Origin of the sequence: Knoellia remsis (assembly GCF_003002895.1) — a bacterium.
In the GTDB taxonomy this organism is placed as follows: Bacteria; Actinomycetota; Actinomycetes; order Actinomycetales; family Dermatophilaceae; genus Knoellia; species Knoellia remsis.
Map to the genome: position 1 here is coordinate 1 of NZ_PVTI01000028.1, position 47,327 is coordinate 47,327.

The window sequence follows — 47,327 nt, forward strand, 5'->3', positions numbered from 1 at the left end:
CGTCGACCAGGTGGACGTTCACCCGGCCATGCCCGTGGACGATGACCCCACACGAGCGACACCCCATCGCCTCGGCCGCTGACTCCACCATCACGACGAGCCGGTCACGGTCGTCGCGTTCGACGGCGATGACATGCAATCCCGGCAGGCCGACGAGGAGGTCGCAACGGTCGCAGTAGTCGCCACCGGCACGGCAGCACAACGTAGGCTCGGGCATCGTCGAGGTCCTTGCGTTCAGGAGAGGTAGAAGTCCCCTGATCTTCGAGGGCCTCGACCCTTCCCACCCTCAACCAGCCAACCGGCGCGCCGCGCTCACCCCACACTCATCGGTGAAGAGCCGGTTTTCGCCATCGAAACCCCGGTCGTCATCGCCATGTTCGTACGTCAAGAAGGCACAGACCCCGACGTCCCCGCCGACATCAAGTACATCGACATCCCCGGCACCCGCGCGGAGAAGTTCGAAGCCCTGGCAAGCCTGACCTTGGAACAAGACGGCTGGGTCGACGTACGAACCGACTGGACCGCACCGTTCACCCCCGCACCCGAGACAGCATGGGACGACCACCCTGCTGCCGACGACGTTTTCCCGTGGCGACGCAACGGCATCATGGCTGGCCGCAACTGGGTATACGCCCCCGAGACGGGCATCCTGGAACAGCGACTCCGTGAACTCGTCAACGAGGACAAGCCAGACGAGAAAGCCCACAAGTTCGTCGAACATCTCCGGGGCGGACGGCGCGACCGTGGCGACGGGAGCCTGCTTCGCGTCAAGGAGCCACTCCCCGGCACTGACACGGAGCAGGACACACAGAAGAAGTTCGACGACATCACCATGGTCACCGAGCCAAGATTCGTGCGGGTGGGATTCCGGGCGTTCGACCGCCAATGGCTCATCGCCGACTCGCGGCTCCTGAACCAGCCCAGCCCGACACTGTGGACTGGCCGAATCCCCGGTCAGGTGTTTGCCGTTGAGCTCCACTCCGAACACCCGGGCGCCGGACCTGGGCTTGCCTACAGCGCCCTCATCCCCGACGTTCACTGTTTCCGAGGCTCCGGCGGCGGACGCACCCTGCCAATGCTTCACCCCAACGGTGAACCCAACGTCGCCCCCGGCCTATCAGCAGCTCTGTCTCAGGCGCTCGGCGGAGAAGTCACTGGCGAGGATGTGTTCGCCTACGTCGCGGGCGTGGCCGGTCATCGCGGCTACGTCACCGAGTTCGACACCGAACTGCGTACACCAGGTGTCCGTATTCCAATCACCAAGGACCCCGCACTCTGGGCCCGGGCCGTGAGCCTAGGCCACCACATCATCTGGCTGCACACCTATGGCCAAGCAGGAAACCACCCTGAGGGCTACACCGACATCATGGCGAGCATCGCGCGCGAACTGCTTCCTGAGTACGCGGTCCCCGTCGGTGGTGCAGCACCTTCCACCTACCGCTACACCCCGGCCGAAAAGGAACTCCACGTCGGTCCCGGCCGCTGGAACAATGTGAGCCCTGAGGCCGTCGGCTACACGGTCGGCGGCACCCAGGTCCTCGACTCCTGGCTGAACTACCGCACGGTCAATCCCGACAAGCGGCGCACCTCCCCCCTAGACGACATCAACGCCACCGGGTGGAACTCCGACTGGAGCACCGAGCTGACCGAACTGATCGTCCTCCTCACTCAACTCGTCAAACTGGAGCGACCAGCCGAAGACCTGCTCGCAGCGATCCTCGAAGCACCCCTGCTGACCAAGGAGGACTTGGTCAGCCTGGGCACCATCTGGCCTACGACCAACCGCGACCATGACCCCAAAATGCCTCTCGTCGGCGGCCTCTTGGGCGATGGGGGGAATCCGCTGCAAGCGAGCGACCAGCCACCTTCACTGGGGGACATTGCCCAGATTAATAACCACAACGGACAGGAGTAGCCGTATGCGGGTGAGCAGAATCGAGTTCAACGGCTATCGCCGCCTCGCGAGGACAGGCACCGGTATCGACGGCCCGTTGACCGCGTTCGTCGGGTTCAACGAAGCTGGCAAGTCAACGGTTCTACGTGGGCTGCGGTGGTTCGCTCGCGGTGGGAAGGTCACGTCCGTCGACTACAACCGAAGCCGGCCACCCGCGACGGACCGATCCGCTGTGGTGAAGGTGTTCTACGAATTGGATGACGACGACAAGACGGCCTTCGCTGACATCGAAATGGACAACCCACCAACGACGCTGGAGTTGTATAGGAAGCGAGATGGCAGCCGCATCCGCGTCTTATCTCCGCGTCCCACACGTCCGGCCAAGCCGTTCGAACTGGCACGCGTACGGCTCGCCAAAGCCATCAGCACAAGGCTGGCTGCTCAGTTCGCTGCGGCCGCTGACGAAGACGAGCAAGACCCCAACGACTGGGCTGTCACTGTTAGCGAGGCGCTCGCAGCGCCGGACGAAGAATGGTCTTCGCAGTGGATTGACGCGGTCGAATTGCTCGCCACATGGCTGAGGGAGATCCCTACCGGTCGGAAACAGCCGCGCGACGCAGGGCTCGCGCAGATGCTCGACAACGTCCGCCACTTAGTCACCGAGGACCACCCGTCAGACTCTGTCTGGAGCGCGATCGCCGACCGAGTCCCTGACTTTGTGCTCTTTGAGGACGAAGACCGAACACTCGAGACGTCCTACAACTTGCAGCCCGAAAGCCGAGCTGTTTCACGGGCCGTCGAGCGACTGCTCTTTCTCGCGGACATCGACCTCGACGACATGTGGAGCCACATCCAGACCGGCGACTCCACGAAGCGAGAGACCGCACTCGAGCGCGGCAACGAGCGCCTGCGCGCACTCTTCGACCAAGCCTGGAATCAGAGCCAAGTCACCGTCCGCTTCAACGTCAACGGCACCCTGCTCGAAGTTCTCCTGAAAGAACTCAACGACAACGGCGACGTTACCAACATCGCCGAACGCAGCGACGGACTCAAGACCTTCGTCGCTCTCGTCGCGTTCCTCGCATCCAGCGGTCACAAGGTGCCGCCCGTCCTCCTCATCGACGAGGCCGAGACGCACCTCCACTATGACGCCCAAGCGGACCTTGTCAGCGCCCTACTCAAGAGCGTCGACGCTACCCAAGTCTTCTACACAACACATTCGCCCGGATGCCTGCCGAGCGACCTCGGCACAGGGATCCGGGTGCTTACCCGTGACCCCGAATTCGCCGACGCGAGCATCATCAAGAACAACTTCTGGGAAGGCGAAGGGCCCGGGTTCTCCCCATTGCTCTTCGCCATGGGGGCAGGCGCAGCAGCCTTCTCCATGTGCCGCAACGCCGTGTTGGCCGAAGGGGCATCTGACATGGTGCTCCTGCCGACACTCATCCGGAAGGCGACTCGGCTTGAGGACCTCGACTACCAGATAGCGCCCGGCCTCGCTAACGCCCATGGCTCCGGAATCCGCGTCGAGGAGGTCGCCGCCAAGGTCGTCTACCTCACCGACGGCGACAACGGAGGCAACGAGCACACGGCAGCGCTCAGGGAGGTCGGAGTCGACGGAAAGCGCATCTTCGGGCTCCCCACTGCGCACGCCGTCGAAGACCTCATCAACCGAGACGACTACCTCGCCGTGGCGAACAACTTCATCAAAGCCATGGGACAGTCCCAACAGTTTGCCGCAACCGACATCCCCGATGGGATACCCATCGCCAAGGCCTTCACCGACTGGGCCAAGCGCAACAAGGTGCGCACCCCCAGCAAGGTCGAGATGGCGTACGTGCTTCTCCGCGCCGATGTCCGCCTTACCCAGACCGGGAAACGCGCCCTAGTCAGCCTGCACGCCAAATTCACGCAGGCCTTCAAAGCGGAGCCGAACTAGCGAGGCATAATCGGAGGCGACCGGTCGTCGGCGACCTTGTATTGGGGGCATTTCTCAACGTCACAGCGGATCAGCTCCCGGGAGCTTGTTTGCGACCGGGGGGTCCTTGGTGGTCGCCTGACGCAGGGACTGCCGGGAGCGCGGGCTCGCGCCGGCGAAGAAGCAGCCGGCGTAACCAGCGCGGATCCCATCGTCCTTCGGAAGGTGCCCCGGAGTCGTGCGCGACCGGGCCTTCCCCGCGCAGAGTCCTGCCGCGCAGTGGCGGCGCTCAGTCGGCCTCGATGAGCTTGCCGCTCTTGGCCAGCTCGGGGTCCGTGCACGATGCGAGGTCGAAGCAGCACGGCCGGCGCTTGCCGTTCCGCAGCTTGTCGATGCTCACCTCGACGCGCCGCTCGCGCGTGGCCGGGTTCTTCGTCGCACCGACCCAGCGGACCCACTCCCAACGGGCCATCGGCGTGATGTCACTCCATGTGTCCTCAAGGTCCGGGGCGTCCGCGAGCGCCGCGCCGAGGTCGTCCGGGACCTCCGGCTCGGGCCAAGCCTTCGTCGGGGTGACGTCGACCGCGACCGTGTCACTGGCAGCCAAGCCGTCCGCGCCGGGCAGCGCATCGGAGACGGCGATGAAGTGCCCCTTGCGGCCGTCCGGCTCGAGGACCGTCTCGAACTTCTTCCCGCCGAACGTCCCCTCGACGGCCACCTGGCCCCGCGAGGGAAGCTCCTGGCTCGCCGCGTCGGGCAGCTCGACGATGAGCCGCTCGCCGATTTGTCGCACCGTGCCGTCGAACGTGATCGCCATACGCCCACGGTAGCCGCCGCCACGGGCCCCACACGGCATACGGAACTCACCGGCATACGGCCGATGACGCCGCAGACATGGAACAGCCCGCGGGCCTGCCACCCACACGACCACTGCGGTCGGGAGGAAGGCATGTGCAGGGGACGACCTGCACGGCCCGCGGGCTGCGGTGAGCTGCTGGGATTGCGCCGGTCGGCGCGACCTCGGCAGAGGTGCACGACTAGCGCGCAGTCACCTCACGCGTCCAATGAGAAATCACTTCCTGGACCACCTCCCTTCCGTGTCCTTCGACGGTATGCCGCCCCGCGCACCTCTGCAACGGGTTATCCGCCGTGCCTCCGGACATGCAATAGGGCGCCCGCGCGGTATGCCGTGCGCGTGCCGCGGTGGTCAGACCCGCCACTGCATGTCCGCCGGTCCACCCAGGTATTTGGCGGGATCGGCTGGCGTCGCTATCATCGACATATGGCGATGAATCAGCAGGGACGGGCGGCCGAACCCGGCACCCCCGTCGACGAGCGCGCAGCCGCCGCCAGCGCCGCCCACCTCTTCCGGGCGCTCGGCGACCCCGGACGCATCGCGATCCTGCGTCACCTCCAGCTCGGCGAACACCGCGTCGTCGAGCTCACCGCCCACCTCGGACTCGCCCAGTCGACGGTCTCGACCCACTTGACCTGGCTGCGCGAGTGCGGCCTCGTCGAGGTCCAGCCCGTGGGTCGCTCGTCGGTCTACCGGCTGAGCCACCCCGAGCTGCTCGAGTGTCTCTTCGCCGACGCCGACCAGCTGCTCGAGGCCACCGGCCACGACGACCCGGACCACCACGACAAGCCGCAGCCGCCGAAGCGCTCGCGCACCCGCACCACGAGCCGCGCCCCGCGACGCGGCACGGCGCACGCCTCCAACACCACCCGGCCGAGCCGGCACACCACCCCCACCGACAGCACGACCACCGACACGAACCACAGGAGCTCATGATGGGTAGCGGACACAGCCACAGCCACAGCGCCGCGGGGACGCACCGCTGGCGCCTCCAGCTCGCCTTCGGGCTGACCGCGACGTTCTTCGTCGTCGAGCTGGTCTTCGGCATCATCTCGCAGTCGCTGGCACTCATCAGCGACGCCGGACACATGGCCGCCGACGTCGTCGCGCTCGGCGCCGCCCTCGTCGCGACGAGCATCGCCGGACGCAAGGACACGACCGGTCGCCGCACCTACGGCTCCTACCGCGCCGAGGTCTTCGCCTCGGGCATCGCCGTCCTCCTCATGATCGGCGTGAGCATCTACATCGCCGTCGAGGCCATTGGCCGCATCGGCGAGCAAGTCGAACCGACGAGCAGCACCATGCTCTGGGTCGGTGCCCTCGGCCTTGTCATCAACGTCATCTCGCTGTCGCTGCTGCGCTCGGGCGCCTCCGACTCGCTCAACATCAAGGGCGCCTACCTCGAGGTCTTCGCCGACGCGCTCGGCTCGGTCGGCGTCATCGTCGCCGGCATCATGGTCGGCTGGACCGGCAACGCCTGGTGGGACACCGGCATCGCCCTCGCGATCGCGATCTTCGTCTTCTTCCGGGCCGTCGTGCTCGGCCGCGAGGTGCTGACCGTCCTCGGCCAGCACGCCCCGGCGGACCTCAAGGCTGACGAGGTCACGAACGCCCTCGCCGCCGTCCCCGGCGTGAAGGACGTCCACGACCTGCACGTCTGGACCCTGACCTCCGGCATGAACGTCGCCACCGCGCACCTGATGACGGGCAGCGACGTCGACGGTCACGACGTCCTCGACCGGGCCCGCGAGGTCATGAAGACCCAGTTCGGCGTCGAGCACGCCACCCTCCAGGTCGAGCCCGACACCCACAAGGGCTGCCAGGAGGTCGCCTGGTGAGGTGACACCGGTCGACTCTGTAACTCAGTAACTTCCGGACTCTGTAACTCTGCAACTCACAGAGTTGCAGAGTCCGGAAGTTACAGAGTCAGACGCTGGCGGTGCGGCGCCAGCTCCACGCCGCGACACCGGCCACGATGACGACGCCGAGCAGCACCGCCCCCACCGTGCCGAACCAGTCCACGACCTTCTCGTAGGACTTGCCCGCCCCATAACCCGCCAGCACCGAGACCACCGACCACGACCCGGCGCCGAGCAGGTCCCACAGCAGGAAGCGCGACCACGGCATACCGGACATGCCGGCCATCGACGGCATGACCGAACGGACGAACGGCGTCCAGCGCCCCACGACGACCGCCACGCCACCACGCCGTACCAACGCCTCCTCGGCCGCTGCGAGCCGGGCCAGCCGGGCCGGCTGGGTGACCCGGCTGTGCAGCCGCGGACCGTAGCGCCTCCCCACGGCATACCCGACGTTGTCGCCGATGAGCGCGGCGGCGAGGACGACGACGACCACCCAGACGAGGGAGGTCCGGCCGAGCGCCGCAGCCGCGCCGGCAAGCACGGCGACCGTCTCACCGGGCAGCACCATGCCGACGAACAGGGCGCACTCGCCGAACACGACGAGCGCCGACACCGTGAGGATGAGCCACGGCGGCTGGTCGAGCAGCGTCCCCAGGAGGTCGGTCACCGGCGCTCACCGAAGAAGTCGAGCAGCAGCCGCGACGCGTCCTCCTCGAGGACCCCGCCGACGACCTCGATGCGGTGCGTCGCCCGGCGGTCGCGCACGACATCCCACACCGAGCCGGTCGCTCCGAGCTTGGGGTCCCACGCGCCGAGGACGATCCGGCCGATCCGCGCCAGCATCGCGGCGCCCGCGCACATGGGGCACGGTTCGAGGGTGACGACGAGGGTGCAGCCTTCGAGCCGCCACGAGCCCGTATGCCGTGCGGCCGCCCTGAGTGCCACGACCTCGGCGTGCGCCGTGGGGTCGGTGTCGACCTCGCGCAGGTTGCGTCCCTCGCCGATGACCTCTCCGGCGGGGTCGAGGACCACGGCCCCCACCGGGACGTCGCCCTCGCGACCGGCCCGGGAGGCGAGCTCGAGCGCGCGACGCATGGCGCCGGCATACTCCTCGCGCCGGGGCGTGGACGAGGGTCCGGAGGCTGGTCCTGCGGGACTGCTCACGCGCTAAGTTTCACCCATGCGCGTTCACGTTGCCGACCACCCCCTCATCGCACACAAGCTGACGTACCTGAGGGACAAGCGGACGGACTCCCCGACGTTCCGACGGCTGGCCGAGGAGCTCATGACGCTGCTGGCCTACGAGGCGACGCGCGAGGTGCGGGTCGAGCCGTTCGAGATCGAGACGCCCGTGGCCGCCACGACCGGCATCAAGCTCTCCAACCCCAAGCCGCTCATCGTCCCGATCCTGCGCGCCGGCCTCGGCATGCTCGAGGGCATGGTGCGCCTGCTCCCGAGCGCCGAGGTCGGCTTCCTCGGGATGCAGCGCGACGAGGAGACCTTCCAGCCGGTGACGTACGCGAACCGGCTGCCGGACGACCTCTCCGGCCGGCAGGTCTACGTGCTCGACCCGATGCTCGCCACCGGCGGCTCGATGGTCGACGCGATCAACTACCTCCTCGAGCGCGGCGCCGACGACATCACCGCGGTGACTCTCCTCGCCGCGCCGGAGGGCATCAGCCACATGGAGAAGTCGCTCGCCGACGCAGGTGTGCCGGTCACGCTCGTCACCGGCTCGATCGACCAGCAGCTCAACGAGCTCGGCTACATCGTCCCCGGACTCGGGGACGCCGGCGACCGCCTGTACGGCGTCGTCTGACGTCACTTGGCTCCGCGCGCCGCGCTCGCTGTGGGTGGGGGTCAGCCCGGCGAGGCGACGCGTGGCCGCGCGCACACGGCATACGGCGGTGGGCGCACACGGCATACGAGTCGCACACGGCATACGGAACGACACGGCATACGCGCGCACCCGGCAACCGGAACGACACGCCGCAGCGCATCACGAGTCACACCAGTCACATCTGTCAGCATGTGGGGTGCAGTGTGGTCTCCGCGCGAGCGTGGCCACGAACGAGTCGAGTGCTTGCCTTCGAGAGAGAGCGGACGTGTCCATGCCCCCGGTCAAGAAGATCGTCACGTGGCTGATCGTCATCTTCCTGCTCTACGCCATCGTGACCTCGCCGACCCAGGCCGCTGACATCGTCGGCAGCGCGTGGGAGGTCATCACCAACGGTGTCACCAACATCGCGCGCTTCTTCGACTCGCTCATCGCCCGGAGCTGACCTTGGTGCCGCTGGGGCGCGTCGACAAGGAGCTGGAGAGGTACCTCGTCCCCGGTGAGGAAGTCGTCGCCGTCGTCCGCCAGCACTGGTTCTCGCAGATCCGGCCGATCCTCGCGTTCGTCGGGCTGCTGTTCCTCGCGACCTTCGTCGAGGCCGAGGCGCCCCGCACCCAGGGCGGCGCCATCATCGCGAACATCTTCTGGTGGGCGGCGTTCGGGGGCGCCGGCTACCTGCTCTGGCGCTACCTCAACTGGCGGCACGACTGGTTCGTCGCGACCGACAAGCGCTTCCTCCTCTTCTACGGGTTCATCCGGCGCAAGGTCGCGATGATGCCGCTGACCAAGGTCACCGACATGACCTTCGACCGCTCGATCATGGGCCGGATCATCGGCTACGGCACCTTCCTCCTCGAGTCGGCGGGGCAGGACCAGGCGCTCGGTCACATCGAGTACGTGCCCAACGCCGACCGTCACTACCGCGCGATCTGCACCGTGCTCTTCGGCTCCGACGCTCCCGTCGACCCCGATGACGACTGGGACGACGGCGACGACGGGTGGGACGACGAGGGTCCAGGCGGATACGGCCCGGGCGACGGCGACCCTCGCGGGCGGGACCCGCGCGATCCTCGTGACACCTGGGACGACGGCTGGCAGGACGGGTGGGAGGACCCGCACGGGTGGCGTGAGCACCTGGCGCGCGGCCGCGGTGGCCGCGGCGACGGCCGCGGTCGGCGAGGCGACGACGGGACCGGCGCGGACGGCATACGGAACCCTGTGCGGGAACGCCGTCCGGCACCGCCGCCGCACCGGACGTTGTATCGCAGCGCTGACCTCGTCGAGGCCTCGCGCTTGGAGGACACTGGCGAGATCCCGGTCATCCGGCCGCGGACCAGGAGGAGAGGAAGGGGTCTGCGATGAGCGTCCTCAGGACGAAGACGATCGAGCAGTCGATCCGTGAGGGCGACGAGCCCGAGTACCAGCTCAAGAAGCGGCTCACCGCGCTCGACCTCACCGTCTTCGGTGTCGGCGTCGTCATCGGTGCCGGCATCTTCACCGTCGCCGGGCGGGCCGCCAACCAGCTCGCCGGGCCGTCCGTCGTCATCTCGTTCATCATCGCGGCGGTCGTCTGCGGGCTCGCGGCGCTGTGCTACGCGGAGTTCGCGTCGACGGTGCCGGTGTCCGGGTCGGCCTACACGTTCTCGTATGCGTCGCTCGGCGAGCTCGTCGCGTGGATCATCGGCTGGGACCTGCTGCTCGAGATGCTCCTCGGCGCATCCGTTGTGGCACAAGGGTGGTCGGCGTACTTCCAGATCTTCCTCGGCAACCTCGGCATCGAGATCCCGTCGGGGATCGCGCCCGGCTCCGGGTTCGACCTGCCCGCGCTGCTGCTCGTGCTCGTCCTGACGGCGCTCGTCAGCATGGGCATCAAGGAGTCGATGCGGGTCAACCTCGCGCTCGTCGCGCTCAAGGTGTTCATCGTGCTGTTCGTCATCTTTGCGGGCATCGGGTACATCAACGGCTCGAACTACTCGCCGTTCGTGCCGCCGTCGGGTCCGCCCGTCGACGTGACCCCGGCCGAGATGCCGTTGCTGCAGGCGCTCTTCGGTCTCGAGCAGACGACGTTCGGCGTCATGGGCATCTTCGCCGCGGCGTCGCTGGTGTTCTTCGCCTACATCGGGTTCGACGTCGTCGCGACGACCGCCGAGGAGGTCAAGAACCCGCAGCGCGACCTGCCGATCGGCATCATCGCGACCCTCGTCATCTGCACGATCCTCTACGCCGCCACGGCGATCGTCCTCACCGGCATGGTGCCGTACGACCAGATCGAGCCGTCGGGTGCACTGGCCGCGGCCTTCGACTCCGTCGGCAAGTCGGGGTACGCCACGTTGATCTCGGCCGGTGCCGTGGCCGGTCTGACGACGGTGGTCATGACGCTCATGATCGGGGCGTCGCGCGTCATCTTCGCGATGTCGCGCGACTGGCTGCTCCCGAGCGGGCTCGGCAAGGTCAACCCGCGCACCGGCACGCCGCTGCGCATCACCATCGGGATCGGTGTGCTGGTCGCGCTGACGGCGGCGTTCACCCCGATCGGCAAGCTCGAGTACATGGTCAACATCGGCACCCTCGCGGCGTTCACGCTGGTCGCGATCGCCGTGCCGGTGCTGCGGCGTCGCCGGCCGGACATCGAGCGCCCGTTCAAGGTCCCGTTCAGCCCGGTGCTGCCGATCGTGTCGGCGCTGGCGAGCTTCTACCTGATGCTGACGCTGCCGGTGGAGACGTGGATCCGGTTCCTCATCTGGATGGCGATCGGGTTCGTCCTCTACTTCGCCTACGGCTACCGCCGGTCCCGGCTGGCCGGCCAGCCCCGCGAGGGCGAGCTCCCGAGCATGACCTCCACCTGACCCGCCGCCCCGTTCCCCAACTTTCCCGCCCCATGCGAGAACCTTGAGTGACATGCAACTTCCGTAGTCGCACCTCACTCAAGGTTCCGCTCCCCCCGGGCGTGCCGCCACCCTCTGACATTGCCGGTATGCCGTCACGCCGCCGTGAGAACAGCGCGCACCTTCCCCAGAGCGGCGCCGTTCTCGAGGTCGGCCCACGTGAGTCGGACGATGACGTAGCCCAGGCGACGCAAGGAGTCCTCGCGCTTCTTCTCCGCCCAGAGCACCGAGACGTCGTTCGACTCGTACTTCAGTTTTCCGTCGAACTCGACGATGACGTTCGTCCCACGAACCAGAAAGTCGACGCGTGCCACGAAGTTGCCGTGGCCATCGCGAATCTCCACCTGCGGGTCCAGCTGCAGACCGCCCATCGACAGTGCCACGGCCGTCCGAGACTCGGCGACCGACTCGTGAAGGGGGTTCGTGAACCCCAACATCGCACGGCCCCGAGACCCGTTGCGGTTGCCGGCCATGGCTTCGACGGCGGCCGTGAGCTGGTCGAACGTGAGAAGTCGGTCGCGCAGGGCACAGTCCGCACTCACCACCCCTTGGGTGATGCCGTGATCCACGGTGTGCTGGGCGAGTGCGGTACTCACGTCGACGGCTGGCCCCAGTGGGGTCACGACGACGGTGTGGCCAGCGAGCTTGCGGACGCGCATGGCCTGCATTCCTGCGGATCGATGCACCGGCCGGAGGATGTTGGCCCGCGAGAGCTCGGTGCCCCAGACATCGACACCGTGTGCAATGACAGCGCTGACACTGCACAGGACAGCGTCGGGGTAGACCAGTCGCGCACCTGCGGCTAGATGCTGATGCCACGCCGAAGGTGAGGTCTCGTCGACAAGTGCGCTCACGGCATACAGACCACGACCGGGGTGCACGAGGAGGCCGGCCTGCACAGCAGCCAACAACGCGAAGGGTGTGAGCCCGGCCTTCTCGGCCTGGCGAGTGGTGAACATGCCGTGCTGACCACGCGCGAGCTCGACCAGGGGTTCGGGAAGTTCGATCATGCGGGCAACCTTGGGCACCGAGATGCTGGGCCGCCACTGGGCGTCGCCCCGCCTGTGGACAACGGTCGCGACTCGGCTCGCCTGTGGACAACGGGTGAGCGAGCGCAACCTTGAGTGAGGTGCGACTACCGAAGTTGCACCTCACTCAAGGTTCCCGCATGGGGCGGCGGGTCCCACGCTCAGCGTGGGCAAGTTGGGGTGAGGACCCCGGTGTGGGCCGCGGGACGAAAGACGGGTCAGAGGGCGGAGAGGATGTCGCCGACGCGTTCCTTGGCGTCGCCGAACAGCATCTGGCTGTTGTCGCGGAAGAACAGCGGGTTCTGCACCCCGGCATAACCCGTCGCCATCGACCGCTTGAAGACGATCACGTCTCGGGCGTTCCACACCTCGAGCACCGGCATCCCCGCGATCGGCGAGCCCGGGTCCTCGGCGGCGGCCGGGTTGACCGTGTCGTTCGCACCGATCACGAGCACGACGTCGGTCTCGGGGAAGTCGTCGTTGATCTCGTCCATCTCGAGGACGATGTCGTAGGGCACCTTCGCCTCGGCGAGCAGCACGTTCATGTGCCCGGGCAGCCGGCCCGCGACCGGGTGGATCCCGAAGCGCACGTCGACACCGCGGTCGCGCAGCTTCTTCGTCAGCTCGGCGACGGGGTACTGCGCCTGCGCCACCGCCATGCCGTAGCCCGGCGTGATGACGACCGACTTCGCGTCCCGCAACAGCTCGGCCACACCGTCGGCGGTGATCTCGCGGTGCTCGCCGTAGTCGACGTCCTCCCCGAGCGAGACCTCCTGCCCGAAGCCTCCGGCGATGACCGACACGAACGAACGGTTCATCGCCTTGCACATGATGTAGCTGAGGATCGCACCCGAGGCACCGACGAGCGCGCCCGTCACGATGAGCAGGTCGTTGCCGAGCATGAAGCCCGCAGCCGCCGCCGCCCACCCCGAGTACGAGTTGAGCATCGACACGACGACGGGCATGTCGCCGCCGCCGATCGACGCGACGAGGTGCCAGCCGAACGCCAGCGCGATGACCGTCATCAGCACGAGTGGCACGACCGAGTGCTCCCGCACGAACCACACGAGCAGCAGCGCCGACACGACGAGCGCGGCGAGGTTGAGCCAGTGCCGGGCCGGCAGCATGAGCGGGGTCGACTTGATCCGCGCCGACAGCTTGAGGAACGCGACGATCGAGCCGGTGAACGTCACCGCTCCGATGAACACCCCGAGGAAGACCTCGACGAGGTGGATCACCTCGGACCCGCCGGCCGCACCCGCACCACCCGCGCCACCGGCCCCGCCCGACGGCTCGAAGAACGAGTTGAACCCGACGAGCACCGCCGCCAGACCGACGAACGAGTGCAGCATCGCGACGAGCTCGGGCATCTGCGTCATCTCGACGCGCCGCGCCCGCCAGACGCCGATCGCGCCGCCGATGCCCATCGCGAGCAGGATGAGCAGCAGCGTCGACAGAGCCTGCGAGGACCGCGACAGCGTCAGCCACACCGTGGCAACCAACGCGATGACCATGCCGATCATCCCGAACCGGTTGCCCTCCTCCGCGGACTCGTGCTTCGACAAGCCGGCCAGCGACAGCACGAAGAAGACCGCTGCGACGATGTAGGCCGCGGTGACGACGTTGGTGGTGACCATCGGCGATCAGTCCTTCCGGAACATCTGGAGCATCCGGCCGGTGACCGCGAACCCTCCGAAGATGTTGATGCTGGCGACGAGGATGGCGACGAACGCGAGCGCACGCACGACCACGTCGTCGGAGTCGATCTGGAGCAGCCCGCCGACGACGATGATGCCGCTGATGGCGTTGGTCTCGGCCATGAGCGGCGTGTGCAGCGCGTGCGCGACATTGGAGATGACGTAGAACCCGACGATCACCGCGAGCGCGAACACCGTGAAGTGCCCGAGGAACACCGCCGGCGACGCCGACGCCACGAGCGCGAAGACGAGCGCACCGATCGCCATCGCGAGGTACTTGAGTCGCGGATCGCGTTGCTTCGCAACGGTTTCCGTATGCCGTCCGCTCGCCTCGGTGCCCGACTTCGCCGTGGCATCGGGGGCGCCTAAGCCGGTGGCGGCGGCCGACACCTGCACCGGAGGCGGCGGCCACATCACCTCGCCGTCGCGCACGACGGTCATGCCGCGCTGCACCTGGTCCTCGAGGTCGAGCGTGAGCTCGCCGTCCTTCTCCGGCGTCAAGAGCGCCAACAGGTTGACGAGGTTCGTGCCGAAGAGCTGCGACGCCTGCGTCGGCAACCGGCCGGGCAGGTCGGTGTATCCGAGGATCGTCACGCCGTTCTCGGTGACGACCTTCTCGTCAGCCACGGATCCGGCGACGTTGCCGCCGTTGGACGCAGCCATGTCGACGATGACCGAGCCCGGCTTCATCGACGCGACCATCTCCTCGGTGATGAGGCGCGGCGCCGGCTTCCCCGGGATGAGGGCGGTGGTGATGATGATGTCGACCTCGGCGGCCTGCTGCGCGTACAGCGCCTCGGCGGCGGTGTTGAAGTCCTCGCCGGTCTCCTTGGCGTAGCCGTCACTGCTGGGCGAGTCGTCGGCCCCGTCCGGGAGCTCGATGTGCAGGAAGTCCGCACCCATCGACTCGACCTGCTCGGCCACCTCGGGGCGGGCGTCAAACGCCCGCACCACCGCGCCGAGTGACCCGGCGGTCCCGATCGCCGAGAGCCCAGCCACGCCGGCGCCGACGACGAGCACCGTCGCCGGCGGGACCTTGCCGGCGGCCGTCACCTGACCGGTGAACATCCCGCCGAACTCGTTGGCCGCCTCGATGACGGCGCGGTAGCCGCCGATGTTCGCCATCGACGAGAGGACGTCGAGCGCCTGGGCGCGGGAGATGCGCGGCACCGCGTCCATCGCGAGCGCCGTCACCCCGCGCTCGGCGAGGGCGTCGACGAGCTCCGGCTTCAGCGCCGGCGACAACAACGAGACGAGCACCTGACCCGCGCGCAGCTTCTCGACCTCGTCGGGGCTCGGGGCGTTGATCTTGAGGATGATGTCGGTGTTCCACACCTCCGGGCCGACGACGTCGGCGCCGGCCTCGGCATACGCCTCGTCGGTGAAGCTCGACAGCTGACCGGCACCGGACTCGACGAACACGGCATACCCGAGTTTGATGAGCCGCTCCACGGTCTTGGGCGTGGCGGCGACACGCGTCTCGCCGGCCAACGACTCCTTGGGGACGCCGATGCGCACTCGTGGACCTCCTCGTGGGGGGACATTCTTGGCGAACCTACTAGTCCCATCGCCCTCACCGCTTCTGATGTGAGCGCCACAACGAGGCGCGTCCGACTCGTGGGCACCGCATCCCCGCACCATGCCTCGGGTTGGCTACGGTCGAGGTATGGACGACGAGGTGCTGCTGTGGCTGGTCGGGGCGCTCGCCCTCGTGGTCGTCGTGGGAGCCTTCGTGTGGGTGCTGCGGCACCGCGACGACGCCGAGCGTGTCGAGGCGGCGCACTCCTACGAGGCTCCCGAGGTCACGACCACCGGCGGGCGTGCGCCCACGGCGATGTCGTTCGGCGCGGTCGACGGCGACGATGCGGTCGACGAGACCGTGCCACTGAGCCGCCTTGGTGGCGCGGGGTGGCGCGACAGCGACCGCTCGCTCGCGCCGGAGACCACGTCGACGCCGTATGCCGGTCAGTCCGGTCCGCGGTCCGCCGACCAGCGAACGTGGGCTGAGGACCCGCGGACGTGGGCTGAGGACCCGCAGGCCTGGGCGGACGGTGAGGCGCCGGACTCGCCCGCCGAGGGTGGCCACCACGTCGCCGTCGAGGACACCGGCGGACGTCCGGTCGCCGACGAGGAGCTCGACCGCGAGCGCGGCGGCCACTGGTGAGGGCCGGCCTCGCCGCCACGCACGACCAAGGAGTCGCCGACAGACGACAGCAGGGTCCCCGCTGCGGGGAACCCTACTGTCGTCTCTCTCGACTGCTGCTGAGAAGTGCACCCTCCAGTGGTGGAAGGTGCAGCCCCGGTCAGCTCTGCGAGGGGGTGAAGCCGGCGCGCTGGGCGGCCTCCTCGTCGTAGAACCACACGTCGGGCTCGGCCGTGTCGTAGCCGTTGGCGCCCGGGACCCGGTAGGTCATCGTGTCGCGGTAGGCCTGCACCGGGTGGTCGAGCGGCTGCGCGCGGTCCTCGAACGGGGCCGCGGAGCCGACGCCGTACCCACCGTCGCGGATCTCCTCGACCCCCGAGATGCGTCGGATCCACGCGTCCTGGCCGCCGGGCCGCTGCTCGTCGATGTCGGCGCGGTCGTCGGTCGCCGTCGCACCCTCGCGGATGTCGTCGGCCGCCGTCGCGTCATAGGCCTCGCGCATGCTCGTCGAGTCCTCGCCCTGGATGTTGATCCTGTCGGTGCCGTCGGGCCAGTGCGCGGCGTCACCGCGGTCGGTGCGCTGGTCGCCGCCCGCGTCGCCGACGCGCTGGTCGCTGCCCGCGTCGCCGGTGCCGTGGGTGCGAGCGTCGCCGACGCCCTGGGTGCCGTCGCTGCCCTGAGCGCCCTGGTCGGCGGTGATGCCCTCACGGGTCGTGTCCGTCAGGTCGTCACGGGTGGTGGCGTCGCCCTGAGCGAACCCGCCGCCGTCACGGGTCGTGTCGGCGTGCGAGTCCTGGTCGTCGCGACGGTCCCGGTCACCCGTGGCCCACGCATCCCCGCCGGACCCCTGGTCACCACGCGCGTCCTGGTCCGAGCCGTAGCCGGCGTCCGCACGGTCGTCGCGCGAGCCGAGGCCGGCGCCGGCCGCACCAGCGGCGGCGCCTGCTGCGGCACCGCCCACCGTGGCCGAGCCGAGCCCGCCATCCCGGTCGCTGTGGCTGCCGCTGTCGCGACCGAAGTCAGCGTCCCCGTCGGTGGCGCGACCGAGGTCGCGGTCGCGGTCGACGTCACGGTCGAAGGAGCGGTCCTCGGGCACGCGCTCGTTCGAGGCGTAGTCCTCGGTGTCGCGGTCCTCGGTGACGCGGTCGCCCGAGTGCTGGTCGTCGCCGAGGCGGGCGTCCGCGTCACGGCGGTCGTCCCAGCCAGAGCCAGCCGTGCCGTCGCGGTGAGCACCCTCCGCGTCACGACGCGTCACGTCCTCGTCGCCGAGGTCATCCCGGGAGCCGTCGTACGTCGGGGAGACGCCCGGGCTCTGCGCCTCGGCCGGCAGCGGCTCGGTCGAGGCGTACTGCTCCGGGTCCCCGATGATCGCCATGTCCGAGTCGCCCTGCGCGCTCGCGTCGCCGCGGCGGTCGATGTCGGCGCCGGCGTCGGCTCCACGGTCGGCGCCGGCGTCAGCATCGGTGCTCCAGTCGGTCGAGTTCGTGTCGTCGGTGCGACGGACGTCGTCGCGCGCGTCGTCCTGATCCCAGGCCGACTGCTCGGTGGCGCCGGCACCGGCTGCGGGGGCGACCCCCGTGCCGGCACCAGCGGTCGTGTCCCAGCCCTGCGACTCGGTCACCGACTCGTCCTGGCGATCGTCGCGGCCGGGCTCGTCAGGGGTGGTGCGCGTGCTGTCGCTCATGTCGTTCTCCCATCGTTGGGTCGCCGACTGGCCCGAGCTGTCCCACTCGCTCGTGGCAGCCGCCGAGGACTGGACGTCGTCCACCGACGTGGACGCGCCGTAGTTGTCGTTGGTGCGGTAGGTCCCGGCGCCCTGGTAGCCGCCGGTGGTGTCGCTCGTGAGGTGTTGCTCGTTGCCGTATGCCGTCCCGCTGGCCTCGTCCTCGACGGCACCGGGGGTGCGCGACCGGTCGGCGCCGGAGGCGGTGTCGCCGTAGGCGGTGTCGCCGTAGGCGTTGTTGCCGGAGGCGGTGTCACTCTGGACGTTGTCGCTATAGTCCGCCCCGGACGCCAGTCGTGCGGCATCGTCGCGGGTGCCTGCGTCGCTATCGGACTCGTGACGCCCCCGGCTCGCGGCGTAGGCGCCACCGGCGGCGACGGCACCACCGGCGGCAACCGCGCCGGCGCCCCACCCGGTGTCGCGACCCTCGTCGGGACGTTCTGCGTCCGTGGCGTCGGCGCGCCACGTGTCCTCACTGCGGGACTCGCGGACCTCGTCACGCCAGCCCTCGCCACCGCGGGTCGAGCCGGCCTCGTGACGGCCGCCCGCGACCGGCTGGTCCGCGCGCGTGACGTCCTCGTCCGCGCGGGTGACCTCGCTCTGCTCCCGCTCCCACGAGCTCGCCTCGCCGGAGGCGGACCGCTCCTGTCCGAGCGGGCGGTCGCTCCAGGAGGACTCGTTCGCATCCCGGTCCGGAGCCGCATCGCGCTCGAGAGCCGCATCCCGGTCAGCAGCGCCCGTCGCGGCGGGGGTGACGGGCCGCTGGACGCGCGTGTCCTCGACCGAGCGGACGTCGTCGTCGAGGTCCTCGGGCAGGGGGCGCGGGTCGTCGGCGCGGACCGTCACGTCGGGGTCGAGCTCGTCGGCGCGACGCAGCTCGGCCTGCTGTGCCTGACGGGCGCGCTCGACCTGCTCGCGCTGGAGCCGGGCGTCCTCCTCGACGCGCTGGGCCTCTCGTGCGCTCTGTTCCGCGTCGCGGGCCCGCTGCTCGGCCTCCTGCCGGGCGACGGTCGCGCGCTCGTCAGCCTGCTGGGCGAACGTCTCCTGACCACGCAGGTTCACCGCGCGCTCCTCGGCGGACGAACGCAACCGTGCCGCCTCGGCACGCTGCTCCTCGAGCTCACGCTGCTTGCTGCGCGAGAAGAACCACCACAGCCCGAAAAGGAGGGCGAGGATGACGAGGGCGCCGATGACGTACTTCATCTTGAGGTGCTCCTGACCGTGGGAGTCGGGTGCGAGGCGCACCCGCATGACTCCCCCAAACTACCGCCGACCTGCGCCGATGTGGGTTCTCGCGACGACCGATCCGGCGCGCACACGGCATACACAGGAACCTCCCGGGAGTAGGCCGTCCCGACGCGGCCGGATCACGCTTGCAGACCGAGCTCCTGGCTCGTGACCTCGCGCATCTCGACCTTGCGCACCTTGCCCGTCACCGTCATCGGGAACTCGTCGACGATGCGCACGTAGCGCGGGATCTTGTAGTGCGCGAGCTTGCCCGTCGAGAACTCACGGACGGACTCGGCGGTCAACGGGGTGGCGCCCTCGCGCATGCGGATCCAGGCGGCGAGCTCCTCGCCGTACTTCTCGTCGGGGACGCCGATGACCTGGACGTCCTCGATGTCGGGGTGCGTGTAGAGGAACTCCTCGATCTCGCGCGGGTAGATGTTCTCGCCGCCGCGGATCACCATGTCCTTGATGCGGCCGGTGATCTGGACGTAGCCGTCCTCGTCCATGACCGCGATGTCGCCGGTGTGCATCCACCCGTCGACGAGCACTTCGTCGGTCTTGTCCTGCTGGTCCCAGTAGCCGAGCATCACCGAGTACCCCTTGGTGCAGAACTCGCCCGCCTCCCCACGCGGCACGGTCTCGCCCGTCGCCGGGTCGACGACCTTGATCTCGAGGTGGGGCATGACCCGACCGACGGTGCCGACCTTGCGCTCGAAGGAGTCGTCGCGGCGCGTCTGCGTCGACACCGGTGAGGTCTCGGTCATGCCGTAGCAGATCGTCATCTCCTCGATGCCGGACTCGATGAGCTTCGTCATCAGCGTTGCAGGACAAGGGGATCCGGCCATGATCCCGGTGCGGACCGTGCTGAGGTCGTAGTCGCCGAAGCCCGGCAGCGACCACTCGGCGATGAACATCGTCGGCACGCCGTAGAGGCTCGTGACCTTCTCCTCCGACACCGCCTTGAGGGTGAGCTCGGGGTCGAAGCCCGGTGCCGGAATGACCATGACCGAGCCGTGCGTCGTGGCCGCGAGGTTGCCCATGACCATGCCGAAGCAGTGGTAGAAGGGCACGGGAATGGCGATCCGGTCCTCCTGCGTGTAGCCGCAGAGCTCGCCGACGAAGTACCCGTTGTTGAGGATGTTGCGGTGGCTCAGCGTCGCACCCTTGGGGAATCCCGTTGTGCCAGAGGTGTACTGGATGTTGATGGCATCCGTCGGAGACAGCTCCGCACTGACCATCTCCAATCGCTCGTCGCTGACCTCGTCGGCCCTTGCGAGCAGCGCGTCCCAGCTCTCGCCGCCGATGACCCACACGTCCTCGAGCGCCGGCGTGGAGCCGCGCACCTCGTCGATCATCGCGACGTAGTTCGACGTCTTGAACGACTCTGCCGTGAAGAGGCCGCGGATCCCGGCCTGCGTGAGGACGTACTCCAGCTCGTGTGACCGGTATGCCGGGTTGATGTTGACGAGGATGACGCCCACCTTGGCGGTGGCGAACTGGGCGACCGTCCACTGCGCGCAGTTCGGTGCCCAGATACCGATGCGGTCGCCCACCTCGTACCCCGAAGCGAGGAGCGCCTTGGCGAGCCGGTCCACCTCGGCCCCGAACTCGGCATACGTCCAGCGGATGTCCTGCGCCCGGTCGACGAGCGCCTCTCGGTCACCGTGCGCGGCGACCGTCGCGTCGAGGTTGGCGCCGATGGTCTGCTCGAGCAGCGGCGGCTCGGTGGTCCCGACGGTGTGCGAGAGGTTCGCGGCGGGTGCGGCCTGGGTCGACGTGGACATCGGTGTCCTTCCGGAGGCGGATGGTGACGGGCCCACTCAACCGCGCGGACGGCATACCGGCAAGAGGGCCGGCTCCCCTCAGTCCCGCCCGCCTGTCGCGCGACGGAACCAGCCACGGATGCGGTCGATGGCGACGGCGTGGCCCACCTGTTCCGAAGTGGTGTCGCCCGTCAGCATCCCCAGGGCTGCCGAGGTCTGGAGCCGTTCGCAGCTCGTGCAGATCGTGCGCCCGGTCATGGTGCGGTGCTTCGTGCCCCGCTGCGGCTTGCGACACTGCTGGCAGGTCCACGTCGAGCTGAGACTGCTGGCCATCCCCGCGCCCCCTTGGTCGTCGTCGTGCGTGACTGTCGCACGATCCTCGCGTGCGATGCTCCGAAGGTACCCCCGGCGCGCGCCGCGTGGGTAGGGTCGGCGTCATGGCTGACAACGCTGACACCGTCTCTGCCGACGCGCGCGAGGGCGACGCCATCCCCGAGGGTGCGGTCGTCGTCGGGATCGGCAACAGCGACCGCGACGCCGAGTGCCTCACCTGGGCGGGCAACTCCGCCCAGCGGAGTGGGAGCCCGCTGCACATCCTGCACGCGCACGACCTCAGCGCCGAGCTCGCGGCGATCGACCCGGTCGCCGGCAACGCGATCTCGCTCGGGCCCGAGGGTGACATCGGCAACCGCAGCCTCCTTGAGCAGACGATGGCCGAGGCGCGCGAGCGCTGGCCCGACGTGCCGGTCACCGGCAGCGAGCCGTTCGTCAAGCCGGAGCAGGCGCTCGTCGACGCGTCGCGGGTCGCCCGTCTCGTCGTCGTCGGCGTGGCGCGCGAGAGCGTCCTGCAGAAGTTCGGGCTCGGCCGCCCGTCGCTCGCCGCGGCGATGCACGCCGCGAGCCCGGTCGTCCTCGTGCCCATGGGCGCTCGCACCGACGCCGACGGACCGATCGTCGTCGCCATCGACGGCTCGGCCCACAGCGCCGCCGCCGCGGAGCGCGCGTTCTGGAGCGCGAAGCTGCGCGGCGCTCCCCTCGTCGCGGTGACGGTCTGGAACGTCGAGGTCGTCGACGGCATGGTCGTCACGACGCCCGACACGGACGCGTGGCGCCAGGTTGAGGCGAAGTACCGTGCCGTCGTCGACAAGATCATCGAGCCGCTCCGCGCGGCCAACCCCGACGTCGACTGCACCGTCGAGGTCCTCCACGGCTCGCCGGCCAAGGTCCTCAGCGAGCGCGCTGCCGACGCAGGCCTGCTCGTCATGGGGACGCGCGGGCGCGGCGGCTTCACCGGCATGCTCCTCGGGTCGCAGAGCCAGAAGGTCCTCGAGACCGCGAGCTGCCCCGTCATGCTCGTGCACGCGAGCAGCGACAAGGAGACCCAGGACTGAGCGCGCGACGCGTCCGCGACCGGTTCCGCGGTCGCATCGCCGGCGTCGGCTCGACCTCCGGAACGCGCGTCGTCGTCGGGCGCTGGGACTCGGGCCCGCTCGGCTCCTTCACCGACCTCATGGTCGAGAAGGCGACCGGGCACCGAGTCCTCGTCGCCCCGGATGACGCGGTCGCGGCATACGTCTCCTCGACCTACGACTTCGACGAGGTGCGCATCGAGCCGGTGGCGGTCACGGGCGAGGAGAGGTGGGCGGTGCGCTCTCCGTCGGTGTCGCTCGACCTCACGGTCGGTCCTCGTATGCCGCTCGGCCGGCTCCTGCGTGCCGTGCCCCGGCCGCTCGGGGATAGTCCTGCGTGGGCGCGGCTCGTCGACCCGGTCGCCGGCCTCGTCGTCCCCGGCGTGCGGACGGTGGGCACGGCGCTCGAGGGGCGGCGCGAGTACTACGGCGCGACCGACCTGCACCGGGTTGTCGCGATGGAGGGCAGCGTCAACGGTGAGCCGATCGGCGAGCTCGCCGACATCGACCCGCCGTGCCGGTTCGGGTTCTCGTCGACGCCGCGCACCCCGTCGGTGACGACGGTCGTGACGACCGTGGTCCGGGCCTGACCTCGGGGCCGGCCGCGTCACGCCGCACGGCCGCTGCACCTATCGTGGTCCGCATGAACGACACCGCGAAGCAGCAGGTCAAGGACGCACTCCTCGCCCGAGCGAAGGAGCAGCTCGAGGCCTCGCAGACCAACGTGGGCAGCGAGCACGACGCCGCCCAGCTCGACCAGGACTCCCCGCTCGACACCGGCGACGAGTCGCTGTCCGACGAGGCCGGTGACCTCACCGGCATCTTCGAGGAGGTGACCTCGCGCCAGGAGGACGAGATCTCACAGCTCGAGGCGCTCGACGTCTCTCCGCGCTCGGACGTCGGTCCGGGTGCGGTCGTCGAGTTCGGCGGCGCCCACTACGTCGTCGGCGTCATCGCGGATCCCTTCGAGGTCGCCGGGGTCACCTACGAGGGCATCTCGACCGACTCCCCCGTGTATGCCGCGATCGAGGGCAAGCGCGCCGGCGACACCTTCGAGGTCGCGGGCAAGGAGCAGACGCTCGACTCCGTGAGCTGACCCTCCTCCCCGTCACTCCCCCGATGCCGGGCACGCGCCGTATGCCGTGTGTCCGGCATCGTGCGTCTGGCGCCTCGGCCATTCGGCCGAGTCGAAGGCGGCGAGTCCGGTCCTCCGGCCGATGTGGGGGCGCCGCCGGCGTCCATAGCGTCGCTGGCATGACATCTTCCGTGAAGCGCGAACGCGCACTCGTCGTCCTCCCCCTCCTCATCCCCGCGGTGCTCGCCGGTGGCGTCGTCGCCGCCGAAGCCGGCTCCGGCGCCTGGCTCGAGCGGGACCTGCGTTCCGCGGTCGCCACCGTTCTGCCCGACGCCCGCGTCACCGACACCAACGTTCGCGGCCGTCCCTGGGTGATGAGCCGGCTCGACAACCGCATCTCCACGGCATACGTCGACCTCGCCGCCGGCGACGGCGTCGTCGAGCGGCGGCTCCTCGTCCAGGAGCTCGACCTCGACAGTGGCCGGGCCGAGCATCTGCGCTACTTCGTCACGATTCCGTATGCCGAGGGGGCGGCCGGCACGCCCGTCACCGACGAGGTGGGCGCGTTCACCGACCGGGCGAAGGTGAACGGGACGGAGGTGACCTACCGGGCGCGCCTCTCCGGTGGGGCAATTCGCGTGACGACGTCGTCCGGGCCAGCGCCGCGCAGCGTTGCTGCTCCCGCGCTCGACGGAATGGAGCTCGCCGGTGAGCCCTCCGCGACGGAGTCCGGGATCCTCGTCGAGCTCGTGAGCCGGGACGCCCGGATGGTCCGGTCCTAGGCTGGTCCCGTGCGTCGTCTGCTCCCGTGGGTGATCCTCGGCCCGATCGTGCCGGGGGCCCTGCTCGACCTCGCCAGCGCCGCGTCGCCGGTGCTCTCCGTCGTGGGGGTCGTGATCGCGTGTGTCCTGGCGGTGGGTGCCGTCCGGGTGACCCGGTTCACCGGGCCGACCCTGCCGTCAGCGGTCGGCGTCGCGGCACTGGGCTTCGCGCTCGTGGGAGTGGGCGCCGCGGCATCTCAACGGTGGTGGCTGCTGTCGCTGGCGTGGGCGCTCGTCATGGTGTCGGGCGTGCTTGCGGCACAGGCCCGTTCGACGCGCGACCTCGTCGTGGTCGCTGCCCTGGGAGTCGTAGCGGTCCTGGCCCCGTCGGCCTTCGAGGACGTGAGCCTCGCTCTCCTCCTGGTGATGGCGATGGCCACGGCCGTGGCGACCGCCGTCGGCGTCGGGCTGCTCGTCAGGAGCCAGCGTGACCGCGACGCCATCCTGCGGCGTGTGGTCGTCTCCGAGGAGCGCACGTCGATGGCGCGGGACCTGCACGACCTCGTCGCCCACGAGGTGACCGGGATCGTCGTGTTGGCGCAGGCCTCGGCCGGAGCGACGAGCGACCCACGGGCCAAGGCTGTGCTCGAACGGATCGAGTCCTCCGGTCAGGAGGCGCTCGGACAGATCCGGGCGATGGTGCAGGCGCTGCGCGACGAGACGTCGGTCGGGCCGGTCGGCGCGAGCCTCGCCCCGACCGGCCGGGGAGCCGGGTCGTTGCAGCAACTGGTGGACGCGTTCGCGGAGTCGTCGGCGGCGACGGTCACCGCGGACATCGACGACCTCGACCTGGAGCCCGCAGCCGACGCCGCCGTGCAGCGGCTCGTGGCCGAGGCGCTGACCAACGTGCGTCGGCACAGTCAGGGCGCGACCCGGGTGCGGGTCCGGGTGATGTCGGACCCCGACAGTGGCGTCGTCGCCGAGGTCGTCAACGACGCTGTCGGCAGCGGCGGCGTCGGGCGGGGCAGCGGTTATGGGCTCGTCGGGGTCCGGGAGCGGCTGGCGGTTGTCGGCGGCACCCTCGAGTCCGGTCTCGACGGCTCGGGTCAGTGGGTCGTGACGGGTCGGATTCCGGTGCGGGAGAATGCTCGTGGGCGTTCGCGCCCTGACCCGTCCGGCACGCGAGGAGGTGCACCGTCATGATCCGCGTGGTCCTCGCCGACGACCAGGAGATGGTCCGCATGGGCTTCGCCATGATCCTCGACGGTGCCGAGGACATCGATGTCGTCGCCCAGTGCGCCGACGGTGTCGAGGCGGTCGAGGCCATCCGCCGCGAGCGACCGGACGTCGCGCTGCTCGACATCCGCATGCCGCGGCTCAACGGTCTCGAGGTGCTGCGGCAGGTCGCCGACATCACCAAGGTCGTCATCGTCACGACGTTCGACCACGACGAGTACGTCGACCGCGCCCTCGCGCTCGGCGCCTCGGGCTTCCTGCTCAAGGACTCGGGACCCCAGCTGCTCGTCTCGGGGGTGCGGGCGGCGGCGTCCGGCGACGCACTCATCAGTCCTCAGCTCACCGTGCGGTTGCTGGAGCGGACTCGCGCTCGTGGCGTCGACCAGCCGGTCGTGCCGGGGTTCTCCGACCTCACCGAGCGGGAGCTCGAGGTGGCCCGGCTCGTCGCGCACGGCCGGACGAATGCCGAGATCGCGAGTGAGCTCTTCATCTCGATGGGCACGGTGAAGTCACACCTCGCCTCGATCCAGACCCGGCTCGGGGCCCGCAACCGCGTCGAGATCGCGGCTCGGGTGTGGGAGTCCGGTCACGCCTGAGGCGTCGACGCGGCATACCGGCCGAACGGCTGATCGGCCTGCGCGAGAACCGGTCGCACGGCCGATGTGCGGGCAGGGCCGGGTGAGCGAATGTTGTTGGTATGAAACGTATTGCGACTCTCGACTCCCTCCGTGGTCTCGCGATCTGCGGCATCCTCGCCGTCAACGCGCCGACCGTCCTCCGCCTCGACGCGCCGCCCGGCGCGAACGCCACCCGCGAGCTCCTCGGCCTCGCCGTCCAGGAGCGGTTCTTCCCGCTCTTCTCGCTGCTGTTTGGCATCAGCTTCGGGCTCATCGAGCTCGGCGCCCGTCGGCGCGAACAGCCCTTCCGGGCGGCGCTGGCGCGTCGTCTCGGCTTCCTCTTGCTGCTCGGCGGGGCACACCAGCTGCTGCAGCCGGGCGAGGCGCTGCTGCCGTATGCGCTGGCCGGCTTCCTCGTGCTGCTGCCGGGCACGTGGGCGCCGTCGTGGGTCGCGGCGCTCGGCGGCGTGGCGCTCACCGTGACCGGTGTCGTCATGGGCGGCGGGACGGCGCTCGTGCCGGGACTGCTGCTCGCGGGGTATGGCATTGCCCGTCTCGGATGGGCGTCACGGTTCGACGCCCCGTCGCCGTGGGTGCCGCTCGGTGTGGCCGCGGCGGCGGGGGCTGCTGCTTCGCCACTGCTCGTCAGCCTCGCCGGTGACCCGGTCAAGCTCGGCTTCAGCACCTCGTCCGCCGTCGCCGGCCTGCTCCTCGCGACGACGTATGCCGCGCTCGTCTCGGCCGCGATGGCGACGCCGCTGCGCCGGGTCGTGGCGGGTGTGTTCGAGCCGTTCGGTCGGCTGGCGCTGACGAACTACCTGGGGGCGACGCTGCTGCTCCTCGCCACGAAGCCGTTCGTCGCCGGGTGGGGCATCGACGGGAGCTCCGCCGGCTTGGTGCGGATGCTCGCGATGTGCGCCGGGCTGCTCGTCGTGCAGTGGGTGGCTAGCCGGCTGTGGATCGCCCGCTTCGGTCAGGGCCCGCTCGAGCGACTGTGGCGCTGGATCACGTGGTACTCGCCCACACCTGCGCCGTCGAACGTGGCGAAGGACGACCGGGTCCTCCAGCCGACCACCTGACCTGGAACTGTGCTGCAGGACGCGCGACATACCGCGCGCCGTGCAGCACACTTCCGCCTGAGCTCGTCACCGTCGCAGCGCCCGCACCGCGTCCGCGCGGAATCATGGTGCAGATCTAACATCAGGTATTAGATTGGCACGGCCCTGCCGCTTGTCTCCTAGCGGTGTGGTGCGGGGTTGGCGCTGCCGTAGAGGCGAGCCTTGGCCTCACGGACCTCGAGCGTCACGGGGGTGCCCTCGACAGTGACGGTGCCAGGAATGGTCATCCACTGGCCCTGTCCGAACCGGAAACGCCCGCCGTAGACGGTGTCGACGCGCGTCGCCATCGAGCCCTTCTGCTCGTAGGTGTGCCGGATGTCGCCATCCGGGTACGGGCCACCCATCGACTCAGTCGGCTCGCTGCTGTCACCATCGCCGTAGACGTAGGTGAACGAACGCACCACAGGCTGGATCTCGAGCCGGTAGCCCATGAGGTCGGAGACGTCGGTCTCGTCCGGGCCGACACCGGCCTCGGGCCACGTCGCCTCGAAGTACGTCGCGAGGTTGACCAGGGTGACGTTTCCGACCGGCTGGATCGACAACCCACCCTTGGCGAAGTCGATCTCCCGGAACGCCGTCATGACATTGGCCAACGTCGGCAGGTTGGTGCCCGGGATCAGCTGCGGCGAACACGTCAAACCCCACCCTTGCCACAGCCCCTCTGGGGGTGGCGCCAGCTGGTATCCGCCACCCGGCTTGGGCACCATCAGGCGTCGAAGCACCACAGCCTGGAACTGCCCGTTGTCGCAAGCACTCGCCGCCGTGCCACAACCGGAGTCGGTCGCCTCGTTGCCGGCCGCACAGTTGATCTGCGTCTTGTACTCGTAGTACGGCCGAGGCTTTGGTGCCGTCGCGGCCGCCGCCGCCTCGTTGAGCGCGGTCTTGATCTCCGAAGTCGTCAGCGTGACTGTCGCTCCATCTCCGGTTGTCGAACCGAAGCCGCCCCCGGGCGAGCCAAGAGCCGAGGCGGCGGGCACCCCACCGACCCACAGTATTGCTGCGAGGACCCACCAGAGTGCGCCCTTAGTCATCAGAGTTCCTCGAGTCCGAGCACCTGCCATTGGTCGTTCACCCACCTCAGGGCGATGCCACGCTTACCTGAGGCCGCTGGAACCGTCTCCTTCGTCGGTTTTCCGTTCTGATAGAGCGTCTGAGCCTTCTCGGTCAATGTGAAGTTGATGATCACCTTGTCCGCCGTGACGGGGGTCGCCAAACCGGGGTTGACCACTTCCATCCCAGGAGTGAGCACAGACCATTTCCCCGCGACGTACTCATCGATGACCTTCTGGGACTTCTTGCACGAGATGCAGCCCTTGTCGGCGTATGCCATCAAGTTGGGCGGAGTCTCAGGCGCCATCATCCCGCGGTTGAACTCGCTGAAGTAGAACTTGAGGAACGCGATCGCTCCTTGCTCGTCCCGCACAGTCGCCGCGGGAGGTGGTTCCGGGACAGTGCCCGGCGTGCTCGGCGAGGCGGAGGCCGACGGGCTGCCCGACGCCGACGCACTCGGACTCGACGCCGACGTCGACCCCGTCGGGGAGGGCGACTTCGCCTCCTCACCACCACCGTTGCAGCCGGCCAGGGCCAGCACACCCACGGTCAGAACGGCCGCGCCGCGGCCCCACCTCGAAGTCACCGTTGCTCCCACCCAGTAGACGAAGAATCCCTACCGAGTGTAGGGAACAACCGCCCCACCGCCAGTCGAGTTGTCCACAGGTGCAGCGACCGACACCACACGCGACCTCGCCGAAACAGGCGCGCGCACGGCATACGGCATCTGAAACCATGCGCACATGCGCCCCATCGTCCAGAGCAAGAAGCTGCAGCACGTCCGCTACGACGTGAGGGGGCCGATCCTCGTCGAGGCCCAGCGGCTCGAGGCCGAAGGGCACAAGATCCTCAAGCTCAACATCGGGAACACCGCACCGTTCGGGTTCGAGGCGCCCGAGGCGATCGTCGCCGACATGGTGCAGCACCTCCCCGACGCGCAGGGCTACTCCGACAGCCGCGGCATCTACAGCGCCCGCACCGCCGTCGCGCAGTACTACCAGTCGCGCGGCCTCACCGACACCACCGTCGACGACGTCTACATCGGCAACGGCGTCAGCGAGCTCATCTCAATGGTGCTCCAGGCCTTCGTCGACGACGGCAACGAGATCCTCGTCCCGGCGCCGGACTACCCGCTGTGGACCGGCGCGATCAGCCTCTCCGGCGGCACCCCCGTCCACTACCGCTGCGACGAGGCGAACGGCTGGAACCCCGACCTCGAGGACATCGAGTCCAAGATCACCGAGAACACCCACGCCCTCGTCGTCATCAACCCGAACAACCCGACCGGCGCCGTCTACAGCGAGGAGACGGTCAAGGGACTCGTCGACATCGCCCGCCGCCACAACCTCGTCATCATGAGCGACGAGATCTACGAGAAGATCCTCTACGCCGACGACGCGGTCACGCCCGTGCACCACCACGTCGCGACGTATGCCGGTGACGACGTCCTCTGCCTCACCTTCAGTGGGCTGTCGAAGGCCTACCGCGTCTGCGGCTACCGCGCCGGCTGGGTCATGGTGTCCGGACCCAAGTCGGCGGCCGAGGACTTCCTCGAGGGGCTGACGCTGCTCGCGAACATGCGCATGTGCGCCAACGTTCCCGCGCAGCACGCGATCCAGACGGCGCTCGGTGGCTACCAGTCGATCAACGAGCTCATCGTGCCCGGCGGCCGCTTCTACGAGCAGATCAAGCTCGCCAACCGCCTCCTCAACGACATCCCCGGCGTGAGCTCCGTCGAGCCGCACGGCGCGCTCTACTGCTTCCCGCGGCTCGACCCGGAGGTCTACCCGATCGAGGACGACCAGCAGTTCGTCATCGACCTGCTGCGCGCGAAGAAGATCCTCGTCACCCACGGCACCGGCTTCAACTGGTTCGAGCCCGACCACTTCCGCCTCGTGACCCTCCCCGACGCCGAGGTCCTCACCGAGGCCATCGGCCGCATCGCCGAGTACCTCGAGACGATCCGCCGCTGACGTCGGTATGAGTACGAACGCGCCTGCGGCGCAGTCCGATTGGCGACTTCTCGGCGGAGTCGCCCTGGGTGGTGTCGTGGGATCCCTCGGCCGGTATGCCGTGGGGCTGGCTCTCCCTGCGACTTCCGGCGGGCTGCCGTGGGGGACGTTGCTGGTCAACCTCACGGGGGCGGCGGCGATGGGACTGCTCGTCGCGTGGCTCGTGGCGAGGCCGGGCGCACATCCGCTCGTCCGGCCGGTCGTCGGCGTCGGCGTGCTCGGCGGGTGGACGACGTTCTCCGCGTTCGCGGTCGAGGTGGTCACCCTGCTGGAGACGGGGCACGGAGGCGAGGCGGCGGCATACGTCCTCGCATCGTTCCTCGGCGGCGTTCTCGCGGTGACGCTGGGTTCCGTTGTGGGACAACGACTCTGGCGGGTTGAGGCATGACGGCGCTCTGGGTCGCGGCCGGCGCGGCGATCGGTGCACCGATGCGGTTCCTCGTCAACCACTGGCTCCGTACGCGCTGGGGCACCACCCCGGCCGCCGGGACGCTCGCCGTCAACGTCCTCGGGTCGTTCGTCCTCGGGCTGCTCGCCGGGGCCGCCGTCTCGGGCTCGTGGTGGGCCCTGCTCGGCATCGGGCTGTGCGGTGCACTGACGACGTTCTCGACGCTCGCGCTCGAGCTGCAGGACGCGTTCACCGGCGAGCGTGCGCGCCACGCTGCGGCGAGCGTCGTCCTGCACCTGCTGCTCGGCGTCGGTGCCGCCTGGCTCGGCTGGGTGCTCACCGCCGCCTGACGGGACGGGCCTGTTCACGAGCACACAATGTGGCTACCCTGCGTCTAGAACGCCCCGAGCAGGGAGGGCGCTCCGGACAGGAGTCACCATGACGACACCACCGCCCAGCAGCTACGCCGACCAACGCGCCTGGCAGGAACTCCAACGGTTCATGCCGCCGGAGTACCGCATGACCACGCCGGAGGACCTGCCCGCCGAGGAGGGCTGGGACTGGCGCGGCAACAACGTGCACCTCGAGCGCTATGTCCGGCCGGATTCGCCGGTCAAGGTGCTGCTGCACCACGGCGTGGGGACGAACGGCCGGCAGATGGACCTCATCCTCGGCCGCCCTCTGGCGCAGCGCGGCATCGAGACCGTCGCCGTCGACAACCTCGGCTACGGACTGACCAAGCCCGCACATCCGCGCGGCTACTCCTATGACGACTGGGTCGACCTCGTCGTCGACCTCGTCGAGGCGGAGCGCCGTCGGGACGACCGACCGATTCACATCTACGGCCTCAGCGCCGGCGGGATGCTCGCCTACCAGGTCGCCGCCCGCACCCAGGTCGCGGGGAAGCCGGTCGCGGGAGTCATCGGCCTGAGCTTCCTCGACCAGCGCGAGTCGGTCGTACGCGAGGAGACGGCACGCTTCGAGCTCATGGGCAAGTACGGCGGCAAGGCAGCCGAGCTGACGACCAAGCTCGGCGCCGGCTGGTGGCCGATGCGCATGACGATCGCCTCGAAGATGTCGGCCCTGCTCAACGAACCCGAGGCGCTGCGGGTCGCCCTGCGTGACAAGACGTCCGCCGGCAACACCGTGCCGACGAAGTTCCTCGACACCTACCTCAACTACGTCCCTGCAGTGGAGCCCGAGGACTTCACCGCGTGCCCGGTCATGCTCGCGGTCCCCGGCGCGGACCGCTGGTCGCCGGCATCGCTGTCCATGGGGTTCCTCGAACGGATCACCCAAGTGCCGGTCGAGGTCGTCACGCTGCCCCGCGGCAGCCACCTGCCCGTCGAGAAGCCGGCCCTCGACACGATGGTCGACGCCGTCGAGGAGTTCGTCCGCCGCTAGACCACCGCCAGTCCATCGCTAGTTCGGCTGCGGGACCTGCTCGGCCAGCCGGCTCGGCGCCTGGATGCAGTAGGAGTCGGTGAGCAGCTCGGCGAGCTCGTCCCAGTCGGTGTCGTCGTCGAGCAGCATCCCGACGACGTTGCTCCCCCACTCGGTGCGGAAGTACGGCGCGCCCATGTGCTCGAACGCCATGACCTCGTCCGGGGAGGCCCGGAAGGTGATGCGGAAGAGCTGGTCCTCACCGCCGAAGACGTGCGCCACCGTCGCCGACCGCACCCGCCAGCGCACGCCGACCCAGGCGTCCTCCTCGCGGCACTCCGGGAAGGCGGCACAGATCTGCGCGAGCCGCTCCACCCAGTCGGCAGGCACCTCAGGACGCGATGCGGACGGCATACCACCGAACCTAGCCCCGCCGACCGACATCCATCAGCCGAGCAGCTGCGCAAGCCAGACACCCGCGAGGGTCAGCACTCCGGCGGCGAGCAGGAACGCGCTGGGAGCCAGCCGCGACTGGGGTGCCGTGCCGTCCGGAACGGGCGGCGCGGTCTCGACCGCTCGTTGGATGGCTGCTGCGAGCGCATGGTGGTCACCGTCCGGAGGCGAGACGTCGAGGACACTCTCGTCATCGAAGATCACCAGAGCCGTCTCATCGTCCACGCGGACGTCGCGCACCGCGCCCATGGGGCTCGTCACCCGACGAAGCACCGTCACGACGTCGAAACCGTTCTGCGACACCGTCGCTCGCGAGACCACCTGCTCCAGTCCCCATTCGAAGGCGCCAGCCCCTGCGAGCACGACGGCCACCCCGGACCAGCCCACCTCGGGGTCCCACAGCAGCCAGCCGCCGAGGGCCAGGGCAGCCACGCAGACGAGACCGCCAAGGGCACGGCGCCACACAGGGGGGACGATGTCGACCGGGAGTGGCATGGGCTCGCTGCCCGCGGGCACCGGGTCCGACCAGTCGAGCGGGTCGTCGGGGTCCCGGTCGAAGGAGTCGAGATCGACCTGCGAGTCCGGTGGCAGGGCGATGAGCGGCCCGGTGGGGAGTCGTATGCCGTCCGGTCCCGCGAGCGCGACCCAGCCGCCGTCGCGGACGTCTCCGATGAGCATCCCCTCGGACGGTGCCGCCACCCGACGCGCCTCGGGTGTGTCGAGCAGCAGCGTCTCGTCCACGGGGAACTCGGCGAGCCCGCGGGTGGAGTCGAGCGCGACGACGCCGACGAACTCGAGCCCGTCGGTGAAGACCCGCACCGGGATTCCCGTCGTTGCCTGACGCGACTCGAGCACACCCCGGCGCACCCGCAGCGCCACGACCCGCTCGGCGAGGAGGGCCGCGAGGAGCAACGCTCCCACGCTGATGGTGAGCCACCACGTCCGGTCCGGAGGCTCGCCCGTCGGGTGGGTCCAGCCCGGGTCTCTCGGGTCGACGCGCAGCTGCACGACCTGACCCACGGGCGACTCGTCGAAGAACTCGACCTCGACCTCGGTGGGGAACCCCTCGGGCCGGCGGTCCAGCCGAACTCGTTGCAGGTAGTCGTCGTCTGGCGGAGAGAGGACCGTCCCCTCGACGACCTCGCTGCGCGCCTCGTGCTCGGCGTCGGAGGCCAGCGCCTGCTCATACCCCCAGAGGGCACCGCCGGACAGCAGAAGGAGTCCGAGAGCAGCGGCCGCCATGAGACGGTGCGTTCCGTCCCAGTGCAGCGGACGCGAGGGAGCGTGTGGTCGCGGCGGCAACGGCACGCTCGCCGCGGCGGCGATGGCCCGCTGCCGGGAGCGGGCGCGCAGGAGCCGTACGGCATACGCCACGTAGGCCGCAGCGACGATCGGCCAGGCGACATTCGCCTGCCACACGTCGTCATACGCGAGGTCGATGATGGCGAACACGACGGCGCAGGCCACGGCGACGTACGGGCGCCACCAGAGCAGGACGGCCGACCCGATGCAGAAGACGATCGCCACGGAGAAGAGTGGGTCCGGGCCGCATACCGTGGGGTCGGCCGTTGAGCAGGGTTGGGTGTCGCCGAGGACCGAGAACCCGAACGCACCCGCCACCAGAGTGACGAGCACCCACCGCAACCACCGCGGCGGCATCGCCGCGACCCACTGCCGGACACGCTCGTCGTCGAGGCCGGGGCGAGTCGTCACGCGCGCAACCTACCGCGCGCCGTTCCTCGCCGCGCGCCACTTCTCCAGGGTCGCAGACACAGGTATGCCGCCCGCGCGTGGTGCGCGCGGACGGCATACCTGGTCGTGCTGTTGCGGTGCACGGCACCGCGGGTGGAGCTACCGCGTCACTGGACCACTCCGGCAGCGTTGACGATGCCGTCGCCGTAGAAGGAGTTGAAGTCCGCGGTGCCGACGCAGCGGGCCGTGAACTCGGCCGAGCGACCCTCCGGCTCGTACGAGCGGATGCCGCTCGCCGGGCAGGCGTGGTCGGTGGCCGTGTCCATGAGCAGCGACCGCGTCGTCGCCGGCGCCAGGAAGAAGGTGTCCGCGGACGTGCCCGACCCGTGGGCGCCGACCGCGAGCGCGGCGACACCGGCGGCGTGCGGGGACGCCATGGACGTGCCCTGGAACCAGGCGTAGTACGAGCAGTCGGACTTCTTCATCGGCTGACGACGGTCGGTGCACTGCTTGATGACACCGGCGTCGCGGCCCGGCTTGGTGATGTTGCCGTTCTTGTCGACCTCAGCGGACTCCTGCAGCGACGCGAGCGAGACCGTCGACAGGATGAGGTTGCCGTTGGTCCGGTACGTCTCCGTGCCGATGCCGTCGCGGTACCAGCCACCCGGGGCGGACACCTCGATTTCACCGGACGTCAGGTCGGTGGCGTAGTTGGAGTAGTCGGCCTTCTCACCGGTCGGGCCGAGCGCCGAGACACCGATGACGTTCGGGCCCTCGACGGGGAGGTCCCAGCAGGTCGCGTTGTCGATGGTGCGCGGGTGCTCCGTGCCACCCGGGTAGTCCGGGCTGGAGACGTCGGTGCGCGGGTTGCTCAGGTCCTCGTGGTTGTTGCCGAGGGCACCGACGAGCGTGACGTTCTTGGAGTTGGCATAGTTCAGGGCCCGCGTCATCGCCGCGATGATGAGGTCCTGCTCGGCCGCCTCCTCCGGGCTGTCCTCCGGAGCACCGCCCGCGCAGTTGTACAGCCACGGGTCGACGTAGAACGACATGTTGACGACATCGAGGCCGACGTCACCGGCATAGGTCAGCGCGTTCGTGACCGGGCCGACGAAGAAGTAGCCGCTGTCCTGGCCGCCACGGATGTTGACCAGCTCGACGTCGGGGGCGATGCCGCTGATGCCGAAGTCGTTGACCGCTGCGCCGATCGTGCCGGCGACGTGCGTGCCGTGACCGTTCTGGTCGACATCGGCCGGGTCGACACAGCTGGCCGTGTCACACGGACCGTCGATGTCGGGCATGTCAGTCGTGAAGTTGCGCGACAGCTCACGGTTGAAGTTGGGCGCGAGGTCCTGGTGGTTGCCGTCGACACCGGTGTCGAGGACGCCGACGCGGACCTTGTCACCGGTCTCGGTCGCGCGCGCCTCGAAGGCGTTGACCATCTCGTGGCCCCACAGGAGGCCGTCGAGCGGGTCGCCACCCTCCGGCGGCGGCGGGGTGTACTTGAAGGTGCCGTTGGCGCGGGTCTTGTCGAAGACCTGCGGCTTCTCGACCGGGTCCGGACCCTTGGCGCGCTGCGGCGCCGTGCCGATGCTCCGGTCGTTCGCAGCGCCCTTGACGCCGTCGAGACCGCGGGCCTTCGCGAGCAGGCTGCTCGAGCCCTTGACCGTGATCAGCCCGATGGCGGTGTTGACCGAGGTGACGTCGCCACCGGCCTTGCGCAGCTGCGCGGCCACGGCCTTGGCGTCGCTCGCCTTGTCGGTCAGGACGACGTAGCTGCCGCTCCCGGCCGCCTGGGCCGTGCTGGCAGACGGGGCGGCGGTCGCGGCTCCCGTCGCGGCCGACCCGGCGATCGCCGCGACGACGGCGGCCGTGCCGGCCATGGACAGCATGCGAGTTCGTCGCATGGATTCCTCCTCCGTGATGGCGCGCCCCATTGCGCACCTGCACCTCAACCTAGCCACACCGATCACCCCTGACCATCACTCGTGTGGACCAGATCCCGCCTATGCTCGCCCGCATGCCCAGACGCCGTCAGACCGGTCCGATGCCGGACGTCTTCGAGACGTTCGCCCATCGGGTCGACGAGCACGGCGACGACCCGCAGGCGGACCCGACCCGTGTCGACCCCGGGCAGATCGCCAAGGGAGCGGGCGTCTCGCTCGGGCTGATGGTCCTCGCCGGCGTCGGGTTCGTGCTCGGCTTCTGGACCGGCACCCAGAACGAGCCCGACCTCGCCTACGACAACATCGTCTGGGAAGGCGTCATCAAGGTCGGGTTCGCGGCCCTCTGCGGCCTGCTCGCCGCCGCCGCACTGCTCGCGCTCGCTGCCCTCGCCATCGGCATCCCGTGGGCCCAGCGCCAGCGTCAGCGGCGCCGCGGGCACTGAGGCGAGCGGCCGGCATACGCTCTGCACACTGAGGCGCACGCGTCCCACGCTCGGCGTGGGCCGGCATACGCTCTCGACCGCGTGACGCGGGGCGACCGATCGTCCCCACCCCCGCACAACACTGATGACCGATAGGTGTGCACGCACACCTATCGGTCATCAGTCTCGAACGAGCGACCTACTTGAGCTGACTCGAGCTCATCCCGAGCAGGCGGCGCGCGACGACGAGCAGCTGGATCTGCTGCGTCCCCTCGAAGATGTCGAGGATCTTGGAGTCGCGCGCCCACTTCTCGAGCAACTCGCGCTCGCCGTAGCCGGTCGCACCCGCCAGCTCGACGCAGGCGAGGGCGACGTTGACGCACGTGCGCCCCGCCTTCGCCTTGGCCATCGAGGCCTCCATCGAGTTCGGCTTGCCGTTGTCGGCCATCCACGCCGCGCGCAGGGTCAGCGCGTGCGCGGCCTGGTAGTCCGCCTCCATCTGGAGCAGCTTTGCGGCCGCGGCCGACTGCGCGTATGCCGGCCGGTCCCAGTCGACGGTGACGTCCGCCTTCGCGAGGAGCTCGGTCGTCGTGTCGAGGCAACCGCGGGTGAGGCCGAGCGCCATCGCCGCGACGAGCGGGCGGGTGTTGTCGAAGGTCTGCATCGCGCCACCGAAACCACCCTCGATCTTGATCTCCGGGTCACCGAGCAGGTCCTCGGCGGGCACCCGGCAGTTGTCGAGGTGGAAGGCCGCGGTGTCGGAGGCGCGGATGCCGAGCTTGTGCTCGAGGCGGACGAGCTTGAGGCCGGGGTTGTCGCGGCGCACGACGAAGCTCTTGATCGCCTGCTTGCCGAGCGAACGGTCGAGCGTCGCCCACACGACGACGAGCTGGGCGCGCTCACCCGACGTCACGAAGATCTTCTCGCCGTTGAGGACGTACTCGTCGCCGTCCTTGACCGCTGTTGTGCGGATGGCCCCGGAGTCGCTGCCGGTGTCGGGCTCGGTGATCGCCATCGCGGCCCACTGGCCGGCATAGCGCGCCTTCTGCTCGTCGTTCGCGACGGCCGCGATGGCGGCGTTGCCGAGGCCCTGACGCGGGATCGACAGGGTGAGCCCGACGTCGCCGCGGCAGGTCTCGAGAATGGAGAGCACCGACGACATGTTCGAGCCGTTGCGGACCTCCTTGGTCGCCGCGTGCTTGCGGCCGGAGCCGACGGCGGCAACCTCGTTCTCACCCTCGGTGTCGTCGCCGTCGTCGGCCGCGCGCGTCGACGTCGAGGCACCCGCGCCCTGGCCGGCGCCGGAGCTGCTCAGCCCGTCGATGACGGCGGAGAGCAGGTCGAGCTCGCGGGGGTACTCGTGCTCGGCGAGGTCGTACTTGCGCGAGATCGGGCGGAAGCCCTCCTCGGCCATGCCGCGCGCCTGCTCGATGAGGGGGCGGAACTTCTTCGGAACCTCGAGATCGATCATGGGTCCAGTCCTTGGTGTGTATGCCGTGCGCTTGCGTGGATGTCGTTGTCGCGTATGCCGGTTCGTCACCTGCGGCTGCGGCCGCCGCGACGTGGGTCAGACGAGGAGGGTGCCTTCGAGGACACCGGCGCCGCGCAGATCGCGGTACCAGCGCTCGTTGTCGAACTCCTTGACGAAGCCATGGCCGCCGAGGAGCTGGACGGCGTGCGAGCCGATCTGGGCGGCGTGGGTCGCCGTGAGGGAGCGAGCCTCGGCCGCCACCTGGCTCGCGTCCTTGCCGGCGTCGAGCAGGGCCGCGGCGCGCAGGGTCGTGAGCCGCAGACCCTCGAGCTCGATGGCGATGTCGGAGATCATGAACGCGACGGCCTGACGCTGCCCGATGGGCTCGCCGAAGGCCTTGCGCTCCTTGGCGTACTCGATGACCTGGTCGAGGACCGCACGTCCCGTGCCGCACGCCGCCGCGGCCCAGGCGACCCGCGCCCGACGGACGGCGTCGCGGTGGTCGTCGGCCGACCCGAGCAGGTTGGCGCGGGGGACCGTGACGTCGGTGAGCACGACGCGGCCGGTGCGCGCCGCGCGCACACCCATCGCCGGGTCGTCCTCGATCGTGACACCGTCGGTGCCCGCCTCGACGACGACGAGCCGGGCCTCGCCGCCGACCATGGCGGAGACGACGAAGAGCTCGGCCTTCTCGGCGTTCGCCACGAGCGCCTTGGTGCCATTGAGGACGAGCGAATCCCCTTGTGCCACAGCCGTGGTCGTGAGGTCGAAGGGGTCGAAGAGCGGCTGCGGCTCCTGCAGAGCGAGCGCCGCGGCGGCGACCGGCTCGTCGCCGGTGAAGTGCGGGAGGTAGGTCGCCTGCTGGTCCGCGTCGCCGTAGAGCGCGAGCGCGGTGGCGACGGCGGCCGTGGCCATCTGCGCGACGGCGATCCCCATGTCGCCGCGGGCCAGCTGCTCGATGACGAGGGCACCGGCGACGGCCGAACGTTCCTCGGCGATGCCACCGAGAGGCTCCGGCACACCGACGAGGGCCAGGCCCATCTCCTGCATGGCCGAGGCGACCTCCTCGGGGACGGCGCGGTCGGCGTCGGCCTTCGGGCCGGCCGGACGGATGACCTCGTCGGCGAGCTCGGACGCCGCCTGCTGCAGCATCTGCTGGTCCTCGGTCGGCGTGAGGTCGTAGACCCCGCGACGCTTCGGTGCGTCCGCGCGGGTGGCTGCACCGTTGCCGGAGACCTGCTTGAAGGCCCGGCCGACGGCGACCTGCGCCTTGAACCCGTTGTGGGCGCCGCGGTTGAGGATCTTCTCGACGCGGCCGCGAACCTTGGGGTCGGCCATGACGGGCATGCCCCCGGCCTTGGAGAGGATCCGCAGACCGAGGCGTTGGCTGCGGTCGGCGAAGGAGGTCGGCGTCGTCGCCATCGTGTGCGTCCCTTCGGGGGAGATCGTGGATGGGGACCGGCAGGAGTTATCCGGTACCGCTCGTCCCTAGTATCTGCCCAAAGACGCAAACTTGGCAAGGAGTAGCCAATGGGACCTGCGTCGCAGGGCAAGCGGACCAGTGCGGGAAACAGTTCGGTCGAACCATGTCCCCGGGGACGCCGGACAGGGCACCATGAGGGAGCGATGGGTCCCCGGAGGTCAACGTCGGCCCGCCCGCGTTTCTGACAGCTTCTTGCCGCGGGCAGCGCAGCGATGGTGAGTGTTCGCGCCCCCAGCACGATGACAGCGGAACTGGAGAGTCACCTTTCTTTACTCTCCTCGGTCTCACCAGCCTCCGGGCCCATCGCCGACCGGCCAGCCTCGTGAGCCGACCAGCGCTCGGCCCGACGCGTTCAGATGCATCGCAGTTCCAGCACAGATCCGGCTCGATCCCGGCTCAGATCCAGAGCGACGTGCAGCGGATGTAGCCGCCGCCCTTGGCGAGTTCCTCGACCTGCGGCGTGATGACGTCCAGCCCGGCCGACTCGATGTCGGCCCGCAGCTGCGGTGCGTCCGCGCTCATGACGACGGCCGTCCCGGTGGAGACGAGGTTGCACGCCATGGCCTCGCGCGCCTCCTTCTCGGAGATCTCGATCTTCTCGACGACGTCGAGCCCGGCGAGCAGCTCACGACTCTCCGGCGTGAACGCCTCGGGGCAGTAGGCGATGAGCCCCTTGCCGTCGCCGTCGGGCTCGCGCAGGACGGCGAGGGTGAGGTCGATGTCGTACCAGTAGCTGTCCGGCCAGCCGCTCACCTCGTTGAGCGCGGGCGTGCCATCCGCGTCGAGCAACGGGAGCGTCCACAGCTGGACACGTTCGAGACCGAAGTGCTGTGCGGCATACGCGATCGCCTGCTCGTCCGAGCGGTAGCCCGCCCCGCAGAAGACGAGGTCACCGCAGACGAGCATGTCGCCCTGACCGCTGAACCGCCACGGTTCCGGGAGCTCGTCCACGAGGTAGCCGATCTCGCGCAGCCGGTCGCGCGCCCAGGCCTCCTCGGACTGGCGTGACGGCGGCAGCTTGGCGAGGAGGGCACGGCCGTCCCGGGCGAGGGCCCAGTTGGCGGTGTACACACCGTCCTGGCTCGTCGGCGGCGCGTCGACGGTGACGATCTCGGCGCCGGCCCGGCGCAGGGCGATCTGGATGCCCTTGTGCTCGAGCTCGGCCTTGGCGGTGTCGACCGTCTCGCCGTCCTCGTAGTACGGGTTGAGCTTGTGGTCGTTCCCGAAGTGGTGCGCCGACGACATGAGCAGCGTCGAGTTCAGCAACGAGGCCTCCTGAGCCGGGCAGCACCCGGACCGAACGAGGCCCCGGCGGCGGGGCCGACCGGGGCGGGATCGGGCTTCACTGTACTCGCCCGAAGCGCTCGGTATGCCGGCCGCGCACCGCGCGCGGCCGGCATACCGGGCGACGACGGTCAGGTTGCGAGGAAGTCCAGCAGCGCCTCGTTGAACTCGTCCGCGTGGCTGACGTTGACGCCGTGCGGTCCGTCGGCGATGACGACGAGCCGGCTGCCCGGGATGGCCTCGTGGGTGCGCTTGCCCGAACCCTCGAAGGGGACAGTCGCGTCCGAGTCACCGTGGATGACGAGCGTCGGCACGGTCACCGCGGCGAGGTCGTCGCGGAAGTCCGTCGCGCCGAAGGCGGTCATCGTCTGCAGGGCCGCGTTCTTGTTGGCCTGCTGCGCCATGTCGATGGCTTCCTGACGCTGCTCCTCGGTGACCTTGAGCTCACCGTCGGCGCTGAAGAACTCGGTGATGAAGGAGTCGAAGAAGGCGTCCCGGTTCGCGGTGAGGCTCGCGGCCATCTTCGCGGCCTCGGTCTTCTTGAGTGGTCCGTCCGGGTTGTCGCGTCCGTGCAGGAGGTAGGGCGGGACCGCGGAGGCGAAGACGACCGAGCGGATCCGGTCGCTGCCCTGCCGCGAGAGATAGCGCGCGACCTCCCCGCCACCCATCGAGAACCCCACGAGCGTCGTGTCCTGCAGGTCGAGGTGCTCGACGAGGTTGGCCAGGTCGTCCGAGAGCTGGTCGTAGTCGTAGCCGGTGAGCGGCCCGTCGGACTCGCCGAACCCACGACGGTCGTAGGTCACGACGCGGTACCCGGCGGCCGCGAGGGCGGGCACCTGCGCCTGCCACGACCGCCCGCTGAGTGGCCAGCCGTGGATGAGCACCACCGGGCGGCCGTCGCCTCCGGTGTCCTCGTAGTGCAGGGTCACGTCGCCGGACACCGTGGCCTCGGGCATGGCGTTCGTCCTCTCTGGTGAAGGGTGGGGAGCGGATCATCGCTGTGGCCTTACCCGCCTGCCGCTGCGGGCAACCTTGCGCGGGCCCGGGCGCGCACCTGGGTCACCGCCGTCGTTTGTCGCCGCCCCTCGCGGGTATGCCGTCACCATGCAACTCCTCCAGCGACCCGAAGTCTCCCGTCAGGTCGCCGCCCCCGCCGACGCAGTGTGGGACGTGCTCGCGGACGGCTGGTTCTATGCCACTTGGGTCGTGGGCGCCTCCCGCGTCCGCAAGGTCGACCGCGACTGGCCGGCACCCGGCGCACGCCTGCACCACAGTGTCGGTCCGTGGCCCGCCGTGATCTCGGACTCCACCAGCGTCGAGGAAGCCGAGGCCCCGCGCCGACTCGTCCTGCGCGCCCGCGGGTGGCCGCTCGGTGAGGCGCGCGTCATCATCACCGTCGAGCCGGACGGCGCGAACCAGTGCACCGTCACCATGGTCGAGGACGCCATCACCGGGCCGGGCCGGCTCGTGCCGATGCCGTTGCGACAGTTGGGGATCCTCCCCCGCAACCAGGAGGCGCTGCGCCGGCTCGCGCTCATCGCCGAGGGCCGCCACCGCGAGCAGGTGGCCGAGGACACGGAGGCGGGCGAGAGTGCGGACCAGACCGGGTCAGGACGGCAGGACACGCGCCCACGCCGTGCGAAGAAGGCGCCGACGAAGAGGTCCGAGAGGACCTGACGCCCGGAGGGCGGAGAGGGCGGCGTTCCAGCCGCAGGCGCCGTGCACTCCCCCACCCGGGTGGGCCGAGGCGCTCGCGAGATAGAGCCCGGGCACCGGCGTTTCCGGGCGGCCCAGACCCCGAGTGGGGCGCAGGACGAGCTGCTGGTGGAGAGCGGCGGTGCCGCCGTTGACCGCACCGAGGGACAGGTTGGGGTCGCTCGCCGCGAGCGCCGCGGGCGTCTGGACCAGCCGCTCCCGGCGCAGCGAACGGAAACCGGGCGCGGCCTCTTCGACCGCCGCCTCGACCCGCCGGGCGACCTCCTCGACGGCGCTCGCGTCGAGGGCGAACCGGCGCGGCACGTGCGTGTAGGCCCAGGCCGTCTCGGTGCCCTGCGGAGCGCGCGTGGGGTCGGCCGTGGCCATCTGTCCGAAGAGGGCGAACGGGGTGCGCGGCAGCCGGCCCGTCGACAGGTCGGCGGCAACGTCGACGAGGCCGTCGTGGTCGGTGCCGACGTGCACCGTCCCGGCGCAGCGCGCCTCCGGGGCCACCCACGGCACGGGTCCGTCGAGCGTCCAGTTGAGCTTGATCGTCGAGTCGTCCCAGTCGAAGCGGGTGAGGTCCTCGAGCAGTCGTCGCGGCAGGTGCTGCGGCTCGACGAGGCGGCCGTAGAGGTCCGGCGCGCTGACGTCGGCGAGCACGGCGTGCCGTGGTCGCAGCACCGTCCCGTCGGAGAGATGGACGGTTGCCGCGCGCCCGCCCTCGATCCCCACCCGTTCCGCGGCGACCCGGCAGCGCACCTCGACCCCGAGCGACTCGGCCCGGTGGCGCAGGGCGGCGGCGAGCCGACCCGCTCCGCCCTCGGGCACGGGGAACCCGACGTCCTGCCCGAGCATGACAAGCAGCCACCCGAAGAGCGCGCTCCCGGCACCGTCCGGCGGCAGGTCGCTGTGCATCGCGTTGCCCGTGACGAGGACGCGCGCTCCCTCTCCGCGGAACTCCTCGGTGACGAACCTGCGAGCCGAGAGCGTCCCGAGCCGGGCGAGGTCGAGCAGCCCGGCTGTCCGCAGGCGGCGCGCGAGCTGCATACCCGGCCGCAGCGGCGGGAACGGCGTGAAGAGCGCGTCGAGGAGCGGGTCCCGCATCCGCTGCCAGCCCGCGCAGAGCCGGAGCCACGCGTCACCGTCCCCGGGCGCGACGGAGTCGAACCCCGCGGCCGTCTCCTCGGCCGTCCCGCGGATCACCGCGCCTCGCCCGTCGGGGAAGGCGTGCGCGACGACGTCCGGGGCCCGCCGCCAGGTCAGGCCATGCTGCTCGAGGTCGAGCTCACGGATGACCGGGCTCGCCGCGGCCAGCGGGTAGAACGCGCTGAAGAGATCCGTGACGAACCCCGGCTCGAGCACCTCGGCGCTGCGGACCGCCCCACCGACGACGTCGGCCTGCTCGACGAGCACGACGTCCCAGCCGGCGTCGGCGAGACCGTTCGCAGCGACGAGCCCGTTCGGACCAGCACCGATGACGACGGCGTCCGGGTCGGTGCCGGCTCTCGTGGACGACTTCACACCGGGATGTATGCCCACGAGCGGCGCCGCTCACACATCCGCGGCGCCGCTCGGCGGGTCCGGGTCCGCCGCACGACCGCGCTGCGACCGCGCCGCGACCGCGCTGCGGCCCGGGTCAGAACTTCGCGTCGTCGGGCAGGGTGTCCGCCTCGTCCTGGGCGTAGTCACCCTCGCGCTTGCGGGCCGCGCGAGCGATGAGGAACAGCACGGTCCCGACGACGATGTAACCCAGAGCGATGAGCCAGGTCTGGGCGCTCTGCTGGGTGAGCAGGGCGATGCTCGCGATGAGCGCGAGGATCGAGACGATGCTCGGCGTGCGGAAGTAGTCGTGCCGCACCTCGTCCTTCTTCAGCACGAGCACCGAGATGTTCGCGGAGATGAAGACGAGCACGAGCAGCAGGACCGTCGTGTCCGCGAGGAGGCCGACGTCGCCGATGAAGCTCATGCCGATCGTCATCGCGCCGATGACGAGGATGGCGACCCAGGGGGTGCGCCGGCTGGGCGCGACCTGCCCGAAGATCTTGGGCAGCAGTCCGGCCTCGGCGAGGCCGTAGGTCGCGCGGCTCGCCATGACCATGAAGAGCAGCGCACCGTTGCCGATGGCGACGAGCGCGATGAGGGCGAACAGCCACGGCGGGAAGGACAGGCCCGAGGCGTCGATGACCTCGAGGAGCGGCCCCTCTGAGGCCGCGAGCTGGTCGGTCGGCACGACCGCACCGGCGCCGATGGCGATGAGCAGGTAGACGACGGCGGCGGTGAGGATGGCGCCAAAGAGGGCCTTCGGGTAGGCCTTGCTCGGCTCCCTGACCTCCTCGGCCATGTTCGCCGCCGCCTCGAACCCGAGGAAGGAGAAGAACGCGGTGATCGTCGCCGCGAACACACCCTGCAGCGGGGTGACGCCCTCGGCGAAGGTCGTGAGCCGGCTCGTGTCCGCGCCGCCGTCACCGAAGACGATGGCTGCGACGACGATGATGATGATGAGGCCGGTCATCTCGATGAGCGTCGCGCAGACGTTGACCGTGAGCGACTCCTTGACGCCGCGCAGGTTGATGGCGATGAGCAGCCCGATGAAGACAATCGTCACGACGGCCGACGGCCAGTCGACGAGGGCCTTGAGGTAGTCGCCGGCGAAGGCGTTCGCGAGCGCCGCCGACGTCGTCACTCCGGAGGACAGCATGAGCCAGCCGATGAGGAAGGTGACGTACGGCTTCTTGAACGCGCGCTCGGCATACCGCGCCGCACCACCGGCGTGCGGGTACTTGGTGATGAGCTCGGCATACGTCCCCGCCGTGAGCAGGGCGAGCACGAGGGCGAGGAGGAGCGGCGCCCAGATGGCCCCACCCACGTCGTTCGCCATGGTGCCGACGAGCGTGTAGATCCCGGCACCCAAGGTGTCGCCGACGATGAAGAAGAAGAGCAGGAGAGGGGTGATCCCCCCGCTTGAGCTTCGTCGCGGTTTCGCCCGAGTGGCTGACGTCGTTGTCGATGGCCATGGACCCACCGTTTCACGCTCGGCGCGTGGGCGCCACAGTCAGGCGCCCCGTCGGCGTGCCGTGACCTGCGGTTTCGTATGCCGTCCGCCCGCCCGCGCATCCCGGCGCACCCGGGCGGGTACCCGGTGTCGTGAGGGCCCGGACCGGGTCCCGACCCGGCACGAAGGAGAGTCATGTCTGACGACAGCAAGGCCGCCAAGGACCTCGTCGAGACCCTGCGCGACGGAGAGCGCGGGTTCGCCGATGCTGCCCAGAAGCTGCGCGACAGCGACCGCGCCGAGTGGGCCGACGTGCTGCAGCGGTTCTCCCAGCAGCGGGCCGACTTCCGACGCGAGATCGTCGACCTCGGCCACGACTACGACGAGGACGTCGACACCAGCGGGTCCGCCGCGGCTGCCGTGCACCGCGGGTGGATCGCGCTCAAGGACGCGGTCACCGGAGACGACGCCAGCGGTGTCCTCGGCGCGGCCGTGACCGGTGAGGACCACGCGATCAAGGAGTACGAGAAGGCGCTCGAACAGGACCTCAGCGCCGGCTTCCGCGATGTCGTGTCGCGCCAGCACCGCGAGGTCGTCGCTGCCCGCGACGAGATCAAGGCCCTTGAGACCCTCGACTGACCGGCGCAAACCCCACAGGTGACGTGGACGACGAAGGCCCCGACCGGCATACGGTCGGGGCCTGTGTCGTCGGTGTCCGAGTGGGGAATCCGCGTCAGGAGAGCAGGTCCTTCATCGTCGCGATCTCCTTGGTCTGCGAGTCGACGATGGCGTTCGCGAGCTTCTCGACGTCGGGGTTCTTCGTCGTCTTCAGGACGTCCTGCGCCATGGTGACCGCACCCTCGTGGTGCTCGATCATCATGGTGAGCCACTGCCTGTCGAACGCCGGTCCGGTGGCCTTCGATAGCGCAGCCATGTCCTCCTTGCTCATCATCCCGCTCATGTCGTGGTCCATCGGCGCCTCTGCGCGCGCACCCCACGACTCGAGCCAGCCGCGCATCTGCTCGATCTCGGGACCCTGCGCAGCGCGGATGTCGCCCGCCAGGGCCTTCACCTCGGCCGACGCGCCCGCGGTGTCCTTGAGGGCGAGGTCGGCCATCTCGATCGCCTGCTGGTGGTGCGGGATCATCATCTGCGCGAACATCACGTCGCCCTGGTCGGCGGCGGACGCCGAAGCGCCCGGCGAGCTGGACCCGGACGGTGACATCGACATGCCGGGCATCGACGAGTCCGAGTCGTCCGAGCCACATCCGGCGAGGACGGCGAGCGTGAGGGCAGCGGTGACGCCGACGGTGGCGCGACGGGCGATGGCATGGGGACGAGGCACGGTGAGCTCCCTGAGGTGTCGAGATCGGTCGCCATATACACTACCCGGGTATCCCACTCACCGCACTCGCACCGATGCCGGCCTGGCGCGAGCGGGCACGACAGAAAGGCCCCGACCGGCATACGGTCGGGGCCTTCTCCTCTGTCTCAACACAGAGCGCGCCCGAAGGGATTCGAACCCCTAACCTTCTGATCCGTAGTCAGATGCTCTATCCGTTGAGCTACGGGCGCAGGTCGCGCGTCTCGACAACACGTGTCGGCGCAACGATCGGCAAGCGTACCCGAGCACATCGCCCCACGAGAAATCCGTTGCCCCGGGAGTTGAGTCCATAGGGTTGGTGTACGACGACACCGGTGAGCGTGTCCCTACGCACGTAGGTGCGGTCACCGCGTGATCCTTCGAGTGAACCTCTCACAGCACTCTCGAATGGAGCATCGCGATGACCGCGAACACCAGTATCGACCCTGCCGTCTTCCTGCACGACCAGCTCGCCCAGGCCAGCCCGGACCTGATGCGCGATCTGCTGACCACGTTCATCAACGCGCTGCTGTCGGCGCAGGCCGATAGCGTGTGCGGTGCCGAGTACGGCACCCGTAGCCCGGACCGCACCAATAGCCGCAACGGGTACCGGCACCGGGACCTGGACACTCGCGCCGGCA

The 47,327-nt window shown here is 69.7% G+C and carries 45 protein-coding genes, 1 tRNA gene and 1 pseudogene; 24 read left to right on the forward strand and 23 right to left on the reverse strand.

Annotated elements, in window-relative coordinates:
• Window positions 1–217 (reverse strand): annotated as a pseudogene (locus BCF74_RS14330) (ISL3 family transposase); the annotation flags it as partial.
• 156 nt (window positions 218–373) lie between these two features.
• Here BCF74_RS14330 and BCF74_RS17410 point away from each other — a divergent pair.
• Both BCF74_RS17410 and BCF74_RS14335 read left to right on the forward strand, forming a co-directional pair.
• The gene (locus BCF74_RS17410) at window positions 374–1,915 is read left to right on the forward strand and encodes a type ISP restriction/modification enzyme (protein ID WP_170070261.1); all 1,542 of its coding nucleotides are present in this window, start codon (window positions 374–376) and stop codon (window positions 1,913–1,915) included.
• A 10-nt stretch (window positions 1,916–1,925) separates the two neighbouring features.
• Complete coding sequence (locus BCF74_RS14335; RefSeq protein ID WP_170070262.1) at window positions 1,926–3,833, forward strand: AAA family ATPase; 1,908 nt, start codon at window positions 1,926–1,928, stop codon at window positions 3,831–3,833.
• Between the two features lie 268 nt (window positions 3,834–4,101).
• On the opposite strand, the gene BCF74_RS14340 is transcribed toward BCF74_RS14335, so the two are convergent.
• Complete coding sequence (locus BCF74_RS14340) at window positions 4,102–4,629, reverse strand: YdeI/OmpD-associated family protein (protein ID WP_106298648.1); 528 nt, start codon at window positions 4,627–4,629, stop codon at window positions 4,102–4,104.
• Window positions 4,630–5,094: 465 nt separating this feature from the next.
• Here BCF74_RS14340 and BCF74_RS14345 point away from each other — a divergent pair, with 465 nt between their 5' ends.
• Both BCF74_RS14345 and BCF74_RS14350 read left to right on the forward strand, forming a co-directional pair.
• Window positions 5,095–5,604, forward strand: coding sequence for an ArsR/SmtB family transcription factor (locus BCF74_RS14345; protein ID WP_106298649.1), 510 nt, complete (start codon window positions 5,095–5,097; stop codon window positions 5,602–5,604).
• Window positions 5,604–6,506, forward strand: coding sequence for a cation diffusion facilitator family transporter (locus tag BCF74_RS14350; RefSeq protein ID WP_106298650.1), 903 nt, complete (start codon window positions 5,604–5,606; stop codon window positions 6,504–6,506). The genes BCF74_RS14345 and BCF74_RS14350 overlap by 1 nt, the downstream gene beginning before the upstream one ends.
• Before the next feature lie 88 nt (window positions 6,507–6,594).
• Here BCF74_RS14350 and BCF74_RS14355 read toward each other — a convergent pair whose 3' ends face one another.
• Both BCF74_RS14355 and BCF74_RS14360 read right to left on the reverse strand, forming a co-directional pair.
• Window positions 6,595–7,197, reverse strand: coding sequence for a DedA family protein (locus BCF74_RS14355; RefSeq protein ID WP_106298651.1), 603 nt, complete (start codon window positions 7,195–7,197; stop codon window positions 6,595–6,597).
• Window positions 7,194–7,625, reverse strand: a complete 432-nt coding sequence (locus BCF74_RS14360; protein ID WP_106298652.1) for a nucleoside deaminase — start codon at window positions 7,623–7,625, stop codon at window positions 7,194–7,196. The genes BCF74_RS14355 and BCF74_RS14360 overlap by 4 nt, the downstream gene beginning before the upstream one ends.
• Window positions 7,626–7,710: 85 nt before the next feature.
• Between BCF74_RS14360 and upp the strand changes: the two genes are divergently transcribed.
• From upp to BCF74_RS14375, 4 genes are all read left to right on the forward strand, one after another.
• Window positions 7,711–8,349 carry a uracil phosphoribosyltransferase gene (gene upp, locus BCF74_RS14365; protein ID WP_106298653.1) on the forward strand — a complete coding sequence of 213 codons (639 nt, stop codon included), beginning with the start codon at window positions 7,711–7,713 and terminating at the stop codon, window positions 8,347–8,349.
• Window positions 8,350–8,635: 286 nt separating this feature from the next.
• Window positions 8,636–8,812 (forward strand): hypothetical protein, encoded by a 177-nt coding sequence (locus BCF74_RS17415; RefSeq protein WP_170070260.1) that lies wholly within the window; start codon window positions 8,636–8,638, stop codon window positions 8,810–8,812.
• 5 nt (window positions 8,813–8,817) lie between these two features.
• Window positions 8,818–9,729 (forward strand): PH domain-containing protein, encoded by a 912-nt coding sequence (locus tag BCF74_RS14370; RefSeq protein WP_170070263.1) that lies wholly within the window; start codon window positions 8,818–8,820, stop codon window positions 9,727–9,729.
• Window positions 9,726–11,213, forward strand: coding sequence for an amino acid permease (locus BCF74_RS14375; protein ID WP_106298655.1), 1,488 nt, complete (start codon window positions 9,726–9,728; stop codon window positions 11,211–11,213). The genes BCF74_RS14370 and BCF74_RS14375 overlap by 4 nt, the downstream gene beginning before the upstream one ends.
• Before the next feature lie 134 nt (window positions 11,214–11,347).
• On the opposite strand, the gene BCF74_RS14380 is transcribed toward BCF74_RS14375, so the two are convergent.
• The 3 genes from BCF74_RS14380 to BCF74_RS14390 all read right to left on the reverse strand — a co-directional run bounded on the left by BCF74_RS14380 (window position 11,348) and on the right by BCF74_RS14390 (window position 15,495).
• A complete protein-coding gene (locus tag BCF74_RS14380) occupies window positions 11,348–12,262 on the reverse strand; it encodes a type IV toxin-antitoxin system AbiEi family antitoxin domain-containing protein (protein ID WP_106298656.1) in 915 nt (304 codons plus the stop codon).
• Between the two features lie 236 nt (window positions 12,263–12,498).
• Window positions 12,499–13,917 (reverse strand): Re/Si-specific NAD(P)(+) transhydrogenase subunit beta, encoded by a 1,419-nt coding sequence (gene pntB / locus BCF74_RS14385; RefSeq protein WP_106298657.1) that lies wholly within the window; start codon window positions 13,915–13,917, stop codon window positions 12,499–12,501.
• 6 nt (window positions 13,918–13,923) lie between these two features.
• Window positions 13,924–15,495 (reverse strand): Re/Si-specific NAD(P)(+) transhydrogenase subunit alpha, encoded by a 1,572-nt coding sequence (locus tag BCF74_RS14390; RefSeq protein WP_106298658.1) that lies wholly within the window; start codon window positions 15,493–15,495, stop codon window positions 13,924–13,926.
• A gap of 148 nt (window positions 15,496–15,643) precedes the next feature.
• On the opposite strand from BCF74_RS14390, the gene BCF74_RS14395 reads away from it, so the two are divergent.
• Window positions 15,644–16,141 (forward strand): hypothetical protein, encoded by a 498-nt coding sequence (locus BCF74_RS14395; RefSeq protein ID WP_106298659.1) that lies wholly within the window; start codon window positions 15,644–15,646, stop codon window positions 16,139–16,141.
• Between the two features lie 139 nt (window positions 16,142–16,280).
• Here BCF74_RS14395 and BCF74_RS14400 read toward each other — a convergent pair whose 3' ends face one another.
• From BCF74_RS14400 to BCF74_RS14410, 3 genes are all read right to left on the reverse strand, one after another.
• Window positions 16,281–19,094, reverse strand: coding sequence for a sunset domain-containing protein (locus BCF74_RS14400; RefSeq protein WP_106298660.1), 2,814 nt, complete (start codon window positions 19,092–19,094; stop codon window positions 16,281–16,283).
• Window positions 19,095–19,210: 116 nt separating this feature from the next.
• A complete protein-coding gene (locus BCF74_RS14405) occupies window positions 19,211–20,857 on the reverse strand; it encodes an AMP-binding protein (protein WP_106298661.1) in 1,647 nt (548 codons plus the stop codon).
• 78 nt (window positions 20,858–20,935) lie between these two features.
• On the reverse strand, window positions 20,936–21,169 hold the full coding sequence (locus BCF74_RS14410) for a hypothetical protein (protein ID WP_106298662.1): 234 nt from the start codon (window positions 21,167–21,169) through the stop codon (window positions 20,936–20,938).
• A gap of 104 nt (window positions 21,170–21,273) precedes the next feature.
• On the opposite strand from BCF74_RS14410, the gene BCF74_RS14415 reads away from it, so the two are divergent.
• From BCF74_RS14415 to BCF74_RS14445, 7 genes are all read left to right on the forward strand, one after another.
• Window positions 21,274–22,227 carry a universal stress protein gene (locus tag BCF74_RS14415; protein ID WP_106298663.1) on the forward strand — a complete coding sequence of 318 codons (954 nt, stop codon included), beginning with the start codon at window positions 21,274–21,276 and terminating at the stop codon, window positions 22,225–22,227.
• A 119-nt stretch (window positions 22,228–22,346) separates the two neighbouring features.
• Window positions 22,347–22,835: a hypothetical protein gene (locus BCF74_RS14420; protein WP_342747580.1), complete on the forward strand. Its 489-nt coding sequence runs from the start codon at window positions 22,347–22,349 to the stop codon at window positions 22,833–22,835.
• A 53-nt stretch (window positions 22,836–22,888) separates the two neighbouring features.
• Window positions 22,889–23,341 carry a hypothetical protein gene (locus tag BCF74_RS14425; RefSeq protein WP_106298665.1) on the forward strand — a complete coding sequence of 151 codons (453 nt, stop codon included), beginning with the start codon at window positions 22,889–22,891 and terminating at the stop codon, window positions 23,339–23,341.
• Between the two features lie 158 nt (window positions 23,342–23,499).
• The gene (locus tag BCF74_RS14430) at window positions 23,500–24,102 is read left to right on the forward strand and encodes a hypothetical protein (RefSeq protein ID WP_146132985.1); all 603 of its coding nucleotides are present in this window, start codon (window positions 23,500–23,502) and stop codon (window positions 24,100–24,102) included.
• Between the two features lie 9 nt (window positions 24,103–24,111).
• Window positions 24,112–25,284: a sensor histidine kinase gene (locus tag BCF74_RS14435; protein ID WP_106298667.1), complete on the forward strand. Its 1,173-nt coding sequence runs from the start codon at window positions 24,112–24,114 to the stop codon at window positions 25,282–25,284.
• Window positions 25,281–25,913 (forward strand): response regulator, encoded by a 633-nt coding sequence (locus BCF74_RS14440; RefSeq protein WP_106298668.1) that lies wholly within the window; start codon window positions 25,281–25,283, stop codon window positions 25,911–25,913. The genes BCF74_RS14435 and BCF74_RS14440 overlap by 4 nt, the downstream gene beginning before the upstream one ends.
• Window positions 25,914–26,014: 101 nt before the next feature.
• Window positions 26,015–27,013 (forward strand): DUF418 domain-containing protein, encoded by a 999-nt coding sequence (locus tag BCF74_RS14445; RefSeq protein WP_106298669.1) that lies wholly within the window; start codon window positions 26,015–26,017, stop codon window positions 27,011–27,013.
• A 158-nt stretch (window positions 27,014–27,171) separates the two neighbouring features.
• Here the strand turns inward: BCF74_RS14445 and BCF74_RS17130 are convergent, their stop codons facing one another.
• Together BCF74_RS17130 and BCF74_RS17135 are read right to left on the reverse strand one after the other, a co-directional pair.
• On the reverse strand, window positions 27,172–28,083 hold the full coding sequence (locus BCF74_RS17130; RefSeq protein WP_146132986.1) for a hypothetical protein: 912 nt from the start codon (window positions 28,081–28,083) through the stop codon (window positions 27,172–27,174).
• Window positions 28,083–28,688, reverse strand: coding sequence for a DUF6318 family protein (locus BCF74_RS17135; protein ID WP_146132987.1), 606 nt, complete (start codon window positions 28,686–28,688; stop codon window positions 28,083–28,085). The genes BCF74_RS17130 and BCF74_RS17135 overlap by 1 nt, the downstream gene beginning before the upstream one ends.
• Window positions 28,689–28,845: 157 nt before the next feature.
• Between BCF74_RS17135 and BCF74_RS14465 the strand changes: the two genes are divergently transcribed.
• The 4 genes from BCF74_RS14465 to BCF74_RS14480 all read left to right on the forward strand — a co-directional run bounded on the left by BCF74_RS14465 (window position 28,846) and on the right by BCF74_RS14480 (window position 31,906).
• The gene (locus tag BCF74_RS14465; RefSeq protein ID WP_106298673.1) at window positions 28,846–30,075 is read left to right on the forward strand and encodes a pyridoxal phosphate-dependent aminotransferase; all 1,230 of its coding nucleotides are present in this window, start codon (window positions 28,846–28,848) and stop codon (window positions 30,073–30,075) included.
• Between the two features lie 7 nt (window positions 30,076–30,082).
• Window positions 30,083–30,502, forward strand: a complete 420-nt coding sequence (gene crcB / locus BCF74_RS14470; RefSeq protein WP_106298674.1) for a fluoride efflux transporter CrcB — start codon at window positions 30,083–30,085, stop codon at window positions 30,500–30,502.
• Window positions 30,499–30,852: a fluoride efflux transporter FluC gene (locus BCF74_RS14475; protein WP_106298675.1), complete on the forward strand. Its 354-nt coding sequence runs from the start codon at window positions 30,499–30,501 to the stop codon at window positions 30,850–30,852. Before crcB ends, BCF74_RS14475 begins: the two co-directional genes overlap by 4 nt.
• 88 nt (window positions 30,853–30,940) lie before the next feature.
• Window positions 30,941–31,906 carry an alpha/beta fold hydrolase gene (locus BCF74_RS14480; protein ID WP_106298676.1) on the forward strand — a complete coding sequence of 322 codons (966 nt, stop codon included), beginning with the start codon at window positions 30,941–30,943 and terminating at the stop codon, window positions 31,904–31,906.
• Window positions 31,907–31,924: 18 nt separating this feature from the next.
• On the opposite strand, the gene BCF74_RS14485 is transcribed toward BCF74_RS14480, so the two are convergent.
• The 3 genes from BCF74_RS14485 to BCF74_RS14495 all read right to left on the reverse strand — a co-directional run bounded on the left by BCF74_RS14485 (window position 31,925) and on the right by BCF74_RS14495 (window position 35,934).
• Complete coding sequence (locus BCF74_RS14485) at window positions 31,925–32,299, reverse strand: MmcQ/YjbR family DNA-binding protein (protein WP_106298677.1); 375 nt, start codon at window positions 32,297–32,299, stop codon at window positions 31,925–31,927.
• Window positions 32,300–32,332: 33 nt separating this feature from the next.
• On the reverse strand, window positions 32,333–34,051 hold the full coding sequence (locus BCF74_RS14490) for a hypothetical protein (protein WP_106298678.1): 1,719 nt from the start codon (window positions 34,049–34,051) through the stop codon (window positions 32,333–32,335).
• A 146-nt stretch (window positions 34,052–34,197) separates the two neighbouring features.
• Complete coding sequence (locus tag BCF74_RS14495) at window positions 34,198–35,934, reverse strand: S8 family serine peptidase (RefSeq protein ID WP_170070264.1); 1,737 nt, start codon at window positions 35,932–35,934, stop codon at window positions 34,198–34,200.
• Window positions 35,935–36,047: 113 nt separating this feature from the next.
• On the opposite strand from BCF74_RS14495, the gene BCF74_RS14500 reads away from it, so the two are divergent.
• Window positions 36,048–36,416: a hypothetical protein gene (locus BCF74_RS14500; RefSeq protein WP_146132988.1), complete on the forward strand. Its 369-nt coding sequence runs from the start codon at window positions 36,048–36,050 to the stop codon at window positions 36,414–36,416.
• A gap of 178 nt (window positions 36,417–36,594) precedes the next feature.
• Here BCF74_RS14500 and BCF74_RS14505 read toward each other — a convergent pair whose 3' ends face one another.
• The 4 genes from BCF74_RS14505 to BCF74_RS14520 all read right to left on the reverse strand — a co-directional run bounded on the left by BCF74_RS14505 (window position 36,595) and on the right by BCF74_RS14520 (window position 41,589).
• Window positions 36,595–37,866 carry an acyl-CoA dehydrogenase family protein gene (locus BCF74_RS14505; protein ID WP_106298681.1) on the reverse strand — a complete coding sequence of 424 codons (1,272 nt, stop codon included), beginning with the start codon at window positions 37,864–37,866 and terminating at the stop codon, window positions 36,595–36,597.
• Window positions 37,867–37,962: 96 nt separating this feature from the next.
• Window positions 37,963–39,288, reverse strand: a complete 1,326-nt coding sequence (locus tag BCF74_RS14510) for an acyl-CoA dehydrogenase family protein (RefSeq protein ID WP_106298682.1) — start codon at window positions 39,286–39,288, stop codon at window positions 37,963–37,965.
• A gap of 457 nt (window positions 39,289–39,745) precedes the next feature.
• Window positions 39,746–40,615 (reverse strand): dimethylarginine dimethylaminohydrolase family protein, encoded by an 870-nt coding sequence (locus tag BCF74_RS14515; RefSeq protein ID WP_106298683.1) that lies wholly within the window; start codon window positions 40,613–40,615, stop codon window positions 39,746–39,748.
• A gap of 149 nt (window positions 40,616–40,764) precedes the next feature.
• Window positions 40,765–41,589: an alpha/beta fold hydrolase gene (locus BCF74_RS14520; RefSeq protein WP_106298684.1), complete on the reverse strand. Its 825-nt coding sequence runs from the start codon at window positions 41,587–41,589 to the stop codon at window positions 40,765–40,767.
• A 148-nt stretch (window positions 41,590–41,737) separates the two neighbouring features.
• Here BCF74_RS14520 and BCF74_RS14525 point away from each other — a divergent pair, with 148 nt between their 5' ends.
• Window positions 41,738–42,310: an SRPBCC family protein gene (locus BCF74_RS14525; protein ID WP_106298685.1), complete on the forward strand. Its 573-nt coding sequence runs from the start codon at window positions 41,738–41,740 to the stop codon at window positions 42,308–42,310.
• Here BCF74_RS14525 and BCF74_RS14530 read toward each other — a convergent pair.
• Together BCF74_RS14530 and BCF74_RS14535 are read right to left on the reverse strand one after the other, a co-directional pair.
• Complete coding sequence (locus tag BCF74_RS14530) at window positions 42,242–43,852, reverse strand: phytoene desaturase family protein (protein WP_106298686.1); 1,611 nt, start codon at window positions 43,850–43,852, stop codon at window positions 42,242–42,244. The genes BCF74_RS14525 and BCF74_RS14530 overlap by 69 nt on opposite strands.
• 115 nt (window positions 43,853–43,967) lie before the next feature.
• Window positions 43,968–45,353, reverse strand: a complete 1,386-nt coding sequence (locus BCF74_RS14535) for an APC family permease (protein WP_342747581.1) — start codon at window positions 45,351–45,353, stop codon at window positions 43,968–43,970.
• Window positions 45,354–45,518: 165 nt separating this feature from the next.
• On the opposite strand from BCF74_RS14535, the gene BCF74_RS14540 reads away from it, so the two are divergent.
• Window positions 45,519–45,962, forward strand: a complete 444-nt coding sequence (locus BCF74_RS14540) for a PA2169 family four-helix-bundle protein (protein ID WP_106298687.1) — start codon at window positions 45,519–45,521, stop codon at window positions 45,960–45,962.
• Window positions 45,963–46,056: 94 nt separating this feature from the next.
• Here BCF74_RS14540 and BCF74_RS14545 read toward each other — a convergent pair whose 3' ends face one another.
• Together BCF74_RS14545 and BCF74_RS14550 are read right to left on the reverse strand one after the other, a co-directional pair.
• Complete coding sequence (locus BCF74_RS14545) at window positions 46,057–46,668, reverse strand: DUF305 domain-containing protein (protein ID WP_245889381.1); 612 nt, start codon at window positions 46,666–46,668, stop codon at window positions 46,057–46,059.
• 157 nt (window positions 46,669–46,825) lie between these two features.
• Window positions 46,826–46,898 (reverse strand) — tRNA-Arg (locus tag BCF74_RS14550).
• A gap of 209 nt (window positions 46,899–47,107) precedes the next feature.
• On the opposite strand from BCF74_RS14550, the gene BCF74_RS14555 reads away from it, so the two are divergent.
• A partial coding sequence (locus tag BCF74_RS14555; RefSeq protein WP_177426672.1) for a transposase occupies window positions 47,108–47,327 on the forward strand: 220 nt, incomplete at its 3' end.

Excerpts from the sequence above, each read along its gene's own strand:
- BCF74_RS17410 (WP_170070261.1), top strand. The coding sequence starts at position 374 with ATGTTCGTACGTCAAGAAGGCACAGACCCCGACGTCCCCGCCGACATC.
- BCF74_RS14340 (WP_106298648.1), bottom strand. The coding sequence starts at position 4,629 with ATGGCGATCACGTTCGACGGCACGGTGCGACAAATCGGCGAGCGGCTC.
- BCF74_RS14345 (WP_106298649.1), top strand. The coding sequence starts at position 5,095 with ATGGCGATGAATCAGCAGGGACGGGCGGCCGAACCCGGCACCCCCGTC.
- BCF74_RS14350 (WP_106298650.1), top strand. The coding sequence starts at position 5,604 with ATGGGTAGCGGACACAGCCACAGCCACAGCGCCGCGGGGACGCACCGC.
- BCF74_RS14360 (WP_106298652.1), bottom strand. The coding sequence starts at position 7,625 with ATGCGTCGCGCGCTCGAGCTCGCCTCCCGGGCCGGTCGCGAGGGCGAC.
- upp (WP_106298653.1), top strand. The coding sequence starts at position 7,711 with ATGCGCGTTCACGTTGCCGACCACCCCCTCATCGCACACAAGCTGACG.
- BCF74_RS14375 (WP_106298655.1), top strand. The coding sequence starts at position 9,726 with ATGAGCGTCCTCAGGACGAAGACGATCGAGCAGTCGATCCGTGAGGGC.
- BCF74_RS14380 (WP_106298656.1), bottom strand. The coding sequence starts at position 12,262 with ATGATCGAACTTCCCGAACCCCTGGTCGAGCTCGCGCGTGGTCAGCAC.
- pntB (WP_106298657.1), bottom strand. The coding sequence starts at position 13,917 with ATGGTCACCACCAACGTCGTCACCGCGGCCTACATCGTCGCAGCGGTC.
- BCF74_RS14395 (WP_106298659.1), top strand. The coding sequence starts at position 15,644 with ATGGACGACGAGGTGCTGCTGTGGCTGGTCGGGGCGCTCGCCCTCGTG.
- BCF74_RS14400 (WP_106298660.1), bottom strand. The coding sequence starts at position 19,094 with ATGCGGGTGCGCCTCGCACCCGACTCCCACGGTCAGGAGCACCTCAAG.
- BCF74_RS14405 (WP_106298661.1), bottom strand. The coding sequence starts at position 20,857 with ATGTCCACGTCGACCCAGGCCGCACCCGCCGCGAACCTCTCGCACACC.
- BCF74_RS14410 (WP_106298662.1), bottom strand. The coding sequence starts at position 21,169 with ATGGCCAGCAGTCTCAGCTCGACGTGGACCTGCCAGCAGTGTCGCAAG.
- BCF74_RS14415 (WP_106298663.1), top strand. The coding sequence starts at position 21,274 with ATGGCTGACAACGCTGACACCGTCTCTGCCGACGCGCGCGAGGGCGAC.
- BCF74_RS14420 (WP_342747580.1), top strand. The coding sequence starts at position 22,347 with ATGGTCGAGAAGGCGACCGGGCACCGAGTCCTCGTCGCCCCGGATGAC.
- BCF74_RS14425 (WP_106298665.1), top strand. The coding sequence starts at position 22,889 with ATGAACGACACCGCGAAGCAGCAGGTCAAGGACGCACTCCTCGCCCGA.
- BCF74_RS14430 (WP_146132985.1), top strand. The coding sequence starts at position 23,500 with ATGACATCTTCCGTGAAGCGCGAACGCGCACTCGTCGTCCTCCCCCTC.
- BCF74_RS14440 (WP_106298668.1), top strand. The coding sequence starts at position 25,281 with ATGATCCGCGTGGTCCTCGCCGACGACCAGGAGATGGTCCGCATGGGC.
- BCF74_RS14445 (WP_106298669.1), top strand. The coding sequence starts at position 26,015 with ATGAAACGTATTGCGACTCTCGACTCCCTCCGTGGTCTCGCGATCTGC.
- BCF74_RS17130 (WP_146132986.1), bottom strand. The coding sequence starts at position 28,083 with ATGACTAAGGGCGCACTCTGGTGGGTCCTCGCAGCAATACTGTGGGTC.
- BCF74_RS14465 (WP_106298673.1), top strand. The coding sequence starts at position 28,846 with ATGCGCCCCATCGTCCAGAGCAAGAAGCTGCAGCACGTCCGCTACGAC.
- crcB (WP_106298674.1), top strand. The coding sequence starts at position 30,083 with ATGAGTACGAACGCGCCTGCGGCGCAGTCCGATTGGCGACTTCTCGGC.
- BCF74_RS14475 (WP_106298675.1), top strand. The coding sequence starts at position 30,499 with ATGACGGCGCTCTGGGTCGCGGCCGGCGCGGCGATCGGTGCACCGATG.
- BCF74_RS14480 (WP_106298676.1), top strand. The coding sequence starts at position 30,941 with ATGACGACACCACCGCCCAGCAGCTACGCCGACCAACGCGCCTGGCAG.
- BCF74_RS14485 (WP_106298677.1), bottom strand. The coding sequence starts at position 32,299 with ATGCCGTCCGCATCGCGTCCTGAGGTGCCTGCCGACTGGGTGGAGCGG.
- BCF74_RS14495 (WP_170070264.1), bottom strand. The coding sequence starts at position 35,934 with ATGCGACGAACTCGCATGCTGTCCATGGCCGGCACGGCCGCCGTCGTC.
- BCF74_RS14500 (WP_146132988.1), top strand. The coding sequence starts at position 36,048 with ATGCCCAGACGCCGTCAGACCGGTCCGATGCCGGACGTCTTCGAGACG.
- BCF74_RS14505 (WP_106298681.1), bottom strand. The coding sequence starts at position 37,866 with ATGATCGATCTCGAGGTTCCGAAGAAGTTCCGCCCCCTCATCGAGCAG.
- BCF74_RS14510 (WP_106298682.1), bottom strand. The coding sequence starts at position 39,288 with ATGGCGACGACGCCGACCTCCTTCGCCGACCGCAGCCAACGCCTCGGT.
- BCF74_RS14520 (WP_106298684.1), bottom strand. The coding sequence starts at position 41,589 with ATGCCCGAGGCCACGGTGTCCGGCGACGTGACCCTGCACTACGAGGAC.
- BCF74_RS14525 (WP_106298685.1), top strand. The coding sequence starts at position 41,738 with ATGCAACTCCTCCAGCGACCCGAAGTCTCCCGTCAGGTCGCCGCCCCC.
- BCF74_RS14540 (WP_106298687.1), top strand. The coding sequence starts at position 45,519 with ATGTCTGACGACAGCAAGGCCGCCAAGGACCTCGTCGAGACCCTGCGC.